This is a genomic window from Flavobacterium ginsengiterrae, assembly GCF_039539785.1.
Lineage (GTDB): Bacteria > Bacteroidota > Bacteroidia > Flavobacteriales > Flavobacteriaceae > Flavobacterium > Flavobacterium ginsengiterrae.
The window spans coordinates 403,700-461,370 of record NZ_BAABDU010000004.1 but is presented as its reverse complement, the minus strand read 5'-3'; the positions used below and the strand labels follow the sequence as shown (position 1 = coordinate 461,370).

Here is a 57,671-nt window from a genome sequence, read left to right as displayed (position 1 = left end):
ATTCGTTTGTTGCAGCCGCAAAAGGTGCACATACTTTCGCAAAATGGTAAATGGATATATAAACTGATGCCGTTTTGAGAATTGCTTTCTGAAAATGATTTTTGAAAAGAAGATTTCCATTCTTCTACAGTAAAAGCAGCTTCATTCCAATAAGGTACGGTAGGATAACTGGTGTATCTTGGCCCTGGTACATTGTACTTCTGGGTTAGTGAAATTTTCATAAAGACGGATTTAGTTTTCACCAAAATTACCGTTTGAAACTGGTGTATAAAATGACAAATATCATATTAATTAATAAAAAAAGAGACTCATAAAGAGCCTCTTTCTACTGAATTAAATAACTAACATTAAATAGAATCCTGAATGATTTTAAGCCATTTTTTCGCAAACATATGATCTTGATACACGCTTATTTGTTTAATGCGGTCATCATCAAAATCATAGAATGGAATTATTATTTTTTTTGAAGTTTCTTTATCCTGAAATTCAAAATCTATTTTTACGATAGTATCTGAATTGCCGTCTGTTGTTGGGATTAATTTACATGAAGAAACACTTTTCAAATCGACATAGGTTGATTCCTGCTGATTTGGATTGAAATTCATTAGAATAAATTTTCTGTTTTTTTGATCGATTGTAAGTGTTTTATTGCTTTGAGATTCAGTTAAATCAAATTCCTGCGGATTGTTTGGATTGAATTTCTTTTTGATATTTAAGATTCGTGATTTGTTTGCAGCGCTCGATCGTGCTGAAAAATATATTGGAATGGCTACTATGATCGCGATCACAATACCAATTATGGTTACACTTGTTTCCATTTTTTGATTTTTAAGGTTGGTAAAATAATAGGAAATAATAAACAGTTTTCAGTATGAAAACGGCTTAGTTATGATGAAGAATTATTTCTTCAAAATATAATTTCGGGAATTATTTACCAAAAAAAATGGAAGGCATAGAGCAGTAACTGAATTTTTTTGCTCTGAGTGGTAAACTGATTAGTAAAGTTAAATGCAGATTTAACTGCTTTGTGCTGCGGAATAATAACAAGAAGTGCATCAAACCATTTGATTACCGCCGCGGTATCTGTTTTGATATTTGCAGCAAATTGATAACTGCCCTGAGGCTGAATAAATGCTGAAGAATCGGCTATGTCTTTACAGAAATTCGTATCTGTTTTTTGACTTTCACTTTTTTGCACAGGAAACTCATCTGCTTTAACAGCAAAAAGAGCTATGATTAAAAGTGATACAAAAAATATGGTTTTACGAATCCAATTCATGGCTGCGAATTTAGTTCATAAAACACAATAAACGAAATTTTAAGTGCTAATTACTTCTTAAAATGGTTTATTATTTTATCCTCAGCTTAAATAAAAGCTGAGGATAAAATGTTTTTATTGCTGCATTTTGAAGTAATAGTCGGCAGAGTGTTTTCCTCCTCCGTAAAATAAGAAGAAAATACATAGTAATAAAACTACGATTGCTAGAATTAAGCTTTCAGAGTGCATGTGTCCCATTAAATTTACTAAGACAGCACCAAATAGTACAGGTAATTGAGCTGCAATTGCCCAGCGGGTAAGCAGCCCGAATACAATCATTATCCCTCCAATCATATGGGCTGGTGCGATGTAATGCAAAAGAAACATGCCGCCTCCAAACCGATCAATAGGAGAAATTAAATCATGTAAATATTGAATATTTGTTACAAACGAAATCCCTTTCATAAATAAAAAAACACCCAATATAATACGCACCAAATCTACTGGTAAATAAGTATGCGAGTTCGCCCACTTATTTAAGCTTTTAACATTTTCCATGATACTACGTGATTAAAAATTATTACATAAAGTTACTAATTTTTAATGATATATGTAATTTAAGTGTCTGGAAATAAGTTTTTTACTTTTTATTTAACGTCTTTTTTGAATTATTAAAAAGTTAAACCTGAATTACTCCTAAATTAAATGGTTTTTGAATAGGAGCGTGGTTAGCAGCTTCAATTCCCATTGAGATCCATTTTCGGGTATCAAGCGGATCTATAATAGCATCTGTCCATAATCTTGAAGCGGCATAGTATGGCGAAGTCTGTTCGTCGTAACGTGCTTTTATTTTGTTAAATAATTCGGCTTCTTTTGTCTCGTCAATAACTTCTCCTTTTGCTTTAAGTGAAGAAGCTTCTATCTGCGCCAAAACTTTAGCTGCCTGAGTTCCGCCCATTACGGCAAGTTCTGCACTTGGCCAGGCAAATATTAATCTTGGATCATAGGCTTTACCGCACATGGCATAATTTCCTGCTCCGTATGAATTACCTACAATAACAGTAAATTTTGGTACAACAGAATTACTTACTGCATTTACCATTTTTGCACCGTCTTTAATAATTCCGCCATGTTCTGATTTTGAGCCTACCATAAATCCGGTAACATCCTGCAAAAATACAAGTGGAATTTTCTTTTGATTACAATTCGCAATAAAACGGGTTGCTTTGTCGGCACTGTCGGAATAAATAACGCCTCCAAACTGCATTTCACCTTTTTTGGTTTTCACGACTTTACGCTGATTGGCAACGATACCCACAGCCCAGCCGTCAATTCTGGCGTAACCGGTAATTATAGTTTGACCATAGCCGTCTTTATACGCTTCAAATTCTGAATTATCAACCAAACGATTAATGATTTCCATCATATCATATTGCTCGTTTCTGGCTTTTGGTAAAATTCCGTAAATATCGTTTTGTTCTAAAGCAGGTTTTTCGGCTTTGATTCGGCTGTAACCGGCTTTGTCGAATTCACCAATTTTATCGACAATATTTTTAATCTTATCTAAAGCATCTTTATCATCTTTAGCTTTATAATCAGTAACTCCGGAAATTTCGCAGTGTGTTGCTGCGCCTCCTAAGGTTTCGTTATCTATGGTTTCGCCAATAGCGGCTTTTACTAAATAACTTCCGGCAAGGAAAATACTTCCGGTTTTATCTACAATTAAAGCTTCGTCACTCATAATGGGCAGATAAGCGCCTCCGGCAACACAGCTTCCCATAACGGCAGCAATTTGTGTGATTCCCATACTGCTCATTTGAGCATTGTTTCTAAAAATTCGACCGAAATGTTCCTTATCAGGAAAAATTTCATCCTGCATAGGAAGATAAACTCCTGCGCTGTCTACCAAATAAATAATAGGAAGTCTGTTTTCTATTGCAATTTCTTGTGCGCGAAGGTTTTTCTTTCCTGTAATAGGAAACCAGGCACCGGCTTTTACTGTAGCATCATTAGCCACAACAATGCATTGTTTTCCTTTTACATATCCTATTTTAACAACAACGCCGCCAGAAGGGCATCCGCCGTGTTCTGCATACATTCCTTCTCCGGCAAAACCGCCAATTTCAATACTATTTGAATTTTCATCTAATAAATAAGCGATACGTTCACGAGCCGTCATTTTTCCTTCGGCATGTAATTTTTCGATACGTTTTTCGCCTCCGCCTAATTTTACTTTGGCAAATTTTTGTTTTAATTCTGAAAGTAAGAGTTTATTGTGATCTTCGTTTTTATTGAAGTTTAAATCCATGATATAATATTGATTTTACAAAATAGTGTTGGCTAATTTACAAAATCAGTTGAAATAAATGAGTTGTTTTGTGAATTTAGAAAAAAGTTTATGAATGTATTTTCTTGTTTTTTCAAAATTGAACAAATAAACATAAACCAATTATTTTTCTTTAATTTGTTTTTTCATACTAATTAGTATTTTATGTCTAAAGCTGCAAATACCCGACTTACAATTCTTCAAAAAGCATTTGAATTGATTTATACAAAAGGATACCAAACTACAAGTATTGATGAAATTATTGCAACTACGCAGGTTACAAAAGGAGCATTTTATTATCATTTTAAAACAAAAGATGAAATGGGAATTGCTATTATTGAAGATATTCTGCGTCCTACAATGCTAGAACATTTTATAAAACCAACTGAGGCTTCAGAAAATCCCATTGAAGATTTTTATAACATGATTTCTTATTTACTGCTTGAAGATCCTTTTTTACAGGTAAAATACGGTTGCCCTGTTGGGAATCTTACGCAGGAAATGACACCATGGAACAACAGATTCAGTGAAGCCTTGTCTGAATTGGTCAATTTATGGAAAGAAACCTTAATTAAAGCTGTTGAAAAAGGAAAAGATTCAGGATTGATTAGAAATAATGTTTCAGGCGAGCAAGTTGCTTTTTTTATCTTATCCGGCTATTGGGGAATACGGAATTTTGGAAAACTTCAAAATGATAATTCATCTTATCTTGTTTATTTAAAAGAACTTGAATCATATTTAAACGGTTTGAAATAAAAAAAAATCAAAAACATACTAATTAGTATGTTTTTGAATATATTTGCATTGTCTTAATCAAAAAACAATGTATCAAACACTTTTATCAGGTCATTCTTTTATAAGATGGCTCGTATTACTAAGCTTATTGTATTCTATTTACTTGGCTTACAAAGGTTATTCTCAAAAACTTCCATTTACTAAAAAGGTAAACGTTATTAGGCACTGGACGGCCACAATTGCACATATTCAACTTCTTTTTGGAATATTAGTGTATGTGCAGAGTCCAATTGTTAAATATTTCTGGAGAAATTACAAAGATGCCTTTTCAAATTTAGATGCGTCTTTTTTCGGAATTATTCACATCTTTTTGATGCTGCTTGCCATTATCGTTATTACCATTGGCTCAGCTTTGGCTAAAAGGAAACTTTTAGATGAACAAAAATTCAAAACTATGTTTTTGTGGTTTTCAATTGCTTTGTTAATCATTTTTATTGCTATTCCTTGGCCATTTTCTCCTCTTGCAAACCGACCTTATTTTAGATAATTATGAAAAATTTACTTGAAACAAATACCGGAAGATTACGAATTATTGGCTTTTTAGAAGGAACTTCTCTTTTAATTCTGCTTTTTATAGCTATGCCAATGAAATATATTTTTGAAATGCCTTTTCTAACTCGTTCCGTAGGAACTATTCACGGAGCTCTATTTCTGCTTTTTATTTTTAATACTTTAAGTGTTGGAGTAGAGCAGAGCTGGAAATTTAAAGATACAACCTGGAAAGTGCTTTTAGCCTGTGTTATTCCATTTGGCACTTTTTATATTGATTCAAAAATTTTGAGTAAAATCGATAATCAGTAATATTTAGTATTATGGTTTTTGTATTTAAAACAAATATTGACAGTGTTTCGAAAGTAAAGAAAGTTACGCCGAAACTCAATAGGTTATTTCCAAATTCAAAGTGGAATTTTGATCTCGAAGACTGCGATAATATTCTACGATTTGAATGTAAAGATGATATTATCGAGAAAGTAATTTTTTTAATGAAAGTAATTGGCTTTGAATGTGAAGCTTTATAAAAATGAAAAAGGCAGAAGTTTTATCTTCTGCCTTTTTTATCTTAATGCAATTCTTTTTATTTTTTAGGATTGCAGACCATTCTTTTTAACATTGCCCACTGTTTTAAAGCATCACGCGCTTCAACAGCCGGATAACCCAGCATTGTTTTTCCTGCTGGAACGTCTCCCGTAACCCCAGATCCTGCGCCAATTACAGCACCGTCGCCAATTGTGGTATGATCTTTTATAGAAGCGCTTCCGCCAATAATTACGCCGTTTCCTAATGTTACAGAACCTGCTAAACCGCTGTTTCCTGCCATGATACAGAATTTTCCCAGTTTACTGTTGTGACCTATCTGAACTAGATTATCAATTTTACAACCGTCTCCTAAAACAGTAGAGCTAAATTTACCGCGGTCAACGCATGAATTTGCTCCAATTTCGACTCCGTTGCCAATAATTACGTTTCCAATCTGCGGAATTTTTACCAAGCCTTTTTCTGTGCAAGGACGAAATCCGAAACCATCTGCACCAATTGTTGCATTTGGGTGAATGATACAATCGCTGCCAATATGACAACGCTCGCGAACGACTGTTCCTGACCAGATTATGGTGTTTTTTCCAATCGTACATTCATCAAGAATCGTAACATTTGGATATATAGTAGCATGGGCGCCAATTTCTACTTTTGGACCTATATAACAACCGGCACCAATTTTTGCGCCTTCGCCAATTATGGCTGTTTCGTCTACAGTTGCAGTTTTATGAATATTGTTATGAAATACGGGTGTTGGCGGTGCAAAAAGAGCAAGAATTTGAGACATCGCTAAATCGGCATTTTTTACTTTAATAAAAGCGCGATTCTCACCCGGTTCGATCGAAATATCTTCGTTTACAACAGCAATTGATGCATTTGATGTCGACCAGTATTTTTCGTATTTTTTATTTCCTATAAAAGAAATTTCTGAAGTTGTAGCTTTTTCTAATTGTTCTGTTGCGGTAATGCTTTGTGAAGTAGTGCCGTAAATTACGCCATTTATAACTTCATTAATTTCTTGAATTGAATACGATCTCATTGACAATTTTTAATCACTTGGGGTTAATTTTTGCCAAATAAAATAAATTAGATTTTAATTACCTAATAAAATTTTTGAGTTTCTTAATAATTATTTAAAATAGAAGTCTAAATATTACAAAATTAACATTTTAATTATTAAATTAATGAAGTTTTTTTAATAATTAGAACTGGTGTAATTTGATTTTTAGATGAATTATCTTAAAAAATATGTACAGGAAAATAAATTATTTAATTGATAAGTACTGACCTACATATATTTTGTTAATTATTCTTTACTTGAATGAATATTCAAAAAAAAAGCGATTCACATTTAAGGAATCGCTTTTGAAATTATTCTTTGATTTTAGATAATGAAACTGCATTTATGCAATATCGCAAACCGCTTGGCGGAGGTCCGTCTGGAAAAACGTGCCCTAGATGCGCATCGCATACATTGCATACAACTTCAACACGCACCATTCCGTACGATCTGTCGGCGTGATATGCAATAGCATTTTCTTTAATTGGCTGCGTAAAAGAAGGCCAGCCTGTTCCTGATTCAAATTTTTCACTTGCATCAAATAAAACAGTGCCGCAACATTTACATTCGTAAATTCCCGGATCAAATAAACTGCATAATTCAGAGCTGAAAGATCTTTCAGTTCCTTTTAAACGTGTTACCTGATATTCTTCAGGAGTTAAAAGCTGTTTCCATTCTTCTTCTGTTTTCTCAACTCTTTTTTCAGGAGCCGGATTTCCTTTATTTGTAAAATGAATTACATCTGCCCATTTTATCATAACTATTGTTTTTTTAGTAAAATATGAAAAAGTTTAATTGTCAAAAGGATAATTAGAATAACGCTTATATTCTCCCGTTTCACAATTTATTTTAACTACATAATGCTTAAGATTTCTGGGAACTAAATCATCTGGAAGTGTTCCTGATTCTGTTTCTTCGCCAAATAAATAGTAACTATTTTCTGGACCAACCTCAATACCATTTATTGTGGTAGTTCTAAAAACCTGATTTTTTCTTTTTTCTTTAAGAATACGCTCGGCATCTTCAATTTTAATCTTGCATCTTTTTGCAAAACCATAATATTCAATACTATCAGTAGCGCTAATTTTTTTAATATGTTTTGAGATTTCGGGATTTATCCAGCCATTTTGTCTCAAAAGTATTGCACTTGAAAAAACTTCATTATTAACGCTTGGATTATTATTAAATCGACAATCATGGCTTCCAAGATAACCTGTCATTCCATAATGAAGATAAGCATAATGACTGTAACCTGAAATATAATAATGTAATTTGTTTTGTGTTGTAACTACGATTGTATCGGTTTTTAAAAAGCTCTTGTAGGGAATAGCAATAGTTTTGTATTCATTACCATCATCTTTTTTAAAACCATTTTTAATTAAGGTGTCCTGAATAAATTTCCCTTCTCTAAGAATTTGAAATTTAAGAACACTAATTTCGTTTTTTTTGAATTTTGCGAACTGAATTTCCGGTTGTTCAGTAATAAATTTGACGGAATCACATTCTTTTGAGAATGCAATTCCATCAATTTCAGCTTGTTTTATGCGGTTACTTGATGACCAAAAGAACCATCCAATTGCTATTGCCAATAATGTAATAACAACAGCAATTAATGTTAAACAACCTTTTACATATTTGTTCATTTATTCTTCCTCTTTCTGTCCCATCATCATTAAATAGGCTTTAAGGAAAGGATCAATATTTCCGTTCATAACGCCGTCAACGTCGCTGGTTTCGTAACCTGTACGAACATCTTTTACTAATTTATAAGGCTGCATTACGTAATTACGAATCTGCGAACCCCATTCGATTTTCATTTTTCCGGCTTCAATATCAGCACGCTGCGCTTGTTGTTTCTTTAGCTCAATTTCATATAATTGAGAACGAAGCATTTGCATAGCACGCTGTCTGTTATCTTGTTGTGATCTGGTTTCAGAACACTGAATTTGAATTCCGGTTGGTTTATGTACCAATTGTACTTTCGTTTCAACCTTATTTACGTTTTGTCCTCCGGCGCCACTTGAACGAGAAGTTGTAATTTCGATATCGGCAGGGTTAATGTCAATTTCGATACTATCGTCTACAAGTGGATATACATACACAGATACAAATGAAGTATGACGTTTGGCATTACTGTCAAAAGGAGAAATTCTAACCAAACGATGTACACCGTTTTCACCTTTTAAGTAACCAAAAGAATAATCACCTTCAAATTCTAAAGTTACGGTTTTAATTCCGGCAACGTCGCCTTCCTGAAAGTTAAGTTCTTTTATTTTGTAGCCATAACTTTCGCCCCACATCATGTACATACGCATAAGCATTCCGGCCCAGTCGCAGCTTTCAGTTCCTCCGGCTCCGGCAGTAATCTGTACAACGGCACTTAAACTGTCACCTTCGTCAGAAAGCATGTTTTTGAATTCGATGTTTTCAATGTGAGCTTGTGCAGTATCATATTGCTCATCAAGTTCCTCTACAGAAAGTTCTCCTTCTTTATAAAAATCATAAGCCAGCTGTAATTCGTCTGTAAGACTTACCGCTTTATCATAATCTTCAATCCATTTTTTCTTGTTTCGAAGGTTTTTTACAATGTTTTCTGCTTCTTTTGGATTGTTCCAAAAATCAGGCGCAAAAGTTTTTTCTTCTTCGTTTGCAATTTCGATTAGCTTGGCATCAACGTCAAAGATACCTCCTCAACGCACCAAGGCGCTCCACAATACCTTTTACTTGTTCGGCTGTTGTCATAAATTAATAACTTGTTTTTTAGATGTTTTTTGTTGTAATTTGATTAGTCTTTGTCGAAAACTAATGTGTAATTTCGTTGTACAAAAATAAGATTTAGTTTTTAGAATTCAGCTATAAAATACTGTGCAAAAAAGTATAGATTTGTGAGGGCTGATTTTTTAATAAAAACAATTGATTGGAAAAATAAGAAATCAAATTTTGAATTATTAATGCCTGTTTTATATGTTTTTTACAAATATTACGTTAATTTGGTTGTATGTAATCTCCAAGTTAAAATTTATTAAAACATGAGATTAATAACTAACAGTTATACGTAATTTAGCAGTCCAAAATATATAGTTTTATATGGAAATAAATTTAATTAGCGATACCATTACCAAGCCTACGTATGAGATGCTTCAGTATATGTTTAACGCTCATGTGGGCGACGATGTATATAAACAGGATCCTACGGTTATCGAATTAGAGACAAGAGTAGCCGAATTTTTTGGTATGGAAGCTGGACTTTTCTTTCCGTCTGGAACTATGGCAAATCAAACTGCAATTAAACTTCATACACAGCCGGGAGAACAGTTAATTGCTGATAAATATGCGCATGTTTTTCATTATGAAGGAGGAGGTGTTTCTTTTAACAGCGGTGTTTCTTGCTGTTTATTAGATGGAGACCGAGGTATGATTAATGCAAAACAAGTTGCAGCCGCAATTAATGATCCTGAATTTTATCATAGCCCATTAACAAGTTTGGTTTGTGTAGAAAATACAACAAATAAAGGCGGCGGTGCCTGCTATGAATTGCAGGATTTAAGAGATATAAAAAAGGTTTGTGATGCTAATAATTTAAAGTTTCATTTAGACGGTGCCAGAATTTGGAATGCATTGGTTGCAAAGAGACAAAATCCGAAGGAATTTGGTGCTATTTTCGATACTATTTCGGTTTGTTTATCAAAAGGATTAGGCGCTCCAATTGGTTCAGTTTTGCTTGGAAGTAAAGCTGATATTCATAGAGCGTTGAGAATCAGAAAGATATTAGGCGGAGGAATGCGTCAGGTTGGATATTTAGCCGCTGCCGGATTATATGCTTTAGCTAATAATATAGAAAGATTAGCAGAAGATCACCGCCGAGCTAAAGAAATTGGAGCTATTTTAAGCACAAAATCATGGGTTGCATCTGTAGAACCTGTTGAAACTAATATTTTAATTTTTTCATTGGCAGAAGGTTACAGCGACCAGCTTTTGATTGAAAAATTAAAACAGAAAAATATTTTAATAAGTTCTTTAGGGCATAATAAACTTAGAATTGTTACCCACTTAGATTATAAAGAAGTAATGCATACCTATGTAGTAGAAACGCTTTCGAAGATTTAGAAAAGAAGGTCCTAAGCCGCTAAGTTTCTGAGATTCTAAGCTTAAATCAGATAAAAAAGGCGAAGTTTTTATAAAAACTTCGCCTTTTTAAGTCTTAGTATCTCAGAAGATTAGCAGCTTAGAAACTTAGAAACTCAGAACCTTAGTACCTTATTTAAACAAATTATCCATTCCCGGAATAGATGGCATATCCATTCTAGCAACAGCGTCTAATTCTCTTTCGTTAACACTTGTAGCTTTTTCAATTGCTTTGTTTAGAGTAACAATTAAGTAATCTTCTAATTGTTCTTTGTCTTCTAAAAGAGAATCATCAATAGAGATTGATTTTATTTTTCTATTTGCAGTAACCGTAATTTTTAATAATCCGTCAGCGCTTTGTTCGTCAATTAAAACAGTATCAAGGCGTTTCTTTGTATCTTCAATTTTTTGCTGGGTTTCTTTAAGTTTACCCATCATTCCCATTAAATCCATTTTTTGTTGATTTTTAAATTGTTTCATACAAAATTACTATATTGCTGTATGATTACAATAGAATATTTTATGAAAAATTTAATTTCGTTCTATATGTGATTGTAGTATTTTTGTGTCTCCGAATTAAAAACCTAATGCTTAATTAAATCAATGCAGAACGATATACTGGCTCCAAAAGCCAAAGAAATTCCAAAATCATTAAAGAAACATAAAGAAACAAGAATCGATAATTATTTTTGGCTTAACGACAGAGAAAACCCGGAAGTTATCGATTATTTAAACAAGGAAAACGAATACTATCAGCAAATGACAGCTCATACAAAAGATTTACAAGAATCTTTATATGAGGAAATGAAAGCAAGAATTAAAGAAGATGATTCGTCTGTGCCTTATTTCTATAATGGTTATTTCTATATCACTCGATTTGAAACAGGCCAGGATTACCCAATTTTCTCCAGAAAAAAAGGAAGCCTTTCGGCAGATGAAGAAATTCTTTTTAACTGCAATGAATTAGCAAAAGGGCATGCGTATTTTAAATTAGGAGGTTTAAGTATAAGTCCTGATAATAAGTTTGCCAGTTTTGGTACAGATATCGTAGGAAGAAGAATTTATACCATTCAAATTAAAAATCTTGAAACAGGTGAAATTCTGGCAGATAAAATTGAAAATGCAACAGGCGGATCTGTCTGGGCAAATGATAATAATACAATTTTCTACACAAAACAAGACGAAGTTACGCTAAGAGCAGACAAAATATTCAGACATAAGTTAAATACAGAATCTGCTGCTGATGTTTTGGTTTATAATGAAACCGATGATACTTTTAATGTTTCGGTTAGTAAAGAAAAATCAAGAAAATATATTGTAATAAGTTCAGGAAGTACTTTAACGACTGAATATAGAATTTTAAATTCTGATAATCCAGATGGCGAGTTTGAAGTATTTCAGCCTCGTGTTCGCGGATTAGAATACAGTATTTCTCATTATGAAGATTCGTTTTATATTTTAACCAATAAAGATAAAGCTACGAATTTCAAATTAATGAAAACACCTGAAAATAAAACAGGGAAAAGAAATTGGGTCGATGTGATTCCGCATCGCGAAGATGTTTTATTAGAAGATATTGAAATTTTTAAAAACTATTTAGTTGTAGAAGAGCGTTCAAATGGTTTAAATCACATCAGAATCATGCCTTGGAACGATGAGCCTGGTTATTATCTGCCGTTTGGAAGTGAAACTTATAATGCATTTACAACCACAAATATTGATTTTGATACCGATATTTTGCGTTACAGCTATCAGTCGCTTGCAACGCCATCTTCGGTAATTGATTTTAATATGAAAACTAAAACCAAAGAAATCTTAAAAGAACAGCAGGTTTTAGGTGGTAAATTTGATAAAGAAAATTATATAGAAGAACGTGTTTGGGCTACAGCGAGAGATGGTGTAAAAGTGCCAATTTCGATGATTTATAGAAAAGGTCTGCAGAAAAATGGAAAAAATCCGCTTTTATTGTACGCTTATGGATCATACGGAATCACGATGGATACTTATTTTTCATCAACAAGACTTTCGTTGTTAGACCGCGGATTTGTTTATGCAATTGCTCATATTAGAGGAGGAGAGGATTTAGGCAGACAATGGTATGAGGACGGAAAACTGTTAAAAAAGAAAAATACCTTTACAGATTTCATCGATTGCTCTAAATTTGTAATAGACGAAAAATATACTTCGCCGGAACATCTTTATGCTGAAGGTGGATCTGCGGGAGGACTTTTAATGGGAGTTATTGTAAATGAAGCTCCCGAGTTATATAATGGAGTTATAGCTCAGGTTCCTTTTGTAGATGTTATTACAACAATGCTGGACGACAGTATTCCGCTTACAACAGGAGAATACGACGAATGGGGAAACCCAAATAATAAAAAGTATTACGATTATATGTTATCGTATTCACCATACGATAATGTAAAAGCGCAGAATTATCCAAATATGTATGTATCTACAGGATTACACGATTCGCAGGTACAATATTGGGAGCCAGCTAAATGGGTAGCCAAATTAAGAATTTTAAAAACAAATAATAATCAATTGTTTTTAGATACTAATATGGATGCCGGACACGGCGGGGCTTCAGGACGTTTTGAGGCTTTAAAAGACTTAGCAAAAGAATTTAGTTTTTTATTAGATTTAGAAAAAATTAAAAGCTAATTAGAAATTTTTTGTTAAATTTGCAACCTATCAAGGTATTTTAAAAATGCCTTCGATTAACTATTTTTTTATGAAAGAAGAAATAAACGCTTATAATAATGTTTTAGAGTTAATAGGTAACACCCCACTTATTAAGCTAAATAAAATCACCGAAGAGTTAGAAGGAAATTTCTACGCAAAGGTAGAAGCTTTTAATCCAGGTCATTCCTCAAAAGATAGAATAGCGTTATATATTATTGAAGAAGCCGAAAGAAAAGGAATATTGTCACCAGGCGATACCATAATAGAAACTACATCAGGTAATACAGGTTTTAGTTTAGCAATGGTAAGCATTATAAAAGGGTACAATTGTATTTTGGCCGTAAGTTCAAAATCATCCAAAGATAAAATCGACATGCTGCGAAGTCTGGGAGCAAAAGTATATGTCTGTCCCGCTCATGTTTCTGCAGATGATGAAAGATCTTACTATAATGTAGCAAAACGATTACACGAGGAAACAAAAGGCTCAGTTTACATTAATCAATATTTCAACCAGCTAAATATTGATGCGCACTACAACACTACAGGTCCCGAAATCTGGGAACAAACAAAAGGAAAAATTACACATCTTATTGCTTGCAGCGGAACAGGAGGAACTATCTCAGGAACTGCAAAATTCTTAAAAGAGCAAAATCCAAATATTAGAATTTTAGGTGTAGATGCTTTTGGATCAGTTTTGAAAAAATACCACGAAACAAGAGAATTTGACAATAAAGAGATTTACCCATATCGTATTGAAGGTTTAGGTAAAAATTTAATTCCTTCAGCAACAGATTTCGACATCATCGATAAGTTTATGAAAGTAACCGATGAAGAGAGTGCGCATTCTGCAAGAGAAATTACTCGTAAAGAAGGATTATTTGTTGGATATACATCTGGAGCAGTAATGCAGGCGATTAAGCAATATGCAGAGGAAGGTGAGTTTACAAAAGACAGCAACATTATAGCAATTTTCCCTGATCATGGATCACGCTATATGAGCAAAGTATTCAGCGATGACTGGATGAATGAACAAGGTTTCTTTGATAGTGTTAACGAAGAAGAAGCTCAAAAAGTTGAATTTGTGAAATAAGATTTATCTTAAATATATTTAAAACTCCATTTATTTTGAATGGAGTTTTTTTTTGCTCTTATTGCAAATAAAGAAAAGGATTTATAAACCGTGTATTTTTTTATTGCCAAAATGTTTGTTTTGTTTAAAAAAGCGTATTTATACGTAGGAAATAATCTTTTCGGTTGAATAAAAAATATAATTTTAACTAAAAGGGCTAAAGTATAATAATCTGTTTTTCACGGTTAAAAAATATCAAATTTGGTTATTTTAACGATTATTTTGGTAACTGAACGAAGAAATTTTCTACAAGTTGTGCATTAATATAGATTAGCGGTGTAAAATTAACACATTTATTTTCAACCCGTTAAATCTATCATTATGAAAAAAATACTACTCTCGTTATTGTTTGTAAGTTATTTAAATGGGGATGCTCAAAACCTAATTCAGGAGTTTAATTTTAATGGCACTTTAAATAACGAATCAAATACTATTTCTTTTATGGGCTCAAATGATTTTGTTGCCGATAGGGAAGGAATTGCAGGAAAAGCTCAAAGATTAAATAATAAGGCTCTGGAAGCTGTGATTGATAATCTTCCTCAAGGCAATACAGGAAGAACTGTAAGCATTTGGGTGAAGTTTAATGATATTGCTTCGGCAAATTACATTTGGGGTTATGGCTCGGCTTATAATGCGCAATATTTTGGTTTATTACATCAAGGAACTACATCGTCAAATTCTGATTTAAGTTTAGCAGGATGGGGCGCTGCAAATGATGTTATAGTTTCTACCGGACTGGCAAAAGGAATTTGGTATCAATACACTACAACATTTGATGGAACAGTTTCTAAAATATACAGAAACGGAGAATTGTTGAAGTATATAAGCGGTTTAAAACGTTCTACAAAAGGAAACATTTTTAGATTAGGAGAAATCAATACAAGTGTTGGTATAAATGCAGACATAGATGATTTAAAAATTTACGACGGAGCATTGACAGATGAACAAGTTTTAGAATCGTATAATAAATCAAAACCGCTCATTACGGCAATTTCTGAAACAACAGTTTCTGCTAAAACTGCAAAAGGAACGGTAAGAACTAAAACAAATGCAAAATCAACTATATCAAGCTCAATAATAGCCAATAAAGATGTAAATGCAGGAACAAAAAATATCGAAGTATTTTCGCAAGGAGAGAAGGTTTTAGGAAGCAATAGTTCAATGAATATTAATGATCTTCCAGAGGGAACTTATTTGCTAAAAATAACAAATACGCCAGGCAAGAAAATTACTTCAAAATAATTATTACCTTATTTTTAAAATAGTTAGTTAGTTTTTTTATATTTTTTAGTAGCAATCAGGTTTTGGAACAGGTAAAAAGTCTTCTGAATTTCGGGAGACTTTTTTGATTTTTAATACTTCTGGATTTTTTGAACTTAAAAAATAAATGATTTAAAGACTATGCTTTGAATTTTGTGAGAATTGTATATTTAGATGTAGGAATTGCTTGGAGGTGTTGAATTAAAATTATAGTTTTAACAAAATTTATAAAAATATAATTAATATTTTAAGATCCTGAGGATTTATCGTTTAGCGATAACCTTATTATTTTTAAATACATATAAATAAAGCTAATCTCTTTTGCATATGAAAAAAACATTACTCACTTTCTTGTTTGTGAGTTTTTTAAGCGTGAATGCTCAAAATCCAGTTCAGGAATTCAATTTTAATGGAAATTTAAATAGTGCCGATAATTCTATTTCTTTTTTGGGTGCGCCCACTTTTGCGAGTGATAGATTAGGTGTGGCTAACGGAGCATTACGATTAAACAATAAAGCTTTTCAGGCTGTTGTTGGCGATCTTCCGCAGGCAAATAAGCCCAGAACCATTTCTGTTTGGGTTAAATTTAATGGTTTAACGATTCCGAATTACATTTTGGGTTATGGTACTCCAGCAAACGGACAGTATTTTGGTTTATCTCAACAGGCCGCAACGGGAGGAAATTCTGATGTAAGTCTAATAGGCTGGGGCGATACAAGTAATGTTGTGGCTTCGGTGCCGCTTGCAAAAGATACTTGGTATTTTTATAGTTTAACGTATGATGGAGCTATTTCAAAAGTATATCGAAATGGTGAATTATTAAAAACTGTTGAAGGAATTTCGCGTTCTACAAAGGGATATATTTTAAATATTGGAAAGCTGAATGCGTCTACAAGTATTAATGCTGATATTGATGATCTTAAATTATATGCCGTAGCAATGACAGATGAGCAGGTTATGGAGTCTTATAACAGTTCTAAACCTGTGCCAGTTGTAACAGAATCAGCTCCGGTTTCGAATACAAGAAAAATCACAATTCTGCCGGCTAAAACAACGGCTTCTAACAGTCCGGTAACTGAAGGTTATAAAACCAGTAAAAATGTTGAGGTCTTTTCGCAAGGCAAACAAATTCCGGGAATCAACGCTTCAAACATCACTGATTTACCAGAAGGTACTTATTTGATTAAGGTGATAAGTGGCAGTGCTAAAAAATAACATTCAAATTTTTATAAAAAGAAAGCCTTCTGAATTTCAGAAGGCTTTCTTTTTTTAGCTGATTACGCTGATTACTATAAATAAAACTACTAGTAATATAATGGCGTATCTTGTAATTTTTGAGGTTGCATGGTGTTTTGTATTAGTTATCTAAATATTTTGAGAGGGTAGATTTGTTTTTTTCTATAACATTAGCTAGTTTGTATATATTTAAAATACCATCTGAGTCTGTGACTTGTGATTTTAAGTTATTAATCTCAGGATATTTGGGATTATTTTCTTTGATCTCAAATTGTAAAAAAGCATTTTCTTTCAATAACAATACTAATTTTATTTTTTCTATAATTTTATTTGTTTCTAAGTATTCCTTCCAAGTATTGTTTTCTTTTTTACAAACATAAATTTGTGCCTTTGAAATAATATTATTTTCGATAGTTTTAAATTTAATAAAACAAAAAGTATTTTGATTGTATTCTATATTGATTTTAGAAAATAAGGAAATTTTATTTAAGACCATTTCTTTATTGACTTCAAGTAAATTATTTAATTTTAAAGTCAATGAACCTTCTGCATTATTGCTTTGATCTATTTTTGTGTATAATGAATCTTTGACATTGTTAGAATTAGCAACATAATCATAGTAATAGGATTCAATAAATTGAAATGACCCAGTAGCTTTAATTTTGCTCTCTTTTAAATCTTTAAAGTTATTTTGTGAATAGCTAAAGGAAGTAAGTAAGATAGTTAGTGCGAATATAATTTTTTTCATGTAATAATTTATAATATTGAATTTGGATCCTTAAAATATTCTTTTTTAAGGATATTCTCTTTAGTATCATCTAAATACCAAGAATCCATTTCGATTTTTAATCGATTAAAATCCAGTTTATCTTTGATGAAAACTTTTTCATGAATTTGTATTAATTCTGGAGAATTAAGATTTCCAGTAATAATTTTTTCTAATTCACTAGTTTTTAATTTTAGTACAACCATTGCAATATTTGGTACCATTTTCATTGATGTTTTATACCATCGATTGTCATATTTTTGCATTACTATAATTCCGGCTTGTGGCTGTAGATTATCTTGACTTATAAAATAAAATTTAATAATAACTGTAGGAGTTTGATCTATTTCAAATTCTAGTTTGTGCTTCAATTCAAAATAATTTTTATCAATATCCATTTTCTTGATTGACTCATAATAATCTGGCTCATTAATTTGAGCATTCTCTTTACCACCAAGAGTATTAAAAATTTCCCATTCTTCGTCAGAACAAGAAATTATTGATTGCATTAAATCTTCTGGAAATTCATTTTTAATTGTTTTGAAATCTTTAGTAGCTTTAATTTTAAACTCAGCTTGATATTTATAAAAATTAAATTCATCTATATCAAAAGAATACATTCTGGATCCTTTTTCTTGTGAATAAAAATTATAACTAATCATTATCAATATTAATATTTTAATTACTCGGTTCATCTTCACTAATATTTTTAAATAGTTTGCTTTTAGTTGAAATTTTGTATGTTATAAAACTCGTGATTATCGAAAATAACCATAAAATAGGAATTTTTAAATTTTTACGAAGATATTTTTTTACAGGGAAAACACTATCTTCTTTTTTTGCAGGAAAAGCAAAATCTACTCCTTTGCGATGCCATACAAATCCTTTTAACAATCCTTTCTCATCTTTAAAATAGTTTCTCTCATTTGAATTTTTGTTAAACAAAATAATAGTTTTATAATTATTTAATTGTTTGGAATACCCATCTATCCTTGGATTATTGTTCCCATCAGTATTCATATATGTTAATGAATCTATGAGTATATATTTTTTACTGTAATCATGATAATTGATGATTACATCTCTATAGTATAACGTCGTAAATATATCTCCGCAAGCAGGAAAAAAACTAATTAAGGAAAATATTATACTGACTCCGAAGATTAATCTAATTAATCTTCTTAATATAAGTTTACTCGTCATCACTTTTTAATTCAATTTTATCAGTAATTGTAAAAGATTGATCAAAATCAACTAGAGTTATTTTAAAACTACCTTTAGATTTAATTTTTGCTTTTACAGCTAATTTTACAGGATCAATATAAAATCCCCCATCCCATTTATTTGTTGTAAAATTAAAAACTCTTTTACCAGAAACACAACCTTCTCCTGTACCTCTTACAGAAAATTCTATATCATCTTTTGCGACAAGAAGTTCTGCTTTAACTCCAACTTCTATACATCCTTTGATATTACCCTCAATAAGAAAGTTATCTTTCGTTTTTTTATTTGATTCTCCAATTGTTCTCATCAATCTAGCACCAACAATATTAACTTCAACTTTTGGACTGATAAAAAAACCAACTTTAGTAACGTTTTTAATATTTAAAGGAGCCAAAAATGGAGGATAGCCAAAAAACTCACCTTTTAATGAAATACCACCATTTAAACTTCCTTTTAAAGTTTTAAAATAATGCCTTGAACCTGAATCTTCTTCGTTGTATGCCTCACCTTTTATCTTTATAGATTTTATTTCAATTTTAAAATTTTCTTTATCTTCTGGTTTACTTCCGGTCCATTTATCTAATCTTTTTGTTATAGATTCGAATGGTTTTATTAGCTTATCATTAAATTGAGTTACTACATTTGTTACTGGGAGAGGCATAAAAGAAGCATCCTTTCTTTCTTCTTTTACCCAATTAATTTTAACATCCTTTTTGGTTAATGTAGGATAACCTGCAATATTTGTAAATGTAGTATTTCCAACTTCATCAATCGCTGTATATTTGAATTTTGTTATTCCATCCTTATAATCATTTGCTTTGCTGTCAATTAACCATTTTATATTTTCTTCAGGAATTTTATTAATATCATTTTGTGATAATTTAACTTGTAATTCTGTGTCCTTATAATTTTTCCTACTAGGTGTATCAACATAATATAATGTTTGAGTTGAATTTGCAATTCTTTTAGGATATTTAATATCTGTAGCCGTTAAATTTATTTGTGTGAATTTTTCTACGATTTTTTCAACTTCAACTCTTACTTTTGGTTGGCCATCAATACTAGTAGCTTCAGATTGTAAATCATGAATTCTCAAGTTGTTTTTTACAGTGATATCTTCAATTGGTAAAGAACTTTTACTGTTGCTGCTGTCATATCCTCGCCACATTTCTTTTTTTCCGGGTTCATGAATAGTAAAAGTAACTTTTGCATCAGTCGGCACCTCTTTCATCTCAAAAGTGGCATACATAATGCGATTATATGGAATTTTTATTTTACCTCCAGTATAATATTTCTGTCCTTTATACTCTATATAGTAACCATTTTCAGTTGGCGTACCAGTGCTTGGTGTGCTAATATTTGAATTATTATTAGTATTACTATGCTGAGGTATAGATTCCTCCATAATAGGATCGGGTGAAGGTATTGTTTCATCAGTTTCAACAATATCTATAGGATTATATTCTACTGGTATAACTACTGGAGGATTAGGGTTGTTTGATTCAATATCTTCTTCTTCATCCATTGAAACGTCTGCATTTTCTTTTTCTTCTTTTGTAGGTTTTGGACCAAATATTGATTCCATAATAGGATCATATTCATCAACTAAATCATTTATATCGTCAACTAATTTATCACCATTAAGTATACCGCCCCAATTAGGATCATAACCAGCAATAATCTCTCCGGAAATCAATTTAAAATCAGTATTTAAACCAATATTATCAAACGTAATTCTAATGCGGGAAAACTGGCCAATGTTTACTTTATCGCCGCCTAAAGCATCAGCGGCATCAATTAGTTTTCTGAATTTTTCAAGGAAAGGAAGTGTAACATAACCGTCTCCTGAGAAAGTTCCGTTACTTCCTGTGGCATGCAAAACTACAATTGGGAAATCTCCCGCTGCGATAACGTCATTAGGGAAAAGTTCTGGTAAAGGTTTTTGATTGACTAAGTCATTTGGATCTGGTTTAATACCACAGCCCTGAAAAGCAATTTCGTCTCTAACAAGAGTTGTAAACTCTTTAATAGTGCTGTGTGTGTATTTTCCAACATCGCAGGATGCGCCCACAGTGTATTCATAAGTTGTATTTGGTTTTAAATTGCTGATTGTAACAGTTTCTCTTGGTGTTACAAGATCATACCATTCTGTACCGGAATTTTTTTCACGGTATTTTACCTGATAATCATAATTATCAAGACTTCCAGACCAGGTTACTTTTGCCTGATTTTCGCTTATTCCTTCTGTATTAATGGCAAGTGGTGCAGTACAAAATACTTCGTAGTTAAATGCGAAAATTTCGCTGTAACCATTGTTTTTAAAAACCCCAATTTCTTCAGCACCAAGAAGCGCTTTTGCTTTTACTCGCCAGGCATATTTTTTACCCGGAATAAGCTGTGGTTCGTTAATGCCGTATTGTAGTGAAGTGTTTCTGGTAGTTGTGGTGTATAAAGGCGGAGAATAAGCAAATGCGTTTTGTACAGGTGTATATTTATCCCATATTTCTACTATTGAAAATTCGTATTCAACATTACTCACATTGATACTTCTTGGTGTCCATCCAAAAACAATATTTTGAATATTTTGCTGCATTATTGAAACATTATTCAAAGGCAGATTTAAAAATGGAGGCTCATTCTGAAAAATGATTGTAGTGGTACCCGTTTTGCTTGAAAGTTTTCTTCCGGTTGCAAAATCATAAACCTCAACATAAATATTGTAAACTCCTTCTGGTAAAGGCTGTGCGTATTGATTTGGTGTAAGCCCCAGCAGATTTTGATATTCAAAATACGGCGCTAAATCTACATTTGTTAACTGTAAAGGAAATCCTCCTTCAAGGTATAAAGGTTTTGCACCAACAACAAAATCATTTGTGCTGAATGCGATACCGTTGCCCTGAAAATATATTTTTAATCTTACCTGACGATTGGAAATCGTTAAATCGTTTAGTACCAATTGTATTTTTATGGGACTGTTTACGGTATTAGCATCGGCGTAATTACTTAAGTAAATAGGCGAGGGCTGTGTAAGCTGTGTTGTTATTCTTATTGGAAAAGTCTGCGCATGACTTCCTAATCCTATAAGAGAGCATAATAATAACAGGTACAAGTGTAGTTTTTTTATCATTTTGGGTAATTGAGATTTATCCATTATTGTGCTAGTATCTTATTTTACAACTTTATTTTTCAATATGTTTTAATTCGACTTCATCATTTACAGCATTTTTTACGGCAAGTTCATGATAAAAAGGAATTATTTTTATTTCAATTGCTTCGGTAATTTCGTCTCCAGTTTTTTTGCTTTTTATTAATTTAAAAGCTTCTTCAATTTCTTGTTTTGTAAAATCAGATGCGTATTGATTTTGCTGTAGCTGCGATATTGGTGTTTTTGATAATAAACGAATTTCTTTAAGCATCCATCTGTGATTTACCAATTGTTTGCGGGCATTTTCAGCTCTTTCAACTAATCTTTGATAAGCTTTGTAGTTTGGAGTATTTACATCAGGATTATTTTCATTATGTAAAGCGTGGCTGTTTACTCTTCCAATGGCAATAGAATAATCGTTTTCAAGGCTTTGATCCTTACGAGTCATATCTTTTTCAAGTTTTTGAACTGCTTCTGAAAAAGAATCATTGTATTTTTTCAGCGTTTCTGCTTGAGTATTGTATGTTTCTAAATAGTCTAATGCTTTTTCTTTAAATTCTTTATCGTCTTTTGCCTGAGATGCATCATTTAACAGTTTTTCTAATTTACTATTTTCTTCGGCAGGCAATGGCTGTAAAGCAAGCTGCATTACTTTTAATTTGCTATTAATTTCATCACGGGTTCCTTCAAAAGTATTTCCGTTAAGATTTATTTTAAGAGTTGGTTCTGATTTTTGTACATTTTCAATCTCATTGTCTGCTTGTGGTTCTCTTTTTGGGCGCAGTTTTATTTTATCAAAAGAATATGTATATGTTAATGTTGCAGTTAAATCATTATTTTTCTGCATTCTGGAATTGCTGAATAGTGATATAACCCCAGCGCTGAAATTATGTTTTTGCAGATAAATGTATGATCCGTTTAATCTGAAGTTAATAATGTCATTCTGCTTTTGACCATCGTTGTAACTGGTATTGTAACTTGTAGAAGCCGAAGTTGTGAATTTTTTATCAAAAAATAATTTGGTAGCACCAATTGTAGGTCCAATAATAAAACTATTACCCGCATCTGTATTTCCGTATGTATTGTTTATCGAAGCAATAAGGTTTAAATCTTTCATTGGATAACCAATACTATACGATAATCCGGAATTGTAATAGGTTGTTGCGCCGCCTGCAATTGTTCTGCCTTGTTGCTGATTTATGGCATCCTGCATAGAAAAATTAGCATTGATGGACTTTTTTAATGTCTTTTCATTTTTTAATAAATAGTTAACCGCAAGAGTAAGATTTTGATTTACCTGCCTAAAGTTTAGCGTATCTAAGTAATCATAATTTGAGACTTGATTGATATAATCAAATTGGTTACGGCTGTTTGTATACGATTGAAAATTAGAGTAATTAACATTAAAATTCAGTTTGTCATTAGCGCGATAATCTACATTTAAAGCAGATACTAAACGTTTCATCTGACTTTGTTTTTGCTTCTCTAAATTATCTTTTTGAAGACCTAAATTTACGGCAAGAGAGACTTTGTTTTTATATAAAGTCTGTGTTGCATTTACTGTAATGTTTTCAAGGTCATTATTGAAATAATAACCACCTAATGTTCTGTAGTTTGGATCTATTCTTTCGTAGCCTAAACCAAGCGTACCTTTTCCAGCTGGATATACCAATTGTCCTTTAAATGCATTGTAACTTGCCGTTGTATTGTTTGGGTTTAAAAATAAAGCAGCAATTCCTTTTGCTTTAGTTCCGTCTGGTGTTCTTGTGTCTTCTGTAATACTGCTGTTTGCAAATTCAGTGGAAACCTGCAATTTTTCAAACAGTTTAAATGTTGTTTCTAAGCTTACTGCGGCATTTTCTTTTGGGGAAACTCCTAATTCAAAAGGCACCGGATTTGATATTGAGTTTATCACATCTTTTGCTTTGAAAAATGTTAAGCCAAGATTGATTTTCTCTAAAGCATAATTAGTCTTAAAACCATAACCAAATCTTTTGTAGGCTGGCAGAATATCCGGATAAGCGCTGTCGTATTCACTGCTTTTTAGTAAACGTCCATACATAGCACTTACTTTGAACTTTCCCTGTGGCGTTAAATCAACACCCAGACCTGTAAATTGATGTCCCGCTAAAGTGTAAGGTGAAAAAGTCATGCTTACATCACCAATATGTCCGGTGATCCATTTATATGACGGATGAATACTTAAACGATTCATTAAAACCGGTTTTCCGTATCCAAATTTTTGATTGGTATAAGAAAATGAGAAGGGAATATTGTACAATCCGGCAACATTGAAATTAACGTTTCCATTTAAAAAATATGTAAACGGATCTCTGGCTGCATTTCCGGAGTAGAATATGCTGTTTGCAGAAACTCCTCCGGATACATTTATCAATTTTGCTTTTCCAAGTTCTTGTACATTAAAGTTTTGCGAAAAACCTAATGCGCTAAAGAAAAGCAATATTATACTAAATTTTATTTTACTTAAAATCATTATTTATCTTCTATGAAAGCAAGTTTTCTTGACTTTCATTACTTTTTGAAATTGATATTTATTTTATAAATCAAGTATTATTGAATAATGATTTTTCTCAATTTACTTCCTTGCTGTGATTCAAAAAGAACAAAATATATTCCTGAGGGAAGTCCGTTTAAACTAAAGTTGAAAAGGTAATTTGATTTTCCATTATCAGCTTTTGAATCTATAAGGACATTATTGTTCAAACTGTATACTTTTACATTCGCCGGCATAACTTTATCCAGCGTTGCATCAACTGTAAAATTTCCTGATGATGGATTTGGATAAATTTTCAAATCGAAATTTTTCGCTTGTGTATCAGGATTTTCTTCTTCATATTCGCCTTCTGTTACTAAAACAGTTTTTGTTTGATAAGCAGTACAATTTCCTTTGGTTGTGTTTATTGTAATATCATATTCGCCTGCCTCGCTAAAACTTATTTCAGCAAAATCATCGTTTTTAGATATGATAGTTGCATTGGCAGGAATTACCCATTCGACTGTGTCTGCAGCAGGATTACTAATGTCTACAATAATGAATTTTTCATTTTTAAATACTTGACTTGAAACCGCAAATTCGGCACTGATTGCTGTCTGCTGGCTTGATATTTTAATTGTGTCTGTAGCTTTACAGCCTAGTTTGTTTGTAACTACAACAGTATAATTTGCAGGTTCAGAAACAGTAATCATTGCTTTATTGCTCGTAAATCCTTTATCTGATGTCCAGAAATAAGTTGCTTTATCATCGTCAATAGTGGCATTAATTGTTAAAGTCTGATCGAAACATAATGTTACATCCGGACCTAAATCAATTACATCTTTAGGAGGATTTTCAATAGTGTATTTTCTCAAAATAATACAGCCTCTGGCATCAGTAATTTCAACTGAATATTCTCCTGCAGAAGCATTTTTTAAAATGTTTGAGGTTTCGCCTGTATTCCATAAATATTTAAAAGGTGCAGTTCCAGCAATAGTAGTTACTGTAATTGTAGCATCTGAACCTTCATAACAAGTTGGTATTTTGATTACTTCTGCAGCATCAAGATGAGCTGGTGCTGTCAAAGTAATTGTTTTAGTAATGTTGCAGCCATGATTATCTGTAACTGTAACTGAATAATATCCAGGTGTCACATTTTGGATACTGGCTGTTTTAGCTCCTGTATTCCAAGCATAAGTGTATGGAAGAGTTCCTCCTGTTGGTGCAGCATCTATTGTCCAGTCGTCAAAATCACCACAACGAACATAATCAGACGATAATACATTGTTTAGAACGTTTGGTTCTGTTACAAGCAGAGTTTGACTTGTGGCTAAGTTTCCATTAGAATCTTTCGCTATTACATAATAAGAGCCTTTTCCAATATTACTTAAGATTGTATTTGTAGATAAAATAGTTGTGTTACCAATTTCAAACCATTGATAAGTGTAATTTTCTCCTGGTTTTAATAATCCGCCAGTTGTTGAAGGTATTAAACTTCCGTTTTTATCTCCATTACATAAAACGACATTTTGTATGCTGATAGAAGTTTCTAATAAAGGAGGTTCAGTTACTTCGATTAATGGAGAAGTAAGGTTACAGCCTTTAGCATCGGTAATAATTATGTAATATTTTCCAGCGGCTAAATTTATTGCTTTTGCTGTTGTCTGGTTAATTGTAGAACCATTGGCTTTAAACCAATTGTAGCCGTAATTTCCGTTTGCTCCTAATGCAGTTATAGAAATTGATCCGTTGCTTAATCCTTTTCCTGTTGCAGGAACAGATATAATATTATCAATTGCTAAAGCTGTTGGCGATGTAATTTTTACTAATTTATCTATACTTGCACACTGCTGTGTATCTTGGACTTGAATGTTGTATTCACCATCGGCTAAACCTGTAATAATGGTTGAAGATGCATTACTGAAATTAGTCCAATCCTGAACTAAAGTTCCATTGTTAAAGTAACGATATCTAAAACTGCTATTTCCTCCGGCTGCATTAATTGTAATAGTTCCGTTATTGTCTCCTAAACATTTTACAGGTTCCTGAACAGTGCTGAAAGTTACCATATCCGGCTGAGTAACCGTAAGCGGGCCAGTGGTAACTTCTATTGCTTTTGTATCTTTTACAACAGCATAGTAGTTTCCAATTTTTACATTTAATAATTCAGCATTATGTTCGTTTGGTAATAATACATTATCTCGATACCAAGAAATGGTTTTAATACCAAACCCTCCGTTTACAACAGCTTTTAAAATTCCGTTGTTAGATTCAAAGCAGGTAATGTTTTGCGTCTGACTGATTGTTATTGTTAACGGATTATCTGTAAAGTCAAAATCTGTGTATTTTGTACAACCTGTATCATCCTGAACAGAGACATAATAATGATCTTTAATAAGATTGTTAAAATCGACCATTTTTGCAGAAGTATTTGAAATTGTTTTTAAGACAGTTTCATTTCCAAGTGCATCTTTTTTATAAAGTTTGTACTCGTAATTTGTTTTACCTCCTTTTATTTCAAAATGAAGAGCACCATCATTTCCGTTAACAGCGGTTGGATTTTGATACGTCATTTTATCAATTTCAAAACCAAAATCTGCCGGTTGTGTAATTATTATATCATTTAAAAATCCAACACAATGCGAAGTGTCACCAGCATTATAGTTGGCATCGCGAACCTCTACAGCATAAATTCCTTCATATAATGCACTTAATGACGCTGGTGTAAAATTTTCGTAAAGGTTAGTTGCAGTGTTTTTCTTTTTCCAGATATAAGTATATTCAGGAGTTCCATTTACAATGAAAGGCGTTCCTCCAGTTACGTTAACAGCGATTAAACCGTCCTGACCTCCATAACAGCTTACATTTAAGCTTAAAGCCAAAGTAACAATAATTGGAGTTGGCTGTGTAAATGTTACATCGATACTGTTAGAGTCAACTCCTGCAATATCTGTTGCTGTCAGAGCATAATTTCCATCGGCTATATTAGTGAAATTGGCAGTATTTCCGGTTATAGAGACTACTGTTCCACTGATTTTATTTCTTAATTTATAAGTATAACTTCTATCAGCTTGATTTTGATTATAAGAAGCTCCTCCTGTTGTAATAGCATTTAAAGAACCAAATAAGCCGTTACATTTTGCTTGTAAATGAGTTTCTGTTAATACAGGTTTTGTTGGCTGAGGTACTATATAGTTATTTCCTGTTGTACAGCCTTGTGCGTCTGTTACTAAAAGAGTATATGTGTCTGAAGGAACGTTATTTAAATTTGGGCTGTTTGTTCCAACAAGTGTTCCTAAACTATTTTTCCATTGATAAGTATAACCTGTAGTCCCGCCTGATACTGTAACCGTGACTTTTCCTGTTGAAAGTCCAAAACCAGTAGTTGGTGTAATAGCAGAACTTGCAATATATACAGAATTAACAGGTTCTGTAATTCCTATAATTTGTTCCAGAGTCTGACAGCCATTTGCATCTGAAACTTTTACTGTATAAGTTCCTTTTGTAAGGCCGGAGATAACACCAGTTTGACTGTTAATTACACCACCGCTGGAAACAATATTATAAGGTTTTGTAACGTCTGTATTTTTTGTTCCCCCTGTAATGTTTAATGTTATTGTACCGTTATTTCCTGAATAACAGGAAACATCTTGTTTTGTATAAGTAAAAGCTAATATATCTGGCTGTGTAATAGTAAAGGTATTAGTACCGTAAAGTGTATTATTATTTTGATCTTTTACGGAAATAATATAATTACCTGCTCCTAAACTTGATGCCTTTGAGCTCGTAGAAGTTGTTCCAATAACTTCAGTTGAAGTATATTTTTCTCCGGTTGTATTGTTTAGCCATTCAAAAGTATACTCTTTTACACCTCCGGTTACTACAGCAGTAAATTCTCCCAGTTTGTTTCCATTACATAAAATATTTGTGTTTGGAGTACGAGTCAGGCTAACAATCTCTAGTTTGTCAGGCTGGGATATTATATAATCTGTTTGTGGGAGTGAGCATCCGTTTGCATCTTTTACGATTAGATGATAGATACCAGCACTTAAATTACTGATTTTATTAGTTGTACCAATTACTGCGACACTGGCATCTTTAGTCCATTCATAAGTATATGTTGGAGTTCCGCCGGAAACAGTAACTGTAATGCTTCCGTTATTAGTTTGAAAACCTGTTAAGTTTATTGGTAATTGACTATCAATTTTTAGTGGTGCAGCAGGTTGTGTAATTTCAACGGTTTGAGAAAGCGATGCCGTACAACCATGGTCGGGCTTATCTGTAACTGTAACATTATATATACCAGCGGTAAGTTTATCTAAAGGACCGCTGTATAATTGACCATTTCTAGTCCAAACCTGAGTATAAGGAGCGGTTCCTCCTGCAATATTAATAACTATCTCACCAGTAGAAGCTCCATAACAAAGTACATTTTTTTTATTTAAAACTGAAACAATAAGTTGATTTGGCTGAGCTAAAGTGTAATTTAATTTTTCTGCGGTTGCATAAGGTCCAGGAGCAGGATTTGCACTGTCTGTCACTAATACACTATAATTCCCAGAATCACGTCCAGAAATCACGGCTGTATTTAATCCGCTTATTTCAGTGCCGTTTTTGCTCCACTTGTATTTGTATGGAGGAATACCACCAATAACTTCGGCTGTTAATACTCCATTAGAATCTCCGTTACATTTTATAAAATTAGTTTCTTTAATATCGACTTGTAATAAATCTGATTGAGTAATATTTACAGTTAATGTTTGGGAAGTACATGATTTTGAATCAGAAACTGTTAAATAATATATTCCAGCTTTTAGTCCGCTAATATTTTTCGATGCAGAAGTAAATCCAATATTTGAAGTCCAGGAATAATAGTATTGTCCCGGATTACCACCAATTATATTTCCTATACTTATTGAGCCAGTGCTTTGTCCAAAAATGGCAACTTTTGTAACAGTAGGAGTTGGAATTGAAATAGGGTCAGGTTCTGTTATTTCAATATCTTTTAATTCTGCGATGCATTCATTTGCATCTGTTACTTTCACAGAATACTTACCTTTAATTAAATTTTCGGGATTTTGCGCAGTGCTTCCATTACTCCATAAATATTTATAAGCTCCCGTACCGCCTTTTGCAGTAATGAAAATTTTTCCATTGCCAGCTCCATTACAGCTTACATTTTGTCTTAATGCAATGTTTTCTTCAATTTCTAATAGAGCAGGATCAGTAAGCGGGTAGTTTTCACTAACCATTACATTATTATCATCTCTAATTTCTACTCTGTAGGTTCCTTCTGATTGTCCGGTAATTGTTGAAGTTGTTGGAGAAATTTCGACATTATTTTTAAACCATTTATATTTATAATCTACCGCAATTGTTCCGCCAGTTGCTGTTACAGATATAGAACCTGTTCCGCCTTTACATTTTATTTTAGTTATTTGATTGCTTGATATTTGTAATGCTTCTAGTTTTACAGACGGGATATTAAATTCACATCCTGAAGATGAAATTACAGTTATATTGTAAGTACCGTTAGATAAGTTTGTTAACTGACTTACGCTGCCAGGCTGAAATGTAGCGTCCCCAACTTTTTTCCAGATATAAGTATATGAAGCACTTTGGCCAGCTATAATTCCTCCGCTTGCTGCAATAGTAATTCTTCCATTGTTGTTGGCTGTTGTTGGCTGTGTAAAAGTTGCTGAAGCATTTAATGCACTTGTAGGTTCATCAATAGACGCGATATTTGTATAGGTGCAATTATCTCCATATTTTATAGTATAGGTATAAGCTCCGGCTTTTCCAGTTAATGTTTTTCCATTATTTGTAATTGCTGCCGTACCTATCTCAATTCCGGTCCAAATTATAGAAGTTACACTACTGGAAATATTTAAGTTTATTGTACCTGTTGCTGAGCCAATACAAGTCGCATTTTTTACAACCGGAGTGACAATTAAATTAGGATTTTCGGTCACATTTATTTCTTTAGATTCCCCTTTGTTTCCATATTGATCTTCAACAATCAGCTTATATATTCCAATGTTTAAGTTGTCTGCAGAAGGTCCTTCTTTAATTTGTGTAAATGCGGTAGATGATGTTTTTTGAAGCCAATAATAAGTATATGAAGGTGTTCCACCATAAGGAGCACCTCTTGAAGCTCCATTTTGAGTTAAAGCACCTTTACCTCCATAACATGGAATAAGATAATTTGAAATATCATTTACAATTATAGAAAGCGGTTTATTTATAGTAAAACTAGGATTATTAGAAGAAATACATTCTTTAGAATCTTTTGCCGAAGCAACGTATATACCTTCATCAAGGCCTGTTACTATAACCTTGTATAAATTTCCTGGTTGAGGCGTGATAGTAAAATTGGACGGATTTAAATATTCTGTTCCTCCTTTTTTCAACGATAAATTATAAAAACTTCCACTTGTAGATGGTGTGCCTCCTGAAATTGTAAATTCAACTTTTCCGTTTGCTTCTCTGCCAGCAGCAGGTGTAGTAACAGTAGAATTTGATTCAGATATTTTCACAATCTGAATAGCAGTAGGATTTGTAAAAGTAACTGTCCTGGCGCCATTAGATAAGGCACCAATAGTTGCATTTTGAGAATATCCTGCTATGCTGATTAAAAGAAATAATTTAAGTAATAGTTTTTTCATATTTGCCTTTATTATTTGGAGCATTTTTTTTATATGATATTGAATCTGTTTTTATACTGGCTTTGTCTTATTACTATCTTTTTTAGAGAAGAATATTAGACTTTTTTAACTGTTAGATATTTTTTTCAAAACAGCCTTTACTGTCGATTACTTTAATATAGTTTACCTCTGTGGATATTAAACCTTTAATGTGATAAAATCCATCTTGTTCGAGAGTAGCCGCTTTTACATTATTATCTACAAGAAAAGTATAAGAACCGGAGCCTCCTGTTACGTTCAGGACAATTTCTACCGGATCATTATTACAAAGTGGATTTAAAGCAGATTTTATTTCAAATTTTACCATTTCAGGATTTTGATATAAAAAAGGCTCACCCATTGCGAGGGTGCCTTTAACTTGTCCATTTACCATAGATTGGTATTCAAGAACATACCAACGATTTTCAAGGTTAGTGCCTTGTGGAATAACAAAAGAATATTTATGCCATTTAGTAACAGGATCATAAGTTAATGTAGTAACAGTTGGCTGTACTAACATTGGAGTACTAGGGGTTGGTTTTGGATATGGGACTATATGAAGTATAGATAAGATTTCACCGTCCATTAATTTTCTATCAAAATAAGCAACCAGACTTTTCACATCGTCTTTGTAACAATCAGGTGCTTCATAATGTCTATCCTTTACTAATACAGTTCCTGGCGTATAGTTTATACGATATGGATCTGTAAACGGTCTATTACTATATCCCAGTCTAAAATCAATTGGCCCAAAGTGATTCACATGATCTTCTCCTAATAAATCCTGAATAGAAAAACTTGGATTTGTTCTATTACTTAAGTTTAAAGGAACATCGATCCAGGTTACTTTATTATCTAATGAGTATTGCCAGTGATAAGCTGCATCAGGAAATCTATTAGTTGCAGGACCAGGTGTGATAGCATATAAGTCTAATTGCTGGCCGGCAATATACTCAGCAGGGATAGCAGGATTAATTTTACTTATAGATAGTCCGTTTGGTTTAAAATTATTTAGGATTAAAGATCCCATACATATAATTGTATTTGGTCCAATAGAATAACCACCTGCCCTCAAACCTCTAATACCATCTTCGATTCCATATTGATTTGGATAGTTAACACCTTTATATGTAAACCCCTTTTGCAATATATTTTCGGTTGCTAAAAATGTGCAGGGTCCTCCAAAGTTGCAATAACAAGAAGCAGTCAGAGACAAATCATATGTTGAATAAGCAGGTATTGTGTATGTATTTTTTGTAGTGGTTAATGTCATTATTTCAGTAGCAAGAGTTGTTGCTCCATTTTTAATTAACCATTTATACGTATTTGAGTCACAATTTGTTGTAGTTTCGGGAGGCATGCTGTATCCGGCACAATTGCCATTATATTTAGCATATTCTACTTCTATTGTATAAGTAAGACCAGTTAGTGTCTGAGCAAATATTTGTGTTGAAGAGATAATTATAAAAATAAAGTAAAGTTTTCTCATAACTATATGTTTTTTTCAATGCAGTCGTTTGTATCAACTACTTTAAGGTTATTTTGCGCTGCAGGATTTAGTCCTGTTAAATAATAATACCCGTCAATTTGATTTTTAACTGCATTGATTTTACTTCCATCAATGTAAAAATCATAACTTTTGGTGCCGCCTGTAACTTCAATAACAATGCTGACAGGTTCGCCAGCACATTTAGGGTTTTCTGCTTTTATAATTTTGAATTTTACAGGTTCATATTCTTCATAAGTAAAGTTTTTTGCTTTTGGAGAAATTGAAACTCCTCGTGTAACATTATTCTGAAATGCCTGGTATTTTATCTGATACATTGATTTGTCTTTTAAACCTTTAAAATTGGATAAAGTATATGTGTAAACATTGGGAGTTTTTTCTTCAAATGTTTTAATAAGCCCATTATTAGGATCTCCATCTACAGTAAAAGGAAAAGTAATAGGAGGTGTGCCATCCGGAACATTTGTTATAGGGTCTACAGCTAAGAGTTGAAAATACCTTAATTCTTCCTGTGTATTTAAGTTTCTGCTGAAAGTCACTTTAACACTAGGAATATTATCACCAGCACATTTAGGTCTTACATATTCGATATTACTTACAACTGGAGCACATGGAGAATAAAGAATGCCAATTGGAGTTACATTTCCGTAAGCTATTCTAAAGTAGATTGTTTTATCAAGATAATTTTCATGCGTCGCAGGTAAAAGTTCGTTAATTGAAAATCTGGTTGTAGCAACGTCATTAGTTTTTATTCCTCCAATAAAAGCAGGGACATCTATCCAACTTGCTTTATTATCTAAGGAATATTGCCAATGATAAACTTCAGCTGGAAAATCAGTATTACCAGCAATTAATTCAGTGGCAAAAGCAGCTAAACTTAATTGTCCTCCAGCGCATATTGAATTTGGATTAGCATTGTCTAGATTCCTGATATTTACATTCGGTTGAAAACCATCAATTGCAAATCTTTGATAGCTCTTACAATCCCATAAAGTCACTGTTTTTGCTTTTATTAATTCAAGGAGAGTAAAAGATTGACTGCTTAATTTGGGATCACAGCTTGTTGATGAAGTACAATCATATCCCCATACTTTAAAATCAAACTTTGTAGGATTTGTTTTTAAAGTATACGGTTTGGTATAAAAACTTGGAGGATATTGTGTTCCATTTGTAGTTTCTTGTAGATTAATATAAGGAGTGGCATATATGCTCATCTGCCACCCGTGTACCCCATCTGAACAGCGGGCACCTTGTGAACTATATGAATAGTAAAAAGAATAAGTTTGTGCCTGTGTTTTTCCTACGGCAAATAATAAAAATAATAGTATGATAATCTTCTTCATAATGCTTTTACTGTTCAGTACAGTTATTTCCGTCAGTAACCATAATTTTATGCATCAATGTTGAACTTGTTGGTAATTCAATCTGCTGTACGCCAGAACGTGTTTCAACAGTTTTACCGTTTTCGATTGATGTTGTAACTAATGTTTTATTTGCAAATTGATTTTTTGTTGCGCCTCCATCTAAAGAGTAATAATAATATTCGCCAGAACCTCCGTGTGCAGTAATTTTTACGCTCCCGACACTATTATAGCAAAGGGGATTTGATCCTTCTAATTCAAAAGTTAAAGGAAGAGGATCTTTATAAGTAAAATTCTCTTCTGCCGGAGAATCTACAATTGCCATATTTTTATTATTGTTAAAAGCTTGATATTCTATTTTATAAATTGCATTATTTTCCAATCCGGATAAGTTGGAAAGGGTATAGGTAAATATATTTGGTGTTTTTTCTTCAAAACTTGATACTATACCATTATTAGGATTACCTTCTCCATAAAAAGGATAGGGAACAAAAATGTTTTCAGGGAGATTAGTTACCGGATTTATTTTTACATCTACTCTTTTTATCTGAAAATAACGTAATTGTTCTACAGAGGTTAAGTTTCTATTAAAAGTTAAAATAATATTTGGAACCTGGCCTCCAGTGCATAAAGGAGGCAGATATTCTATATTTGTAATTTCGGGAGAACAATGATGATAATCTATACTTATTGGAGGATTATCGTTAAACTCAGTTGCATTACTATATTTAGCACCAATCTTTAAAAGTATGTTTCCTTTATTTAAAGAGGGATCTCTTTCTAAATCTCTTTCAATAAGTTTTTCTATTTTAAATTTTGTATTTAGTCCGCTTAATTCAATATTAGGATTGCTCCAGGTTTGTCCTCCATTCAGACTGTAGTACCAATAATATTCTGCATCTGCGGGATAATCATCCGCGTATGATGAGGAATAGCCTACAGGTGTTGCAGTTAACGTTACTTCATCTCCAAAGCATATATTTGTTGACGAGGATTGAATTTGAATATGCGGCTTTCCTGATTTTATAGTTATATAACCTAAAAAAGGACTGTTATTATACGGTTCTCTCGGAATAAATACAGCTTCGCCTCCCGCATAGACAACGTCTTCCAGCGTATAATTATCAAACTCTGCATATTGAACTCCGCCAATTCCGTAGTTTGGTAATATATAAAATCGATATTCTCTGGCTGCAGGAATTTCAAAAGTTTCTTCTAAATCGCCTCCTCCTTGATAATTACTTTGTATTTCTGTGCGGTATTCACCATTGTATTTTACTTCCAGCCACCATTTAAATGGAGCACCGGAGTTAGATTCAGATTTGAATGTAAGCGTATAATACTTCTGGGCAAAAGAATTAGTACCACATATTAGGAGCAATATTAAGAGGAGTTTTTTCATAAGTTAAAATTTTAAACTATAAAAATCCATTTTAGACATTCTTCCATCTTTAAATACAGCGCGAATACCGTATTTGTAGTTTGTATTAATTGTAATGGTAGGGTCAGATAAGCGTTTTGTTTTTCCTGTAACAACCTGAATCAATTGAAGTGCGTCTTTATCCGATGCTTTATAAATCTCAAAACTATCCACATCATTGTTTGAATATTCCCACGACAAATCAATCGAGTTCGTAGTTTTATTTACTTGAGCAAAAAAACCTTTAATAGGCGGCATTAATGAATATTTCGGAACAAATAAATTTACAGCAGGTGACGGATTGGATACTAAATCACTTTCATCTTTTGCATAAATTGCATAAGAGTAGGCACTGCCTTCAGATGCATTTTTATCCTGATATTTTTCTTCTTTGTTTTTAGTTTCAAATATTAAAACCCAATTTTGATTATCATTTTCTCTACGATACAATTGATGTACAGCAACATCGTCGCTAGAACTATTTGCCCATTCGAGAAAAACAGAACCGTCTTTTATTTCATATTTTGTAAATGCTGGTGAAGCAGGAGCAATTAAATCAGGTTTTTTTAAAATTAACGGATCTGAGAAAACCGACATATTGTAACGATAGTCAACAGCAATAATCTTATAATACACTTTACTGTTCAATGTTTTAATTACAACTTTATCTTCAAATGCATTAGGTTCGCTGGGGCTTATAGTCAACTGGCTGTATTCTTCATCTGCATTGTAAGCCTTGTAAATTCTATAACCTAACATGTCTTTTTCTTTATTTGGAGTCCAGGTTAATTTTACGACTCCTAAACTATCTATTGTACCTTTTAGTCCAATAGGTTTAGACGGCGGAATCGAATCTACAGGCTGTACCAGCATAGGAAAAGAAGTTCTGCTGTTTCCATTTTTGCCTACAGCAGTAAGCGTAAAATAGTTTGATGGTAATAATTTATTGTAAACCACATTTCTTGATTTTGCCGGAATGTTTTTAATTACAGTTGTGTATTTGCCATCATCGGCATCAGAACGATTTAACTCAAAACCTGTGATTTCATCATTACCTTCTTCTGGAAACTCCCAAATTAAATTAACAGATGTATCGTCTTTAAATTCTTTTACTGTAAGATGTGGAACATATTTTAGCAATTCTTTGCCTTTTCCAGAAACTACATCAGAATATGGTCCTAACTCTCCAAAAGAAGAAATACCTTGAATTCTGTAACTATATGTAGTATTGTTTGCAATAGAGTCTATATAAAAAATTCGATTATTATTAGAATTTTCCTGACTTAAACTTGTATAGGGTTTATCTGTAATTCTTTTAAAATTTTGTTTGTCTAGTGAACGTTCTACATAATAGCTTCCATAGGCATGTGAAAGAATTTTGAAATTCCAGCTCAACATTGCATTTTTATCTGTAAAATTCCCGGTGAAATCAATAGGCTTTGGCAAAGGTTCATAATCCTTTAAACCTACAAATACACCACTGTAAACGATTTTCATTTCTGATTCCGGAACATTTGAGCTAACTCTGTAAATATATTTTTCATTTGGTTTAACAGTATTATCTTCAAGACCTAATCCAGCTTTTTTAGCAATTTGAAAATCCTTATCAGCACTATACAACGCAAATGTAAAACGCTGTTGTGTTTCTTCTGAGAGATTTACGATAGCACCTAAGTTATCAGCTCCTGTAACAGCAAAATCTTCTCCATACAAAGCCTGAGCTACGATAGCAGCTTCATCATTGGTTTCTATAATTTTTTCCCAAGCTTCAATTGGTTCAGGTTTTAGTGTTTTTGCCAGAACAACTTTTTCAGGATTTGCAAGAGTTTTTTTGTCTCTTGTTACTGTAATTCTTTCAATTAAATATCCATATCGATTTAGTTTTTTCCATGCAATAGGATCATTAACAGCCCAGCGCAATAAAATTTTATCTTTTTGAACTCTTGCTATAAGTTGTATGCCTATTTCCTCAGGTGCTTTTACAGTGTCTTTTGCCTGATTGTTTTGTGCATTTGATATGACAATTGCAGTAAAGAAAAGAATAAGTAAAAATTTAAAATTCATGCTAATTTGATTTGTTGAATGTAAAAATTGAGCTTGTACCTGCTTGTCCGCCTGGAAGAGTATAAACTAATTTTATATTGTAAAGACCTTTTTTTATGTACGGGAATTCTCCATTTATGATATAATCATATTTAGCTGCCATTGCCTGATTTGACGTGTTATAATACTTATTAACTACTTTATATCTTAGGTCACGGAAATCATTTTTATAATGAAATGGTAAATTATATCGATATGGCAGATACTCTTTTAACATAAAACTAGTTGGATTGTTTATGAGATAATCCTGATACCAAGCCAATGTTTCAACTGCCTTCACTGGAGGCAGTCCCAATAGATTTGTATTTCTGTCGAATGTTAAATCACTTTCCATAGGATAACCTTTGTAAACTAACGGGTAGATTTCATTTTTGTAATAATTGTCATCTAATATCGCTTCTGCATTTACTAATGGAATGTTTAATGTTTTTGCATTTCCAATTATTTCTATTTCGTCAAATGGTTCTGTCGAGCTGTTTTGTGATTGCAAAGCATGAACATCCATGTAAATAATTTCTACTAATGTTTGTTTTGGTTTTTTTGCTGCCATTTTCTCTTGAAAACTATTGTATTGACTAGTATTAAAATTATATTGAAGAAGTTCAACTCCGTCACCGCCAACAACAGTTTCAGTTAGTTTGTTATTTTTTACATCAACATCGGCATCAGACCCTAAATCTTGTTTCGTATAATTTTCAGATAGATTTGAATTTGCATCAACCTTAGTTTCTAACGTCATTAGAGTTAGATTATAAGGTTTCATTGTTTGTAAAACTGGCAAATCTATACTCACTTTTTTAAGTGAACTGTCGTATTTCAATGCTGCAGTGTCTGATTTAGTTCCTGTTTTATAGAATGCTTTTTGCGATTGTCCAGATTTTAATTCAAATAAATAGGACTGGCCTTGTTTTAAAACAATATAAGCTTGTTTACTTTCATTTTGATAAACGTATTTTTGATCAAAGACCGGGTAACAATATGCAATGTTATTAACCGGAATATTATTAGGTGCTGCTCCGGTTGTAAAATTTCTGGTTTCAGTTTCCATAGCAATTTGCCCCTCGTCATATATGGTTTTCCATGTTCCGTTGGTATATTCCTGAAAACTTACTTTAACAGTTAAAACTAAATTTGAATTTTGTGGTAAAACTTCAACAGAATTGAAACTTGCTAAATCTCCATTGTTATTCCAGCTTACACTTCCTAATACAGGGACACCGTCTTTTTTTATTGAATATTCTTCAAGTTTTAAACGATATGTTTTTACGCCATCGTCGCCTTCAATTTTGAAGTTTTTATCTACAGGCATATTAAAACCAACTTGTGGTACGGTAAAGACATCTACATCTTTTGTTCCTTCTGAAGGTTTAATGTCAGCAATTGATTTTAAACCCTCAAGTGGATTATTACTTATAAATTCACACTGTTTTCCAAATTCGAGTTTGAATCTAAAACTTCCTCTTACCATTCCTCCAAGTAAATTAAAAGATCCTGCCATATAGCCTCGAATCCATAACGGATTAGGAAGTTTTGCTTGTAGTAATACAGCACCACCACCCTTTATGATTGATATTTTTTTACGTACAAAGAATAGTTTTATATTAATTCCAAGTTCTCCTTGCATATATGCATAGGATTGCCCGTTAGCATACCATCCGTTAAGACCAATTTGTCCTGATCCTTTACATGCTGCTTCTCCATAATCTTTCACCATAATATCGAATCCAAACCCGCATTCAAAGTTTGCATAAAACATTAAAAAACTTAAATTTCCTGTTTTAAGGCTAAAATCAGATCCAAAGGCAAATCCTTTTCCAGATGCAATACTATTTTCGTCTCTCATATAATCGAGAGTAGCAACGTCTACACCCAATAGTTTAGCTACAATAGCGGGTGGAGGTGGACTGGCAGGAATGTCATCTCCCAGCATAAAGTATCCTCCAGCTTCAACTTCGAGAGAACCAACTGCTAGTTTTATACCCAAACGATCAGTAGGCGTACCCATGCGGATATACCATTTATCTGGTGCAAAGTGAAGCACAGCCCATCCGGCTCTGTTTCCAGAAGCTCGTCCTTTAATAAAGCCTCCTGGAGTATCAATATACAAGTCAAATGACCCATGTAAAGTTTTTAATCTAAAATCATATTCAATTGCAGCAAAAGCATTAATACCCATTGAAGATTGTACTTCATTAGGGTAGAAATCCTGAGCGGCTTTTGATAAATTTGATGTTTTTAATGCTTCTACAGCGACTTTCGAAAGCAAAGCTTCACTTTCTGTAACAGCTTTCAAAGCACTTGTTAATTCTTCTGGAATTGGTATTTTAAAAGGCTGCATCACGTGACCTTCTCCATAAATACTAATTCTATTGATACCGCCATGGGTATTAAATGCTATTTCAAAACCACAGCCTCCCCAAAAGGCATCCGCAGTTGCAGTTCCGGCAAATTTGATCATTGCTTTTACCCCAAGACCAGAATCAGCATCGGGCACATAATTAGATCCTGAAGCAACAAATCTATTACTAAATCCGTCCTTTTTCATTTTGTAATAAGCACCGCCGCCAAAACCTTTAAAAGTTATAGCTCCTGCAGGAATGTTTAAATTATCAACCATGGCATCAACATACCAATATCTAAAAGTGGTTGATCCAAAAATAGCGTTTGCTTCTACTTTGATTCCGCCTGTAAAATCAGCTCCAAGCATTCCTTTAAAACCATTTCCATAAATAGGATCATTGTCTAAAATGGTAATACTTCCTTTAAATTTTACTCCTCCTAAATCAGCAGCGAGAGAGATGGTTTCAAACTTTAGATGGTCATATTTCCATTTTTGAATTCCTTCTTCTTTGCCAAATTTTCCAACTACATAAAATTTAGTCTGACCATTAAACTGATTTTCCATTAAATTTACAGCAATGTCAACTTTTAAGCTGGCACTTTCATCAGTTGTAATTAAAGCAATCTCGTTAATTGTAACTGGAAAGTTACTTACTGTTGAAGCATCATTCTGTACATTTTTGTATCCAAAATAATCTGCTTTTATGTAAGGAGACACAGTTTGAAGCATCAGATTCTGAAAAATAAGACCTTTAAATGAAACCGTTTCTTTCTTTTCTCCAGTTGGTGCTGTATTAGGATCTGTTTTTTGAAGAGCAATTGCTTCTTCGGCAGTTAAAGGTTTACTGCTTGCATTTAATGCCAAGGTACCGTAAAGAACCGCTTTAGGCAGAAACTTGCCTTCCTTTACTTTTATTTCTACATAAGAGTTTTTTTCAATTGTAGCAGTTCCTTTAAATGCCTGAAAACACAGCCCGTTTGATACAGAAGCATTTAGAAGATATTCATTATTTAATGGATCTATAAGTGCCTTATATGCAAGTTCAGATCTTGTATTGCCGGCACATCGAGAACCTTTGCTGGAAACAGGTAAAAGAATATCACCTCCAAATCCGGCAGAAACTAATGAATTTGCTCTGAATGTTAAACTAATATCGTTGACAGAAATCTGCCATCCAGAAGCATTACCTTCATCGAGACTTAAAATGTTGCTTGCCGTAAATGTTCCGGAAACCCCCATTTTATCTATTAATAAATTAGAAGCTTCAAAAGTTAATCGGTCTTCTTTTCCCTTTTTCTTAAATTCTTCCGGAAGTACTACTTTTAATGATTTTACATAAAGTCCGCGCCAAAGATTTTCATTTCCAGGAACCAAATAGTCCTTTTCATAATCTTTTGGCCATACAATAGAAGGTGAATTTCGAATATCACTAAAATCAATTACAGCAGTATTCAGCTCAAAACCTATATTTTTTTCAGATTTTGCCAGTTTAAATTTTGGAACAGATAATTCTACTAAAATATCGTTCCAGTTTGAAACAATGGTTTTAAAACTGCTTCTAACTCTTGCAGGTTCTGCAATAGGAGTGTAGTTATTATCTAAAGGAACAAGTATATTTCTTGAAAATTCATAATCAGCGGTAATACCAAGTTCTTTAAAACCATTACAATCAATAGTAACATACGTTTTATTGGTAACAGCTCCGGTTGCCATATCCATTCCGCCTTTTAAAATCAATAATGAACTTTCACCAAATAATTTTAATGGTACGTCTCCCAATAAAACTAAATTAGTGTCGCCAACCAAACCTCCCTTGTGAGATAATTTAATATTGTTTGCACCAAAGAATAATTGTTTGTTATTTCCTTGTTCATCAATTTGCGGCAGAACAATTTTTACAAACGCTGTTAATTCTGTATATGTTGGAGTAAATTTTGCACTGCTGATTCCAAGTACGTAATGAATACCTCCAATGGTTTTAGAAATACCAAGTGGAAGCATTGATAATTTTTTTGGTTCCAACACGTCTGTAAGATTACCATTTTTTGCAATGGTTTCGAATGTAGACATTGCTAATTCTAAATTCTTATTGACATCCTGCGAAATAGGGAAATTTTTCCTTAAATATTCATTAGTAAATTCACTTTCAGGAGTTGCTTTATAAATAAACGAATTAGCTGGAGGAATAAACCCAGATGTGTTGTTGTTATTTTTTACCGGTAATGGTTTTTTAGGATTATTTATTGTATCTGCTGAGTTAGCGAAACTATTAAAACTTACAAGAAATAAAACTAAACTTAATATAAATGAAGGAAACTTAGGAGTAATTTTTTTCAATGGGCAGAAAGGTTTGAGTTCGTAGTATTTTGATTTGGCAAATATGTTAGTGATAGATTTACAATAACTTATGGTGTGAAGCCTGAATTTGTAAAAAGAATTTTATTCATAGGATAAAGTCTTACGGACCATAATTATCTTAAATGTTTAAAAAAATGTTAATTTTGGTCAAAACTAAACAATCCGAAAATATTTTCTTTACGGTTTTCCACATTAGGGCAAAAAAAAACTCCAGATTTATCTGGAGTTTTTAAGTAAATTATAAATTGAAAGATTATTCTTCTTTCATTGTATGATAAACGTTCATTACGTCATCATCTTCTTCTATTTTTTCAATTAATTTTTCAACGTCGGCGATTTGAGCTTCTGTTAATTCTTTTGTGATTTGAGGAATACGCTCAAAACCAGAAGATAAAATTTCAAGACCTCTGTTTTCTAATTCTTTTTGTAAAGCACCAAAACTTCCAAAAGGAGCATAGATTAAAATTCCGTCTTCATCTTCAAAAACTTCTTCGGCACCAAAATCAATTAATTCTAATTCTAGCTCTTCAGCATCAAGTCCGTTGTTTGCAATTCTGAAGTTGCAGGTATGATCAAACATAAACTCAACAGAACCCTGAGTTCCCATTGTTCCGTTGCATTTGTTAAAATAACTTCTAATGTTTGCTACAGTTCTGTTATTGTTGTCAGATGCTGTTTCGATTAAAATTGCAATTCCATGAGGAGCATATCCTTCAAAAAGAATTTCTTTATAGTTAGCAGTATCTTTGTTACTTGCATTTTTAATAGCACGCTCAACATTATCTTTTGGCATGTTGGCTGCTTTTGCATTTTGTATAACAGCTCTTAATCTAGAATTGGCGTCAGGGTTAGGACCGCCTTCTTTAACAGCCATAACGATGTCTTTACCAATTCTGGTAAATGTTTTGGCCATTGCAGACCAACGTTTCATTTTTCTTCCTTTTCTAAATTCGAACGCTCTTCCCATTTCTAATTTTTAGTTTTGTGATGCAAAAATAAGGTTTTCCTAATTTTTACAAAAACAAAATAATTCTTTTTTACAGAATGTTTTTGAGTTTTTTGAGTTTCTGCCAAAGCCTGGGGATCAGGTTTCAAGTTGGTTTATCTTGATAAAGTTTTTAGGTTTAGCTAACCTGAAATTTGAAACCAAACTATTTAACACCTCCGTTAAACTCATTAATGATATTTACGGCTTCATTTAAGTACGGATTTGTTTTAAGATTATCCATTTGATATTGATTAATCGTTTTATCATTTGGATAAACTCCCAGTAGTAATTGATTCACAGAAGAATTGTAAACATCCAGCGGATTATTCTCATCATTAAAAGTATTAATCTCTGTCCAAAGAGAATTTACGACTTTCTTCTGTTTAAAAACAGCATCCAGTGTCATTGGAGTTTCTGATTTTGGAGTATTAACCAGCTGATCTATTTTTTGATTAATTTTCCTAATACCATTAAAATAATAATTATCAGCCAGTCTTGCGGTACTGTTTTTAGCAATTTTGTCAATTAAACTTCGTTTTACATAAGGTCGGTATTTTAGTAAAGACTCAATGCTGTCATTCTTAATAGCCGTAGGGAAATCACTTTCTTTTTGGTACACATCTTCATAAAACTCCGGAAGCACAACATCTGGAGTTACACCAATATATTGATGGCTTTTTCCGGTTACACGATAAAACTTATTAATGGTGATTTTTAAGAAATCAGTATTTTTAGTTTCGTCCAGCGAAAGAATGGTCTGCATAGTGGCTTTTCCAAGAGTACTGCTTCCCAGCAAAAGAGCACGATTATAATCCTGCATGATTGAAGAGAAAAATTCACTTGCCGAAGCCGTATTACTGTTAACCAAAATTACAATTGGGCCTCTGTAAATTAATCCTTTGAAAGGATCATTTATAACCGATTTTTCTTTGCTATGATCAACCACAATAGAAAGCGGACCATAATCAACAAACATTCCGGCAAGTTTTATGGCTTCTTCCATAGAACCGCCTCCATTATCAATTAAATCAATAACCAGACCTTTAATGTTGTCTCTTTCCAGTTTAATAACTTCACGGGCAACATCATCGGCGCAGCCTTTACGACTGTTTCCGTCTAAATCGGCATAAAAACTCGGGATTTTTATGTATCCAATTTTACTTTCTTTACCTATTATAAAGCTGAAAACCGAGTTTTCTTCGTCTTTCATGACTTGTTTTTCGATGTGAACATCAAAATTTTTGCCTGAGTTTCTTTTCAGAGTAAGCGTAAGACTTTTATTGGCTTCAGATAAAATCATGGTCGAAATAGATTCCAGAGAAGCACAGGAAACTTCAAGCTTTTCTTTATGATTAGAAACCGAAATAATCTGATCACCTTTTTTTATTAAGCCAGTTTGGTAAGCAGGGCCATTTGGATCAATTTCATGAACAATAATCTCATTTTTTTCATTAAGATTAACCGTCATCCCTAACGATAAGTGTTCTTTTGATAAAGATGCCACGAAACTTGATTTTGAATCATTACTGAAATAAGCCGTATGCGGATCAAAATAAGTACAGAAAAAATTATATAAATTTTCCTCCTGTTTGGTTTTAGTTTCTAAAAGAGTGCTTATGCGACAGATTTCATTAGATAAAATCAACTTTCTTGATTTTGCTTCAATCGAATTAAAATTGGTTTTAATAGAATCTAAGTTGTTGCTTACTTCGGCTATATCATCCAGAATCTGATAACGAAGTTTTTTTCGCCATACTTTTTCCAAATCTTCTTTTTTAAGGTAAAACGGAAATGATTTTTTATAAAACCGAATAGTATCTTTCTTGGTATAATCAAAAGCAGTTGTCTGAATTTTTTCAAGAACTTCCTTAGTTCTTATTAATCCGTTGATATATTTTGCGGTGATATCAGTTAAAAAACTACAATCATTCTGAAGAATTAAATCGTCAATTTGTAAGCGATATTTTGCAGATAATTCGTCATATTCACTTTTAAATAAAATATTTCGGGAGGGATCTAATTCATTTATTAAATTGTCGAATACAAATATAGATAAGCTGTCATCAACAGGTTTAGGTCTTAAATGTTCGGTTTGAATTACCGCGTTTATTTTATTCAGTATTTCGCATGTCTCTGCGCTATTTTGACTAAATAGTAAAGTAGTAAACAGTAAAAACAACGGCAAAAATTTTCTCATGAATTTTTAGGATCAACATTCTACCTTAAAATTACGGTAATTTTTTGATATTGGTTTACATTATTTATAAAAAATCTTACAGATAAATAATTTGTTTTACCTGGAATAATAATGCAGGTTTTAAGAAATTAGAGATTTAATTTTTAATTTGATCAAAAAAAAATGCATCACATTATGTGATGCATTTTAGTATAATATTCGTATAAAATTATTTCTTGTAAAACGGTAATTTAACCACTTTAGCAGGAACATCATTTTTTCTGATTCTGATAAAAATATCACTGTCAACAGCGCTGTTTGCAACAGTAACATAACCCAATCCAATACCTTTATTCATAGAAGGCGACATCGTTCCAGAAGTTACAATTCCAATCACATTACCTTCGCTGTCAACAATTTCGTAATCATGTCTTGGCACAGCGCGCTCCTGCATTTCAAAAGCAACTAATTTTCTTGTAACGCCAGCTTCTTTTTGTTTTTTAAGTGCTTCAGAATTAGTGAAATCCTTAGTGAACTTTGTGATCCATCCTAAACCGGCTTCAAGCGGAGAAGTAGTATCGTTAATATCATTTCCATAAAGACAGAATCCCATTTCAAGACGTAAAGTATCACGCGCTGCAAGACCAATCGGCTTAATTCCGAAAGAAGCTCCGGCTTCAAATACTTTATTCCAGATTTGTTCTACTTCATTGTTTTTGCAGTAAATTTCAAATCCACCAGAACCAGTATAACCAGTAGCAGAAATAATTACATGATCGATTCCTGCGAAATCACCCACTTCAAAATGGTAATATGTTATAGCAGACAAATCAACAGAAGTCAATGACTGCATCGCTTCAACCGCTTTTGGACCCTGAATTGCCAAAAGAGAATAATCATCAGAAATATTTCTCATTTCAACACCCAAATCATTGTGAGATGAAATCCAGTTCCAGTCTTTTTCAATATTAGAAGCATTTACAACCAGTAAATACTGCTCTTCTTTCATTTTATAAATAATCAAATCGTCAACAATTCCGCCTTCGTTATTTGGAAGACAAGAATATTGCGCTCTTCCAATCGTCAAAGTCGAAGCATCATTTGAAGTCACTTTCTGAATCAAAGCCAAAGCATTTGGACCCGTCAACAAAAATTCACCCATATGCGAAACGTCAAAAACGCCCACACCATTACGAACCGTTTCGTGTTCAGCATTAACCCCTTCATAAGTAATAGGCATGTTATAACCAGCAAAAGGAAGCATTTTAGCCCCTAAACCTTCATGTATGTGCGTAAGCGCAGTATTTTTCATTGTGTTGTTTTATAAAATTGTTTTGCAAATCTATTCAAAAAATATCGAATTTAGATGTCTTAAATTATAAATTTCGCAATAATTAGGAGCTATTTCCTGCTATCCGCTATATCTTTTTGTTTTTAAAGAAAAAACAAAAAGGATACCGCTTCTATCAGGGCTATACCACTCGGTTTCAAAAGAACTAATTATGATTTCGATTTTTTATGTAATTTTAATGTATAAAAGCATTCAAATGAAAGAGCCGTATTTAATCACCAAAGAAGAAATTCAGAAGTTATATAAACCTGTAAATCCTCAAAGTCACAAAGGAACTCAAGGACACGCGGTGATTATTGCCGGAAGTTACGGCAAAATAGGAGCGGCCGTTTTGGCCTCAAAATCCTGTCTCAAATCCGGATGCGGACTCGTAACGACTTTTATCCCAAAATGCGGTTATCAAATACTCCAAACTTCCATTCCCGAAGTAATGACCGTAACCGACGAAAACACCAATTTCATAACCAATATTCATTTGCCCTTAATTCCGCAGGCAATAGGATTTGGTCCCGGAATAGGAAAAGAACTTGGAACACAAAAAGCTTTATTTGAATTTTTGAGAGTAAACAAAGCAGCATTAGTTTTAGATGCCGATGCTTTAAACATTATTTCAGAAAACATTTCGTGGCTCGAATTAGTTCCCGAAGACACGATTCTAACACCTCATCCAAAAGAGTTAGAACGCCTGATTGGCAAATGGAATTCAGAATCTGAGAAATTTCAAAAAACAATTGCTTTTTCAGAAAAATACAAAGTCATCATCGTCATGAAAGGAGCGCCGACATTTATTATAAACCGAACTTCAGTTTATCAAAACACAACAGGAAATGCTGCCTTGGCAACCGCCGGAAGCGGAGACACCTTAACCGGAATACTCACAAGTCTTTTAGCACAAGGTTACGAACCCAAATATGCTTCAAAATTTGGGGTTTATCTTCATGGCTTAACTGCAGATCTAGCTTTGCCTAAAACTGGTTACGAATCTTTTACGGCTTCTACGATTATTAAGTATTTAGGTAAAGCTTTTTTGAGTTTGGAAGTTTAACCGCAAAGAGCGCTAAGGTTTACGCAAAGCACGCAATTTTTAATCTCGCGAAGTCGCAAAGTCGCAAAGTTTTTTTAATTCTTCGCGACTTCGCGAGCAAATCCTGCTCCAATATAAAACCTTTGCGAACCTTGCGTAAACCTTAGCGCCTTTGCGGTTAGAAAAATTCACTAAGTTTGTAATATGAAAAACAACTTCGATCTCAGAACGGTAAACGTTACCCGTTATATAACCCCATTACGCGAGGGAGGTTCCTTACCTGCCTTAGCAGAAGCCGACGACGATTTTAAATACGTATTAAAATTTAGAGGTGCCGGACATGGCGTAAAAGCCTTAATCGCCGAATTAGTAGGCGGACAAATCGCAAAAGCTTTAAAATTACAATTACCGGAATTAGTTTTCGCAAACCTCGACGAAGCCTTCGGAAGAACAGAAGCCGACGAAGAAATTCAGGATTTATTACAGGGAAGTCAGGGATTAAATCTGGCGCTTCACTTTTTATCTGGCGCCATTACGTTTGATCCTGCCGTAACAACTGTCGATGCTAAATTAGCTTCTCAAATCGTTTGGTTAGACGCTTATATTACAAACGTTGACCGAACTTTTAAAAACACTAATATGCTAATTTGGCATAAAGAATTATGGCTGATCGATCACGGAGCTTGTTTGTATTTTCACCATTCCTGGAACAATTGGGAACAACATGCTAAAAGTCCGTTTGCGTTGATAAAAGATCACGTTTTACTGCCTCAGGCTTCACTTTTAAAAGAGGTTGATGAAGAGTTTAAAGCAATTCTAACGCCGGAAATTTTAGAAGAAATTGTAAACACAATTCCGCTGGACTGGCTTCAGTGGGAAGATGCCGATGAAACGCCGGAAGCTTTAAGAAATGTGTATTTGCAGTTTTTAAAGACACGATTAGCCAATTCAGAAATTTTTGTAAATCAGGCTCAAAATGCAAGATAATCACTTATACGAATATGCTGTGATTCGTGTTGTGCCAAGGGTAGAGCGCGAAGAATTCCTGAATATCGGAATTATTTTGTTTTGCAAAAAAGCCAAATTTATAAAGGTTCTTTTTCATTTAAATAAAGAAAAAATACAAGCCCTTTCTGCCGATTTTGACATCGAACAGTTAGAATGCAATTTAACTTCATTAGTAAAAATCGCTAACGGAGCCAAAGATGGCGGCCCAATTGCTGAATTTGAAATTCCGGAACGTTTTCGCTGGTTAACCGCAATTAGAAGTTCGGCAATACAGACTTCAAGACCTCATCCGGGTTTGTGTCAGGATTTAGAGAACACCATTCAGAGATTGTTTGAAGAATTGGTTCTTTAAAAGAGGTTCAAAGGGGCAGAGTGACAAAGGGACAAAGGTGTTAGCAACAGATTAATTAAAAAAAATATCTGCTCAATCTGCTTAAATCTTTTAATCCCGATAGCTATCGGGAGCGTGAAATAAAACTTTACGGTTAAATAAAAAACCACGAATCGCATATTACTGCAATCCGTGGTTTTAAACTAAAAACTAACTCATATATTTTAAAAAGAACCGCAGATATTACCACCTAAAGTAGCTCCGGCATTTGCAGAAATATCAGATTTAACAGCACTTGCGTTTAATTTTACGATAGAATATGGAGGAGTAAAAGCAGTTCCGCTTCCAACTTTAGTTCCTGTTACGTTTGTAAATACATTGTCGCTGGTAACAGTTACGGCAGTATAACCACTCATTAAGTCGATTGGATTTTTTACGCCTTCAAAAACGTTGCTTTCTACGCGAATATCAGCCTCAAAACCTGCAGCAACACATTTGTTGCTTACTGTACTGTTAAAGAAGCTGTTTACGATATGTACTTTTCCGTAACGAACTCTAGGCATTCTTTCTTTACAGCCCGGTGCCCACCAGCATCTTGCAAAAGTGATTCTAAGTTTTCCGCGGTCAGCAGTTGCACCATCACTTGAACCAATTAAGTTAGAATATCTATGATCGTCAGATCCTCCAGATCCTCCAGCTTTTGGTGGTTTTAAATAATGAAATTTAGAATACGTAACCGAAATATAATCTGATTTGTTTTTAATGTCAAAGTTTCCGTCAACACCGTCTCTAAATTCGCAGTGATCTACCCAAACGTTCGTACATTCGTCAAGAATGGCATTGTCCCATCCGTCAGTATCATACGCACCCGGACCTTCAAAAATCAGATTTCTGATAATGATGTTTTTGCATCTTTTAATGTTGATGATTCCAGAAGCATCTTTAGTTTGATTTGTTGAAACCAGTTTTGCACCGTTGGCACCATAAATTGTTTTTCCGGTTTGATCCTGAAAAGATAATCTTGTTGTAACGGTAATAGTTCCAGAAACCTTGATCACTTTTACAGAAGTGTTTTCGATAGCCGATTTAAGCTGTGCATAAGTAGTAACCGTAGTTTCTGCCGAAGAACCTCCTCCGGTTGTTCCTCCATTTTGCGAAGCCCATCCGGGAACCGCTGCGCAATTTCCAACTTTAGCAGTCAGGTTACTGCCTTCTGGAGTTGTAGTTTCAATTGCTGTGCTTTGAGATTCTTGTTCCAAAGCTGCGTCCTCAGTATTACATGCCGTAAAACCGAGAGTCAATGTTAATAATAACATCGAAAGTGTTGATTGTAATTTCATTGTTTAAGTTTGGTTTGTGATTATTAAAAAAATTTAACGGCACAAATCTGGTTATAATTTGAAGGAAAAAAGTTGAACAAGTTCAAACTTTTGTAAAAATTTCTACGAAATATGTTTTTTTAACACTTGTTAATTTACAAAAAAGCAAAAATAAAGTACATTTACGTAATCGATTACATTTTCTAAGCCCCTACAAGAGAATGTATTGAGAAAGTATTTCCACAAACAAAAAACCACAACATGTACAACCTACTTAGACAAAACATTGAGCGAAAGATTCCGCTCACAGATGAAGAATGGGAGATAATTGTTTCGAAAGCTGAAATCATTAAACTGAAAAAAAATCAGTTTCTGCAAATCCAGAATTCTAACAACAGTTATGAGGGATTTATTTTGAAAGGATCATTTAAAACCTACATTCTAAACGAAAACGGAACAGAAACCGTTATTTTCTTTTCATTTGAAAATGAATGGATTTGCGATCTGGAAAGTTTTTATCATCAAAAACCAACTACGTACAACATTAAAGCTATTGAAGACAGCGAAATAGTAGTCATTGGTAAAATGCAAAAATCCTATTTGTTTGCAGTGATTCCAAAACTAATTAAGTTTCATGTATTTATGATTGAGCGTGCCAATGTTGCCATCCAGCAGCGCTTATTAGATGTTCTTCATAAAACCTCTAAACAGCGTTATCTTGATTTTAAGGAACGTTATCCAAAAAAAATAAGTTCGATAAACAACAAGAATCTTTCATCATATTTAGGAGTTTCGCACGAGTTTCTTTCGAAAATCAAGAGAACAGTTTCTTGATTGAGTTAAAATAAAATCTCGAAAAGTCGCAGAGTCGCAAAGTTTTGAACCATATAAGTAATATAAGTTCAATTAAGTAGAAAACCTAAAATTCTTATATTACTTATATGGTTGTTTTTTAAATTAGACTTTGCGACTCTGCGACTTTGCGAGATTAAAAAAACTTAGAGAATCTTTGTGCACCTCTCTGCGAATCTCTGTGGAATAAATCTTAAGACAACTTTTTCTCCAAATAAATAAACTCCAAAGGGAATTCAGAAACCGTAGTATGAATTTCACTTTCAGGAAAAGCTTCACGTTTGCCTGTATCTGCATAACCGTGGCGTTTGTACCAAGCCACCAATTCTTCACGAATCGAAATAACCGTCATAATAATACTCAATAACCCAAGAGATTTAGCATGATTTTCGGCTTCAGCCAAAAGCTTTTTACCAATTCCTCCGTTTTGAAGTTCTGGAGAAACCGTCAGCATTCCTAAATATAATTGATGTTCTTTTTGTACCAATAAAACCGAACCGATAATGGTATCGTTTTCAGTAAACTTTAGAATTGTATTTTTTGGATCAAGAAAAATTTCGGTCATTTCGGGTTCGTCGGTTCTTTTTCCTTCCAGTAAATGCGCTTCGGTTGTCCAGCCTTTTTTAGACGTTTCGCCTCTGTAAGCGGAATTTATTAAAATGGTTAATGCCGGAATGTCTTCGAGTAATGCTTTTGTAATCATGTTATTTTGTAAAATGTGAATTGTAAAATGTTAGATGTAAGGTTGAGTTTTTAGAAGACCGTAAAATTACAATTTGACAGCGAATGAAAAAGAAGATATTTTAATAAATGTAAGTAAATATTTAAATAAATTTGTAATGAATTGAAAATTAAATGTTATGGCAAGAATACATTTATTCGAGTTTGAAGACCAGCAATGGCTTCCGGAATTCATTAGAAATTACATGACCGACTTTTTGCAGTTTCTTTCTAATAAAACGGCCATGTACAAAGGAATTGTTCCTGTAATTGAAAAAGCTTTACAAGAAAGCCAGACCAATCAAATTATTGATCTTGCATCGGGCGGTGGCGGCGGACTCATTTGGCTGAACAACGAATTGCGAAAAAACAATCCCGATTTAAAAATTCTGCTCACGGATTATTACCCAAACATTCCTGCTTTTGAACACACGCAGAAACAAGCCGATAATTTCGATTTTATAAAAACGTCTGTCGATGCCAAAAACGTTCCCGAAAACCTCAACGGACTAAGAACGCAATTTTTATCCCTACATCATTTTAAACCTAAAGATGCACAGAAGATTCTGCAGAATGCAATTGATAGCAACAATTCAATTGCGATTTTTGAAGGGCAGGAGAGAAGCGTTCCGAGTATTGTGGCCATGATTCTTTCGCCGATTAGTGTTTTATTGACAACGCCTTTTATCAGACCGTTTAAAATAGGCAGAATCATTTTTACGTATCTCATTCCCATTGTACCGCTTTTGGTTTTGTGGGATGGCGTGGTTTCGTCTTTAAGAACTTATTCTGTTGATGAAATGAACGAATTGATTTCTAAGCTCAATAACAAGGAAAGTTTTAATTGGGAAGTTGGAAAAGTAAAATCCGGTCCTGCGAAGATTTTGTATTTGGTTGGGACGAGGAAAGCCGCTTAAATAGAACGCGGATGAAACGGATTTGCTTTTGCAAAACGCGGATTTACGCAGATTTTATAAAATAAAAAATCCGTTTAAATCCGCGTCTTCGTGATAACGAATCCGTTTTATGATGCTGTGCGAAGTCTCCGACTTCGTACCCGCACCTAATATTCCGTTCCAATTGTTTATACTTTGCTTTGTAGATTATTGGAACGGGTACGAAGTCGGAGACTTCGCATAGCAATCGTAATACTTCGTAGAGCGGGGGATATTAGAGTTTATTTCCATTTTCATCATATCCATAAGGATAAACGCCATATTTGCTTTTATATTCATCTAACGTGACTGGTTCTCCCATGTTGCCGTGAAAATCATTAGGACTTAAATTCTCATACCATATTCTCCACTTTTCATTTTCTTTTTTCCTTTCTTCTTTTGTCATAGCGTTTAGTCTTTCTTTTTCTTTTCGATCTATTAATTCGCCACGTTTATTATGAACTTGAAACAATTGTGAATCGGTTAATTTTTTATAACATTCAATCCAATCTTTAGATACAGGTTCTTCATCAAGCATTTCAGCTAAAACTTCTAACTGTTCTTCACTTAAATTCTCTGTTATTTCTTCTGGTTTAATTCGTTTCATATAATTGTAGCGTATTTTTTTTTAATCACAATAATAAGTTTCGATAGCAAGCGGGAAGTTGGAAAAGTAAAATCCGGGCCTGTGCAGATTTTGTATTTGGTTGGCACTAAAAAGTAAACTCTTCTCTTTTTTATCATTATTTGATGCTGTGCGAAGTCTCTGACTTCGTACGCGCACCTAATATTCCGTTCCAATTGTTTATACTTTGCTTTGTAGATTATTGGAATGGGTACGAAGTCGTAGACTTCGCACAGCAATCGTAATACTTCACAGAGCGGAGTTACAAATTGAATTTTAATTATTTCTCTTCAAAAGATTCTATTAAATCCAATTGTTTTTTTATTCTTTCGATAATTTTTAAATCACTGTCGCCGTAAATATCCCTTATATTATAATTTGGATTTCTTGGATCAGTAGTTTTTTGAAATTCATTAATTTGAAGATTAAAAAGTGCTTGTCCAAATCTTAGGCTTGGATTCTTTTCTAAATAAGATTCCAGTAATTCAAGTATAATTTTATGTTCTTGTTTCATTTATCATCAATATTAGATTGAGTTCTTTGATTTTCAAAAAAAAGTATAGGATCAATAATGAATTTCATTGCCATTAATAAGAGTTTTTTTTAAAAATATATAAAATTAATTCTTGCATGCATGAGCAAGACGCTCGCAATAGCGGGAAATCTTGAATTGCCTACAGCTTTAGCTGTTGGAACAAAGTTATGCGAGAAAATGGCTTTAGCCTAATCTTTTATATAAATTATGAAAAGCGTATCTTACAAAAAAGAATCTGTTTTTTACCGAAATCTATTTTCGTTTCAGAATTTTAAATATCTTTGAATTATGAGTACAGCAACAAAACCAAGACATATCGGCAGAAATATAAGCCGTATTAGAGAGCTTAAAGATATGAAACAGGAAGCACTGGCACAGGCTTTGGGCACAAACCAGCAGGCAATTTCTCTTATTGAAAACAGTGAAACGGTTGACGAACAAAAACTAATTGAGATTGCAAAAGCTCTTGATGTTTCTGTTGAAGCTATTAAAAACTTTTCTGAAGAAGCGGTTTTTAATATTATTGGAAATACTTTTCAAGATCAAAGTGCAATTTACAATTGCAATTGTACTTTTAATCCTTTAGATAAAGTGGTTGAACTTTACGAACGTTTGGTACAGGCTGAAAAAGATAAAGTTGAGTATTTAGAGAAGTTGTTGAACGGGAAATAAACGTTTTTGAAGATATATTAATTGAGAAGAGATCTTTTTTGAAGGTCTCTTTTTAGTATAAACACTAATATCTAAATTCACTTTCACCATTTATCCATTCAAAACAATCAAATACATTTTGAACATAATATTCTGCTCGCCTAAATGTATGTTCACCAATTAATATAGATTGGGTTGTTCCATCGGCTATTGTATAAGTTAAATCATCATTAAATAGAGAAGATAATATTAATAAATTAGTTTGTAAATCCCTTTCATTTTGTCCTTTTCCTCTCATTCTGTCTTCTATATGTTGCCATGAATGTCTAATGTCTCTAACATTTGGAAACTCAGCATCAAATTCATCTTTTAGAACACTTAACTTTGCTCTCATTGAGTCAGGAATTAAAGGTGTTTTGTTTTCTCTAGTCATAACAAACATTGTGTTTGCTATTTTAACAATAGAATCAAGAAAAGAATGAGCATAAATTATTGGCAATTTTTGAAATTGATCAAAAGGTATATTGTCAATAGATTTTCTAGCCATTTGATCTTCAATACTTATCTCTGAGAGATATTTTTTACTATTCAGATACAAACTTAAAGCTAATACTGAATCATTTAAAAAGTTAATCAAATGAGTTAATATGTCACAATTTATAGCCATACCTTGATTGAAATACTTATCTAGAATTTCCTTGCTTGTTTCAGATTTTATTATTTCAAACAATGTCTGTTCATCTTGTCGAAATATTTTCACTTCATCTGTTTGATAATACTTCTTTAAAATTTCTTTAATTTCATCTGTTTTCAGAATTAATGTAGTAGCAGTAAGTGTGTTTTTAATATTAATATTAGGAGTTAAATATGTATCGAATTTCATAATAAGTTAAGATTTTTGAATATTTTTTTTATTAAAACTATTGATAAAATCTGTTATGATAACTGTTATATACAGTTTTTATTTTTTAACGTATGTTTTGTTACCATTTGAATTTATATAATATTGACCTCCTCTTGATCCCGTTTGAATATCTCTAGAGTTAGATGAAGTGGGTGTTGAGTATGTAGGCGTAGAATAATATGATGAATTTGAATTATTTGAATAGTTTGAAGACGTAGAATTTGATGTACTGCTTTTTACATAAACTTTATTTCCACTACTATTTACATAGTATTCTCCACCAGAAGTTCCTTTATAAATTATTCTTCCATTTTCAGTTCGTGAATAATTAGCTGTAGTTATAGGTATCTCATAATAATCATTATAAGTCGAATTTTTATGATATGAATTAGTTGATGTTGAATTACTGCGATTAGCTCTTTCTCGAGCTGTTTTAGATTTATGTTGACTAATCGTTAATAATTGCATATTACTCGGATCATCAGTTCCTCCCTCACTTAAAGGGATAATATGATCAATTTCATATCCATTTGGTGTTTCACTATATCCTAAAGATTTTAAGAATATTTTTTTATTTGTTTCGCTTCTTTTGACAACAGGTTTTCCTGTTGTAGAATAATATTGATTATAATAATATTCTGTTTTATCTATAGTGTAAGTCTCTTGACTATAAGATAGATATGTAATAAAAAATAAAATAATTAATAGTATTTTCTTCATGTGTAATTATTTGTATTGTTTTTCAAATATATGTTTTTTTGTAGTATATTTCTAAGCTTAGTATTGAATATTGTTTCTATTTTTTGAAACAAAACAAGTCTAAAAAATATTTTGGAAAGTATGATTGGTTCAAAAAAAAACGACTGAAAATAAATCTCAGTCGTTGTAATTTTTTATATGAATTTGTTACCCCAAGAAACTCTTCAACTCCTCATAACTCCCAATCTTCACACTAACTTTCTTTTCATTAATAACACTCTCAATCTGCGCTGGAATCGGAAGTGTAATTCCTAGCGCTGGTTCAACTACATCTAAGAATTTAATTGGGTGAGCGGTTTCTAAGAAAATACCAAGAGCATTAGGATATTTTTCAAGCTCTTTTTTTAGACCTAAATAACCCACAGCGCCGTGAGGTTCTGCGATGTAACCATCGGTTTTATAAATTTTCTTCATGGCTTCAAGAGTTTGTTCGTCTGTGTAGCTGTAAGAAGAGAAATCTTTTTCGAAAGCTTTTAAATCATTATTGTATAATTCCTGAATTCTAATAAAGTTACTTGGGTTTCCAACGTCCATGGCGTTAGAAATGGTTGCTTTAGAAGGTTTCGGGTCGTATTTTCCGTTTTCTAAGAATCTTGGCACCGTGTCGTTTACGTTTGTAGATGCTACAAAATGCTCAATTGGTAAACCTAATTTCTTTGCCATAATTCCGGCACAGATATTCCCGAAGTTTCCGCTTGGGCAGGAGAAAACCAAGGATTTGTTTTGGCTCTTCAACGCTTTGTAAGCAAAGAAGAAATAAAACATCTGCGGTAACCAGCGCGCAATATTAATAGAATTCGCCGAAGTCAGGTTTTTGTGTGCTAAAGTTTCGTCTAAAAACGCTTTTTTCACCATATCCTGACAATCGTCAAAAACACCATCAACTTCCAAAGCTTTAATATTCTTTCCTAAAGTCGTCAATTGTTTTTCCTGAATATCGCTCACTTTTCCAGACGGATATAAAATGACAACATCTACGCCGTCAACGCCAAGAAATCCGCTTGCAACGGCTCCGCCTGTATCGCCCGAAGTTGCTACTAAAACGGTATTTTTAGCATCTTTTTTATCTTTATTGAAATACCCCAGACAACGTGACATAAATCGCGCCCCAACGTCTTTAAAAGCCATTGTCGGTCCGTGGAATAATTCTAACGAATAGATTCCGTCTTCGACTTTTACAAC

General features: G+C 33.0%; 46 protein-coding genes (2 of these 46 running past the window's edge). 15 read left to right on the top strand and 31 right to left on the bottom strand.

Features of this window, described 5'->3' with window-relative positions; genetic code table 11:
* The 5 genes from hemN to ABD859_RS12440 all read right to left on the bottom strand — a co-directional run.
* On the bottom strand, positions 1-221 hold the start of the coding sequence (gene hemN, locus ABD859_RS12460; RefSeq protein ID WP_345144740.1) for an oxygen-independent coproporphyrinogen III oxidase. It extends 1,144 nt beyond the left edge of the window; 221 of the gene's 1,365 nt are visible here — the first part of the coding sequence; its start codon is at positions 219-221; its stop codon lies beyond the left edge, outside the window.
* A 126-nt stretch (positions 222-347) separates the two neighbouring features.
* The gene (locus ABD859_RS12455; protein WP_345144738.1) at positions 348-818 is read right to left on the bottom strand and encodes a hypothetical protein; all 471 of its coding nucleotides are present in this window, start codon (positions 816-818) and stop codon (positions 348-350) included.
* Between the two features lie 113 nt (positions 819-931).
* Complete coding sequence (locus ABD859_RS12450) at positions 932-1,279, bottom strand: hypothetical protein (protein WP_345144736.1); 348 nt, start codon at positions 1,277-1,279, stop codon at positions 932-934.
* 114 nt (positions 1,280-1,393) lie between these two features.
* Entirely contained in the window at positions 1,394-1,816 is a 423-nt protein-coding gene (locus ABD859_RS12445) for a DoxX family protein (RefSeq protein ID WP_345144734.1), read from the bottom strand.
* Between the two features lie 121 nt (positions 1,817-1,937).
* Positions 1,938-3,566 carry an acyl-CoA carboxylase subunit beta gene (locus ABD859_RS12440; protein WP_345144732.1) on the bottom strand — a complete coding sequence of 543 codons (1,629 nt, stop codon included), beginning with the start codon at positions 3,564-3,566 and terminating at the stop codon, positions 1,938-1,940.
* Positions 3,567-3,749: 183 nt separating this feature from the next.
* On the opposite strand from ABD859_RS12440, the gene ABD859_RS12435 reads away from it, so the two are divergent.
* The 4 genes from ABD859_RS12435 (at position 3,750) to ABD859_RS12420 (ending at position 5,398) form a co-directional block, all read left to right on the top strand.
* Complete coding sequence (locus ABD859_RS12435; RefSeq protein WP_345144730.1) at positions 3,750-4,340, top strand: TetR/AcrR family transcriptional regulator; 591 nt, start codon at positions 3,750-3,752, stop codon at positions 4,338-4,340.
* 67 nt (positions 4,341-4,407) lie between these two features.
* Positions 4,408-4,866 carry a hypothetical protein gene (locus tag ABD859_RS12430; RefSeq protein WP_345144728.1) on the top strand — a complete coding sequence of 153 codons (459 nt, stop codon included), beginning with the start codon at positions 4,408-4,410 and terminating at the stop codon, positions 4,864-4,866.
* Positions 4,867-4,868: 2 nt separating this feature from the next.
* On the top strand, positions 4,869-5,180 hold the full coding sequence (locus ABD859_RS12425; protein WP_345144726.1) for a DUF3817 domain-containing protein: 312 nt from the start codon (positions 4,869-4,871) through the stop codon (positions 5,178-5,180).
* A gap of 11 nt (positions 5,181-5,191) precedes the next feature.
* A complete protein-coding gene (locus tag ABD859_RS12420; RefSeq protein WP_345144724.1) occupies positions 5,192-5,398 on the top strand; it encodes a hypothetical protein in 207 nt (68 codons plus the stop codon).
* A 56-nt stretch (positions 5,399-5,454) separates the two neighbouring features.
* Here the strand turns inward: ABD859_RS12420 and lpxD are convergent, their stop codons facing one another.
* The 4 genes from lpxD to prfB all read right to left on the bottom strand — a co-directional run bounded on the left by lpxD (position 5,455) and on the right by prfB (position 9,216).
* Positions 5,455-6,453 carry a UDP-3-O-(3-hydroxymyristoyl)glucosamine N-acyltransferase gene (gene lpxD, locus ABD859_RS12415; RefSeq protein WP_345144722.1) on the bottom strand — a complete coding sequence of 333 codons (999 nt, stop codon included), beginning with the start codon at positions 6,451-6,453 and terminating at the stop codon, positions 5,455-5,457.
* A 332-nt stretch (positions 6,454-6,785) separates the two neighbouring features.
* On the bottom strand, positions 6,786-7,232 hold the full coding sequence (gene msrB / locus ABD859_RS12410) for a peptide-methionine (R)-S-oxide reductase MsrB (protein WP_345144720.1): 447 nt from the start codon (positions 7,230-7,232) through the stop codon (positions 6,786-6,788).
* Positions 7,233-7,265: 33 nt separating this feature from the next.
* Positions 7,266-8,117, bottom strand: a complete 852-nt coding sequence (locus tag ABD859_RS12405) for a hypothetical protein (RefSeq protein ID WP_345144718.1) — start codon at positions 8,115-8,117, stop codon at positions 7,266-7,268.
* Positions 8,118-9,216 (bottom strand): peptide chain release factor 2 gene (gene prfB, locus ABD859_RS12400; RefSeq protein WP_345144716.1). Its coding sequence is split into 2 segments (ribosomal slippage): positions 8,118-9,152 and positions 9,154-9,216, totalling 1,098 coding nucleotides; the frame shifts between segments, so codons are not numbered across the junction. It abuts the gene before it with no gap.
* Positions 9,217-9,561: 345 nt separating this feature from the next.
* On the opposite strand from prfB, the gene ABD859_RS12395 reads away from it, so the two are divergent.
* Positions 9,562-10,581, top strand: coding sequence for a threonine aldolase family protein (locus ABD859_RS12395; RefSeq protein ID WP_012024620.1), 1,020 nt, complete (start codon positions 9,562-9,564; stop codon positions 10,579-10,581).
* A 150-nt stretch (positions 10,582-10,731) separates the two neighbouring features.
* Here ABD859_RS12395 and ABD859_RS12390 read toward each other — a convergent pair whose 3' ends face one another.
* Positions 10,732-11,052, bottom strand: coding sequence for a YbaB/EbfC family nucleoid-associated protein (locus ABD859_RS12390; RefSeq protein ID WP_345145549.1), 321 nt, complete (start codon positions 11,050-11,052; stop codon positions 10,732-10,734).
* Between the two features lie 150 nt (positions 11,053-11,202).
* Between ABD859_RS12390 and ABD859_RS12385 the strand changes: the two genes are divergently transcribed.
* From ABD859_RS12385 to ABD859_RS12370, 4 genes are all read left to right on the top strand, one after another.
* Positions 11,203-13,263, top strand: coding sequence for a S9 family peptidase (locus ABD859_RS12385; protein WP_345144713.1), 2,061 nt, complete (start codon positions 11,203-11,205; stop codon positions 13,261-13,263).
* A 70-nt stretch (positions 13,264-13,333) separates the two neighbouring features.
* Entirely contained in the window at positions 13,334-14,374 is a 1,041-nt protein-coding gene (gene capA, locus ABD859_RS12380; RefSeq protein WP_345144711.1) for a cysteate synthase, read from the top strand.
* A gap of 360 nt (positions 14,375-14,734) precedes the next feature.
* Positions 14,735-15,655, top strand: coding sequence for a LamG domain-containing protein (locus ABD859_RS12375; protein ID WP_345144709.1), 921 nt, complete (start codon positions 14,735-14,737; stop codon positions 15,653-15,655).
* 345 nt (positions 15,656-16,000) lie between these two features.
* Positions 16,001-16,888, top strand: a complete 888-nt coding sequence (locus ABD859_RS12370; RefSeq protein WP_345144707.1) for a LamG-like jellyroll fold domain-containing protein — start codon at positions 16,001-16,003, stop codon at positions 16,886-16,888.
* Between the two features lie 142 nt (positions 16,889-17,030).
* Here the strand turns inward: ABD859_RS12370 and ABD859_RS12365 are convergent, their stop codons facing one another.
* The 14 genes from ABD859_RS12365 to gcvT all read right to left on the bottom strand — a co-directional run bounded on the left by ABD859_RS12365 (position 17,031) and on the right by gcvT (position 46,787).
* Positions 17,031-17,657, bottom strand: a complete 627-nt coding sequence (locus ABD859_RS12365; protein ID WP_345144705.1) for a hypothetical protein — start codon at positions 17,655-17,657, stop codon at positions 17,031-17,033.
* An 8-nt stretch (positions 17,658-17,665) separates the two neighbouring features.
* On the bottom strand, positions 17,666-18,370 hold the full coding sequence (locus tag ABD859_RS12360) for a hypothetical protein (protein ID WP_345144703.1): 705 nt from the start codon (positions 18,368-18,370) through the stop codon (positions 17,666-17,668).
* Positions 18,354-18,695: a hypothetical protein gene (locus ABD859_RS12355; RefSeq protein WP_345144701.1), complete on the bottom strand. Its 342-nt coding sequence runs from the start codon at positions 18,693-18,695 to the stop codon at positions 18,354-18,356. The genes ABD859_RS12360 and ABD859_RS12355 overlap by 17 nt, the downstream gene beginning before the upstream one ends.
* A 172-nt stretch (positions 18,696-18,867) precedes the next feature.
* Positions 18,868-22,026 (bottom strand): fibronectin type III domain-containing protein, encoded by a 3,159-nt coding sequence (locus ABD859_RS12350; RefSeq protein WP_345144699.1) that lies wholly within the window; start codon positions 22,024-22,026, stop codon positions 18,868-18,870.
* A 52-nt stretch (positions 22,027-22,078) separates the two neighbouring features.
* Positions 22,079-24,538: a TonB-dependent receptor gene (locus ABD859_RS12345; protein ID WP_345144697.1), complete on the bottom strand. Its 2,460-nt coding sequence runs from the start codon at positions 24,536-24,538 to the stop codon at positions 22,079-22,081.
* 77 nt (positions 24,539-24,615) lie between these two features.
* On the bottom strand, positions 24,616-31,203 hold the full coding sequence (locus tag ABD859_RS12340; protein ID WP_345144695.1) for a T9SS type A sorting domain-containing protein: 6,588 nt from the start codon (positions 31,201-31,203) through the stop codon (positions 24,616-24,618).
* 112 nt (positions 31,204-31,315) lie between these two features.
* The gene (locus ABD859_RS12335; protein WP_345144693.1) at positions 31,316-32,710 is read right to left on the bottom strand and encodes a hypothetical protein; all 1,395 of its coding nucleotides are present in this window, start codon (positions 32,708-32,710) and stop codon (positions 31,316-31,318) included.
* A gap of 2 nt (positions 32,711-32,712) precedes the next feature.
* Positions 32,713-34,071, bottom strand: a complete 1,359-nt coding sequence (locus ABD859_RS12330; RefSeq protein WP_345144692.1) for a hypothetical protein — start codon at positions 34,069-34,071, stop codon at positions 32,713-32,715.
* 7 nt (positions 34,072-34,078) lie between these two features.
* A complete protein-coding gene (locus ABD859_RS12325; RefSeq protein WP_345144690.1) occupies positions 34,079-35,491 on the bottom strand; it encodes a hypothetical protein in 1,413 nt (470 codons plus the stop codon).
* A 3-nt stretch (positions 35,492-35,494) separates the two neighbouring features.
* Positions 35,495-37,573: a fibronectin type III domain-containing protein gene (locus tag ABD859_RS12320; protein WP_345144688.1), complete on the bottom strand. Its 2,079-nt coding sequence runs from the start codon at positions 37,571-37,573 to the stop codon at positions 35,495-35,497.
* 1 nt (position 37,574) lies between these two features.
* Positions 37,575-42,290, bottom strand: coding sequence for a hypothetical protein (locus ABD859_RS12315; RefSeq protein WP_345144686.1), 4,716 nt, complete (start codon positions 42,288-42,290; stop codon positions 37,575-37,577).
* Positions 42,291-42,564: 274 nt separating this feature from the next.
* Positions 42,565-43,278, bottom strand: a complete 714-nt coding sequence (locus tag ABD859_RS12310) for a YebC/PmpR family DNA-binding transcriptional regulator (protein ID WP_026729302.1) — start codon at positions 43,276-43,278, stop codon at positions 42,565-42,567.
* A gap of 184 nt (positions 43,279-43,462) precedes the next feature.
* Positions 43,463-45,496, bottom strand: coding sequence for a S41 family peptidase (locus tag ABD859_RS12305; protein ID WP_345144685.1), 2,034 nt, complete (start codon positions 45,494-45,496; stop codon positions 43,463-43,465).
* A 208-nt stretch (positions 45,497-45,704) separates the two neighbouring features.
* Positions 45,705-46,787, bottom strand: coding sequence for a glycine cleavage system aminomethyltransferase GcvT (gene gcvT, locus ABD859_RS12300; protein ID WP_345144683.1), 1,083 nt, complete (start codon positions 46,785-46,787; stop codon positions 45,705-45,707).
* A gap of 235 nt (positions 46,788-47,022) precedes the next feature.
* Here gcvT and ABD859_RS12295 point away from each other — a divergent pair, with 235 nt between their 5' ends.
* From ABD859_RS12295 to ABD859_RS12285, 3 genes are all read left to right on the top strand, one after another.
* Positions 47,023-47,871, top strand: a complete 849-nt coding sequence (locus ABD859_RS12295) for an NAD(P)H-hydrate dehydratase (protein ID WP_345145548.1) — start codon at positions 47,023-47,025, stop codon at positions 47,869-47,871.
* A gap of 183 nt (positions 47,872-48,054) precedes the next feature.
* On the top strand, positions 48,055-48,837 hold the full coding sequence (locus tag ABD859_RS12290) for a HipA family kinase (RefSeq protein ID WP_345144681.1): 783 nt from the start codon (positions 48,055-48,057) through the stop codon (positions 48,835-48,837).
* Positions 48,827-49,210, top strand: coding sequence for a DUF3037 domain-containing protein (locus ABD859_RS12285; protein WP_345144679.1), 384 nt, complete (start codon positions 48,827-48,829; stop codon positions 49,208-49,210). Before ABD859_RS12290 ends, ABD859_RS12285 begins: the two co-directional genes overlap by 11 nt.
* Positions 49,211-49,413: 203 nt before the next feature.
* Here the strand turns inward: ABD859_RS12285 and ABD859_RS12280 are convergent, their stop codons facing one another.
* The gene (locus ABD859_RS12280) at positions 49,414-50,529 is read right to left on the bottom strand and encodes a pectate lyase family protein (RefSeq protein ID WP_345144677.1); all 1,116 of its coding nucleotides are present in this window, start codon (positions 50,527-50,529) and stop codon (positions 49,414-49,416) included.
* Positions 50,530-50,769: 240 nt separating this feature from the next.
* On the opposite strand from ABD859_RS12280, the gene ABD859_RS12275 reads away from it, so the two are divergent.
* Positions 50,770-51,342, top strand: a complete 573-nt coding sequence (locus ABD859_RS12275; protein WP_345144675.1) for a Crp/Fnr family transcriptional regulator — start codon at positions 50,770-50,772, stop codon at positions 51,340-51,342.
* Positions 51,343-51,553: 211 nt separating this feature from the next.
* Here ABD859_RS12275 and ABD859_RS12270 read toward each other — a convergent pair whose 3' ends face one another.
* A complete protein-coding gene (locus ABD859_RS12270) occupies positions 51,554-52,063 on the bottom strand; it encodes a GNAT family N-acetyltransferase (RefSeq protein ID WP_345144673.1) in 510 nt (169 codons plus the stop codon).
* A gap of 157 nt (positions 52,064-52,220) precedes the next feature.
* Here ABD859_RS12270 and ABD859_RS12265 point away from each other — a divergent pair, with 157 nt between their 5' ends.
* Positions 52,221-52,997, top strand: coding sequence for a hypothetical protein (locus ABD859_RS12265; protein ID WP_345144671.1), 777 nt, complete (start codon positions 52,221-52,223; stop codon positions 52,995-52,997).
* 253 nt (positions 52,998-53,250) lie between these two features.
* Here the strand turns inward: ABD859_RS12265 and ABD859_RS12260 are convergent, their stop codons facing one another.
* On the bottom strand, positions 53,251-53,622 hold the full coding sequence (locus tag ABD859_RS12260) for a hypothetical protein (RefSeq protein WP_345144670.1): 372 nt from the start codon (positions 53,620-53,622) through the stop codon (positions 53,251-53,253).
* A 298-nt stretch (positions 53,623-53,920) separates the two neighbouring features.
* The gene (locus tag ABD859_RS12255; RefSeq protein WP_345144669.1) at positions 53,921-54,154 is read right to left on the bottom strand and encodes a hypothetical protein; all 234 of its coding nucleotides are present in this window, start codon (positions 54,152-54,154) and stop codon (positions 53,921-53,923) included.
* Positions 54,155-54,463: 309 nt separating this feature from the next.
* Here ABD859_RS12255 and ABD859_RS12250 point away from each other — a divergent pair, with 309 nt between their 5' ends.
* Entirely contained in the window at positions 54,464-54,847 is a 384-nt protein-coding gene (locus tag ABD859_RS12250) for a helix-turn-helix domain-containing protein (protein ID WP_345144667.1), read from the top strand.
* A 64-nt stretch (positions 54,848-54,911) separates the two neighbouring features.
* On the opposite strand, the gene ABD859_RS12245 is transcribed toward ABD859_RS12250, so the two are convergent.
* From ABD859_RS12245 to thrC, 3 genes are all read right to left on the bottom strand, one after another.
* Positions 54,912-55,709 (bottom strand): hypothetical protein, encoded by a 798-nt coding sequence (locus ABD859_RS12245; protein WP_345144665.1) that lies wholly within the window; start codon positions 55,707-55,709, stop codon positions 54,912-54,914.
* A 78-nt stretch (positions 55,710-55,787) separates the two neighbouring features.
* Entirely contained in the window at positions 55,788-56,450 is a 663-nt protein-coding gene (locus ABD859_RS12240) for an HNH endonuclease signature motif containing protein (RefSeq protein WP_345144663.1), read from the bottom strand.
* Positions 56,451-56,636: 186 nt separating this feature from the next.
* Positions 56,637-57,671: the 3' portion of a threonine synthase gene (gene thrC, locus ABD859_RS12235; protein WP_345144661.1), read on the bottom strand. The gene runs 255 nt beyond the window's last position; 1,035 of the gene's 1,290 nt are visible here — the last part of the coding sequence; its start codon lies beyond the right edge, outside the window; the stop codon is at positions 56,637-56,639.

Excerpts from the sequence above, each read along its gene's own strand:
- ABD859_RS12455 (WP_345144738.1), bottom strand. The coding sequence starts at position 818 with ATGGAAACAAGTGTAACCATAATTGGTATTGTGATCGCGATCATAGTA.
- ABD859_RS12450 (WP_345144736.1), bottom strand. The coding sequence starts at position 1,279 with ATGAATTGGATTCGTAAAACCATATTTTTTGTATCACTTTTAATCATA.
- ABD859_RS12445 (WP_345144734.1), bottom strand. The coding sequence starts at position 1,816 with ATGGAAAATGTTAAAAGCTTAAATAAGTGGGCGAACTCGCATACTTAT.
- ABD859_RS12440 (WP_345144732.1), bottom strand. The coding sequence starts at position 3,566 with ATGGATTTAAACTTCAATAAAAACGAAGATCACAATAAACTCTTACTT.
- ABD859_RS12435 (WP_345144730.1), top strand. The coding sequence starts at position 3,750 with ATGTCTAAAGCTGCAAATACCCGACTTACAATTCTTCAAAAAGCATTT.
- ABD859_RS12430 (WP_345144728.1), top strand. The coding sequence starts at position 4,408 with ATGTATCAAACACTTTTATCAGGTCATTCTTTTATAAGATGGCTCGTA.
- ABD859_RS12425 (WP_345144726.1), top strand. The coding sequence starts at position 4,869 with ATGAAAAATTTACTTGAAACAAATACCGGAAGATTACGAATTATTGGC.
- ABD859_RS12420 (WP_345144724.1), top strand. The coding sequence starts at position 5,192 with ATGGTTTTTGTATTTAAAACAAATATTGACAGTGTTTCGAAAGTAAAG.
- lpxD (WP_345144722.1), bottom strand. The coding sequence starts at position 6,453 with ATGAGATCGTATTCAATTCAAGAAATTAATGAAGTTATAAATGGCGTA.
- msrB (WP_345144720.1), bottom strand. The coding sequence starts at position 7,232 with ATGATAAAATGGGCAGATGTAATTCATTTTACAAATAAAGGAAATCCG.
- ABD859_RS12405 (WP_345144718.1), bottom strand. The coding sequence starts at position 8,117 with ATGAACAAATATGTAAAAGGTTGTTTAACATTAATTGCTGTTGTTATT.
- ABD859_RS12395 (WP_012024620.1), top strand. The coding sequence starts at position 9,562 with ATGGAAATAAATTTAATTAGCGATACCATTACCAAGCCTACGTATGAG.
- ABD859_RS12390 (WP_345145549.1), bottom strand. The coding sequence starts at position 11,052 with ATGGATTTAATGGGAATGATGGGTAAACTTAAAGAAACCCAGCAAAAA.
- ABD859_RS12385 (WP_345144713.1), top strand. The coding sequence starts at position 11,203 with ATGCAGAACGATATACTGGCTCCAAAAGCCAAAGAAATTCCAAAATCA.
- capA (WP_345144711.1), top strand. The coding sequence starts at position 13,334 with ATGAAAGAAGAAATAAACGCTTATAATAATGTTTTAGAGTTAATAGGT.
- ABD859_RS12375 (WP_345144709.1), top strand. The coding sequence starts at position 14,735 with ATGAAAAAAATACTACTCTCGTTATTGTTTGTAAGTTATTTAAATGGG.
- ABD859_RS12370 (WP_345144707.1), top strand. The coding sequence starts at position 16,001 with ATGAAAAAAACATTACTCACTTTCTTGTTTGTGAGTTTTTTAAGCGTG.
- ABD859_RS12365 (WP_345144705.1), bottom strand. The coding sequence starts at position 17,657 with ATGAAAAAAATTATATTCGCACTAACTATCTTACTTACTTCCTTTAGC.
- ABD859_RS12360 (WP_345144703.1), bottom strand. The coding sequence starts at position 18,370 with ATGAACCGAGTAATTAAAATATTAATATTGATAATGATTAGTTATAAT.
- ABD859_RS12355 (WP_345144701.1), bottom strand. The coding sequence starts at position 18,695 with ATGAATACTGATGGGAACAATAATCCAAGGATAGATGGGTATTCCAAA.
- ABD859_RS12350 (WP_345144699.1), bottom strand. The coding sequence starts at position 22,026 with ATGATAAAAAAACTACACTTGTACCTGTTATTATTATGCTCTCTTATA.
- ABD859_RS12345 (WP_345144697.1), bottom strand. The coding sequence starts at position 24,538 with ATGATTTTAAGTAAAATAAAATTTAGTATAATATTGCTTTTCTTTAGC.
- ABD859_RS12340 (WP_345144695.1), bottom strand. The coding sequence starts at position 31,203 with ATGAAAAAACTATTACTTAAATTATTTCTTTTAATCAGCATAGCAGGA.
- ABD859_RS12335 (WP_345144693.1), bottom strand. The coding sequence starts at position 32,710 with ATGAGAAAACTTTACTTTATTTTTATAATTATCTCTTCAACACAAATA.
- ABD859_RS12330 (WP_345144692.1), bottom strand. The coding sequence starts at position 34,071 with ATGAAGAAGATTATCATACTATTATTTTTATTATTTGCCGTAGGAAAA.
- ABD859_RS12325 (WP_345144690.1), bottom strand. The coding sequence starts at position 35,491 with ATGAAAAAACTCCTCTTAATATTGCTCCTAATATGTGGTACTAATTCT.
- ABD859_RS12320 (WP_345144688.1), bottom strand. The coding sequence starts at position 37,573 with ATGAATTTTAAATTTTTACTTATTCTTTTCTTTACTGCAATTGTCATA.
- ABD859_RS12310 (WP_026729302.1), bottom strand. The coding sequence starts at position 43,278 with ATGGGAAGAGCGTTCGAATTTAGAAAAGGAAGAAAAATGAAACGTTGG.
- ABD859_RS12305 (WP_345144685.1), bottom strand. The coding sequence starts at position 45,496 with ATGAGAAAATTTTTGCCGTTGTTTTTACTGTTTACTACTTTACTATTT.
- gcvT (WP_345144683.1), bottom strand. The coding sequence starts at position 46,787 with ATGAAAAATACTGCGCTTACGCACATACATGAAGGTTTAGGGGCTAAA.
- ABD859_RS12295 (WP_345145548.1), top strand. The coding sequence starts at position 47,023 with ATGAAAGAGCCGTATTTAATCACCAAAGAAGAAATTCAGAAGTTATAT.
- ABD859_RS12290 (WP_345144681.1), top strand. The coding sequence starts at position 48,055 with ATGAAAAACAACTTCGATCTCAGAACGGTAAACGTTACCCGTTATATA.
- ABD859_RS12285 (WP_345144679.1), top strand. The coding sequence starts at position 48,827 with ATGCAAGATAATCACTTATACGAATATGCTGTGATTCGTGTTGTGCCA.
- ABD859_RS12280 (WP_345144677.1), bottom strand. The coding sequence starts at position 50,529 with ATGAAATTACAATCAACACTTTCGATGTTATTATTAACATTGACTCTC.
- ABD859_RS12275 (WP_345144675.1), top strand. The coding sequence starts at position 50,770 with ATGTACAACCTACTTAGACAAAACATTGAGCGAAAGATTCCGCTCACA.
- ABD859_RS12270 (WP_345144673.1), bottom strand. The coding sequence starts at position 52,063 with ATGATTACAAAAGCATTACTCGAAGACATTCCGGCATTAACCATTTTA.
- ABD859_RS12265 (WP_345144671.1), top strand. The coding sequence starts at position 52,221 with ATGGCAAGAATACATTTATTCGAGTTTGAAGACCAGCAATGGCTTCCG.
- ABD859_RS12260 (WP_345144670.1), bottom strand. The coding sequence starts at position 53,622 with ATGAAACGAATTAAACCAGAAGAAATAACAGAGAATTTAAGTGAAGAA.
- ABD859_RS12255 (WP_345144669.1), bottom strand. The coding sequence starts at position 54,154 with ATGAAACAAGAACATAAAATTATACTTGAATTACTGGAATCTTATTTA.
- ABD859_RS12250 (WP_345144667.1), top strand. The coding sequence starts at position 54,464 with ATGAGTACAGCAACAAAACCAAGACATATCGGCAGAAATATAAGCCGT.
- ABD859_RS12245 (WP_345144665.1), bottom strand. The coding sequence starts at position 55,709 with ATGAAATTCGATACATATTTAACTCCTAATATTAATATTAAAAACACA.
- ABD859_RS12240 (WP_345144663.1), bottom strand. The coding sequence starts at position 56,450 with ATGAAGAAAATACTATTAATTATTTTATTTTTTATTACATATCTATCT.